Origin of the sequence: Flavobacterium sp. (genome assembly GCF_031423415.1) — a bacterium.
Classification (GTDB): domain Bacteria; phylum Bacteroidota; class Bacteroidia; order Flavobacteriales; family Flavobacteriaceae; genus Flavobacterium.
Genome location: NZ_JANPFL010000097.1, coordinates 1 through 54,672 on the forward strand (window position 1 = coordinate 1; position 54,672 = coordinate 54,672).

40 protein-coding genes, 1 tRNA gene, 1 pseudogene and 1 riboswitch are annotated in these 54,672 nt (G+C 35.3%); of the genes and pseudogenes, 33 read left to right on the forward strand and 9 right to left on the reverse strand.

Annotated features, from left to right (window positions below):
• Nucleotides 1-152: 152 nt before the first annotated feature.
• From pgmB to RMO83_RS08475, 3 genes are all read right to left on the reverse strand, one after another.
• The gene (gene pgmB / locus RMO83_RS08465; RefSeq protein WP_310559242.1) at nt 153-809 is read right to left on the reverse strand and encodes a beta-phosphoglucomutase; all 657 of its coding nucleotides are present in this window, start codon (nt 807-809) and stop codon (nt 153-155) included.
• 8 nt (nt 810-817) lie between these two features.
• Nucleotides 818-2,155, reverse strand: coding sequence for an MFS transporter (locus RMO83_RS08470; RefSeq protein ID WP_310559243.1), 1,338 nt, complete (start codon nt 2,153-2,155; stop codon nt 818-820).
• Between the two features lie 277 nt (nt 2,156-2,432).
• Entirely contained in the window at nt 2,433-3,470 is a 1,038-nt protein-coding gene (locus RMO83_RS08475) for a LacI family DNA-binding transcriptional regulator (protein WP_310559244.1), read from the reverse strand.
• A 227-nt stretch (nt 3,471-3,697) separates the two neighbouring features.
• On the opposite strand from RMO83_RS08475, the gene RMO83_RS08480 reads away from it, so the two are divergent.
• The 5 genes from RMO83_RS08480 (at nt 3,698) to RMO83_RS08500 (ending at nt 14,250) form a co-directional block, all read left to right on the forward strand.
• The gene (locus RMO83_RS08480; protein ID WP_310559245.1) at nt 3,698-6,616 is read left to right on the forward strand and encodes a SusC/RagA family TonB-linked outer membrane protein; all 2,919 of its coding nucleotides are present in this window, start codon (nt 3,698-3,700) and stop codon (nt 6,614-6,616) included.
• Between the two features lie 19 nt (nt 6,617-6,635).
• Nucleotides 6,636-8,252: a RagB/SusD family nutrient uptake outer membrane protein gene (locus RMO83_RS08485; protein ID WP_310559246.1), complete on the forward strand. Its 1,617-nt coding sequence runs from the start codon at nt 6,636-6,638 to the stop codon at nt 8,250-8,252.
• Between the two features lie 35 nt (nt 8,253-8,287).
• Nucleotides 8,288-9,409, forward strand: a complete 1,122-nt coding sequence (locus RMO83_RS08490) for a SusE domain-containing protein (protein ID WP_310559247.1) — start codon at nt 8,288-8,290, stop codon at nt 9,407-9,409.
• Nucleotides 9,410-9,473: 64 nt separating this feature from the next.
• Nucleotides 9,474-12,419, forward strand: a complete 2,946-nt coding sequence (locus tag RMO83_RS08495) for an alpha-amylase family glycosyl hydrolase (RefSeq protein WP_310559248.1) — start codon at nt 9,474-9,476, stop codon at nt 12,417-12,419.
• A 235-nt stretch (nt 12,420-12,654) separates the two neighbouring features.
• Nucleotides 12,655-14,250: a T9SS type A sorting domain-containing protein gene (locus RMO83_RS08500; RefSeq protein ID WP_310559249.1), complete on the forward strand. Its 1,596-nt coding sequence runs from the start codon at nt 12,655-12,657 to the stop codon at nt 14,248-14,250.
• 446 nt (nt 14,251-14,696) lie between these two features.
• Here the strand turns inward: RMO83_RS08500 and acs are convergent, their stop codons facing one another.
• Both acs and RMO83_RS08510 read right to left on the reverse strand, forming a co-directional pair.
• Nucleotides 14,697-16,643 carry an acetate--CoA ligase gene (gene acs, locus RMO83_RS08505; protein ID WP_310559281.1) on the reverse strand — a complete coding sequence of 649 codons (1,947 nt, stop codon included), beginning with the start codon at nt 16,641-16,643 and terminating at the stop codon, nt 14,697-14,699.
• 81 nt (nt 16,644-16,724) lie between these two features.
• Nucleotides 16,725-17,285, reverse strand: coding sequence for an acetate uptake transporter (locus RMO83_RS08510; RefSeq protein WP_310559250.1), 561 nt, complete (start codon nt 17,283-17,285; stop codon nt 16,725-16,727).
• Nucleotides 17,286-17,622: 337 nt separating this feature from the next.
• Between RMO83_RS08510 and ppdK the strand changes: the two genes are divergently transcribed.
• Nucleotides 17,623-20,376, forward strand: coding sequence for a pyruvate, phosphate dikinase (gene ppdK / locus RMO83_RS08515; RefSeq protein ID WP_310559251.1), 2,754 nt, complete (start codon nt 17,623-17,625; stop codon nt 20,374-20,376).
• A 248-nt stretch (nt 20,377-20,624) separates the two neighbouring features.
• Here ppdK and RMO83_RS08520 read toward each other — a convergent pair.
• A tRNA-Phe gene (locus RMO83_RS08520) sits at nt 20,625-20,697 on the reverse strand.
• Between the two features lie 142 nt (nt 20,698-20,839).
• Between RMO83_RS08520 and RMO83_RS08525 the strand changes: the two genes are divergently transcribed.
• The 6 genes from RMO83_RS08525 (at nt 20,840) to RMO83_RS08550 (ending at nt 27,099) form a co-directional block, all read left to right on the forward strand.
• Nucleotides 20,840-21,574, forward strand: coding sequence for a type III pantothenate kinase (locus tag RMO83_RS08525; RefSeq protein WP_310559252.1), 735 nt, complete (start codon nt 20,840-20,842; stop codon nt 21,572-21,574).
• Nucleotides 21,567-22,817 (forward strand): hypothetical protein, encoded by a 1,251-nt coding sequence (locus RMO83_RS08530; protein WP_310559253.1) that lies wholly within the window; start codon nt 21,567-21,569, stop codon nt 22,815-22,817. The genes RMO83_RS08525 and RMO83_RS08530 overlap by 8 nt, the downstream gene beginning before the upstream one ends.
• 45 nt (nt 22,818-22,862) lie before the next feature.
• Nucleotides 22,863-23,417 (forward strand): LPS export ABC transporter periplasmic protein LptC, encoded by a 555-nt coding sequence (lptC, locus tag RMO83_RS08535; protein ID WP_310559254.1) that lies wholly within the window; start codon nt 22,863-22,865, stop codon nt 23,415-23,417.
• Between the two features lie 16 nt (nt 23,418-23,433).
• Nucleotides 23,434-23,628: a hypothetical protein gene (locus RMO83_RS08540; RefSeq protein ID WP_310559255.1), complete on the forward strand. Its 195-nt coding sequence runs from the start codon at nt 23,434-23,436 to the stop codon at nt 23,626-23,628.
• A gap of 2 nt (nt 23,629-23,630) precedes the next feature.
• Nucleotides 23,631-24,890, forward strand: coding sequence for a hemolysin family protein (locus RMO83_RS08545; RefSeq protein ID WP_310559256.1), 1,260 nt, complete (start codon nt 23,631-23,633; stop codon nt 24,888-24,890).
• A gap of 109 nt (nt 24,891-24,999) precedes the next feature.
• The gene (locus tag RMO83_RS08550) at nt 25,000-27,099 is read left to right on the forward strand and encodes a peptidylprolyl isomerase (protein WP_310559257.1); all 2,100 of its coding nucleotides are present in this window, start codon (nt 25,000-25,002) and stop codon (nt 27,097-27,099) included.
• 196 nt (nt 27,100-27,295) lie between these two features.
• Here the strand turns inward: RMO83_RS08550 and RMO83_RS08555 are convergent, their stop codons facing one another.
• The 3 genes from RMO83_RS08555 to metK all read right to left on the reverse strand — a co-directional run bounded on the left by RMO83_RS08555 (nt 27,296) and on the right by metK (nt 30,871).
• Complete coding sequence (locus RMO83_RS08555; protein WP_310559258.1) at nt 27,296-27,910, reverse strand: deoxynucleoside kinase; 615 nt, start codon at nt 27,908-27,910, stop codon at nt 27,296-27,298.
• Nucleotides 27,910-28,704, reverse strand: a complete 795-nt coding sequence (locus tag RMO83_RS08560) for a hypothetical protein (RefSeq protein ID WP_310559259.1) — start codon at nt 28,702-28,704, stop codon at nt 27,910-27,912. Before RMO83_RS08560 ends, RMO83_RS08555 begins: the two co-directional genes overlap by 1 nt.
• 916 nt (nt 28,705-29,620) lie before the next feature.
• On the reverse strand, nt 29,621-30,871 hold the full coding sequence (gene metK, locus RMO83_RS08565) for a methionine adenosyltransferase (protein WP_310559260.1): 1,251 nt from the start codon (nt 30,869-30,871) through the stop codon (nt 29,621-29,623).
• 669 nt (nt 30,872-31,540) lie between these two features.
• On the opposite strand from metK, the gene RMO83_RS08570 reads away from it, so the two are divergent.
• The 21 genes and pseudogenes from RMO83_RS08570 to RMO83_RS08670 form a co-directional block, all read left to right on the forward strand.
• A complete protein-coding gene (locus tag RMO83_RS08570; RefSeq protein WP_310559261.1) occupies nt 31,541-32,821 on the forward strand; it encodes an O-acetylhomoserine aminocarboxypropyltransferase/cysteine synthase family protein in 1,281 nt (426 codons plus the stop codon).
• 79 nt (nt 32,822-32,900) lie between these two features.
• The gene (locus RMO83_RS08575; protein WP_310559262.1) at nt 32,901-33,113 is read left to right on the forward strand and encodes a hypothetical protein; all 213 of its coding nucleotides are present in this window, start codon (nt 32,901-32,903) and stop codon (nt 33,111-33,113) included.
• Between the two features lie 165 nt (nt 33,114-33,278).
• A riboswitch (SAM riboswitch) is annotated at nt 33,279-33,385 on the forward strand.
• Nucleotides 33,386-33,465: 80 nt separating this feature from the next.
• Nucleotides 33,466-36,852 carry a bifunctional aspartate kinase/homoserine dehydrogenase I gene (thrA, locus tag RMO83_RS08580; RefSeq protein ID WP_310559263.1) on the forward strand — a complete coding sequence of 1,129 codons (3,387 nt, stop codon included), beginning with the start codon at nt 33,466-33,468 and terminating at the stop codon, nt 36,850-36,852.
• A gap of 93 nt (nt 36,853-36,945) precedes the next feature.
• Nucleotides 36,946-37,410 carry an OsmC family protein gene (locus tag RMO83_RS08585; RefSeq protein WP_310559264.1) on the forward strand — a complete coding sequence of 155 codons (465 nt, stop codon included), beginning with the start codon at nt 36,946-36,948 and terminating at the stop codon, nt 37,408-37,410.
• Nucleotides 37,411-37,501: 91 nt separating this feature from the next.
• Entirely contained in the window at nt 37,502-38,674 is a 1,173-nt protein-coding gene (locus tag RMO83_RS08590) for an aminotransferase class I/II-fold pyridoxal phosphate-dependent enzyme (RefSeq protein ID WP_310559265.1), read from the forward strand.
• Between the two features lie 169 nt (nt 38,675-38,843).
• Nucleotides 38,844-39,254, forward strand: coding sequence for an Rrf2 family transcriptional regulator (locus RMO83_RS08595; RefSeq protein ID WP_310559266.1), 411 nt, complete (start codon nt 38,844-38,846; stop codon nt 39,252-39,254).
• A gap of 157 nt (nt 39,255-39,411) precedes the next feature.
• Entirely contained in the window at nt 39,412-40,149 is a 738-nt protein-coding gene (locus RMO83_RS08600; RefSeq protein ID WP_310559267.1) for a phosphoadenylyl-sulfate reductase, read from the forward strand.
• Nucleotides 40,150-40,206: 57 nt separating this feature from the next.
• Entirely contained in the window at nt 40,207-41,106 is a 900-nt protein-coding gene (cysD, locus tag RMO83_RS08605; RefSeq protein WP_310559268.1) for a sulfate adenylyltransferase subunit CysD, read from the forward strand.
• A gap of 130 nt (nt 41,107-41,236) precedes the next feature.
• Complete coding sequence (locus RMO83_RS08610) at nt 41,237-42,481, forward strand: GTP-binding protein (protein WP_310559269.1); 1,245 nt, start codon at nt 41,237-41,239, stop codon at nt 42,479-42,481.
• Nucleotides 42,482-42,545: 64 nt separating this feature from the next.
• Nucleotides 42,546-44,636 carry a nitrite reductase gene (locus tag RMO83_RS08615; RefSeq protein WP_310559270.1) on the forward strand — a complete coding sequence of 697 codons (2,091 nt, stop codon included), beginning with the start codon at nt 42,546-42,548 and terminating at the stop codon, nt 44,634-44,636.
• Complete coding sequence (gene cobA, locus RMO83_RS08620; protein ID WP_310559271.1) at nt 44,629-45,414, forward strand: uroporphyrinogen-III C-methyltransferase; 786 nt, start codon at nt 44,629-44,631, stop codon at nt 45,412-45,414. The genes RMO83_RS08615 and cobA overlap by 8 nt, the downstream gene beginning before the upstream one ends.
• Before the next feature lie 82 nt (nt 45,415-45,496).
• Nucleotides 45,497-46,156 carry a bifunctional precorrin-2 dehydrogenase/sirohydrochlorin ferrochelatase gene (locus RMO83_RS08625; RefSeq protein WP_310559272.1) on the forward strand — a complete coding sequence of 220 codons (660 nt, stop codon included), beginning with the start codon at nt 45,497-45,499 and terminating at the stop codon, nt 46,154-46,156.
• A 161-nt stretch (nt 46,157-46,317) separates the two neighbouring features.
• Nucleotides 46,318-47,370 (forward strand): NAD(P)/FAD-dependent oxidoreductase, encoded by a 1,053-nt coding sequence (locus RMO83_RS08630; RefSeq protein WP_310559273.1) that lies wholly within the window; start codon nt 46,318-46,320, stop codon nt 47,368-47,370.
• Nucleotides 47,371-47,415: 45 nt separating this feature from the next.
• Entirely contained in the window at nt 47,416-47,748 is a 333-nt protein-coding gene (locus tag RMO83_RS08635; RefSeq protein WP_310559274.1) for a 2Fe-2S iron-sulfur cluster-binding protein, read from the forward strand.
• A gap of 208 nt (nt 47,749-47,956) precedes the next feature.
• Nucleotides 47,957-48,958, forward strand: a complete 1,002-nt coding sequence (locus RMO83_RS08640) for a homocysteine S-methyltransferase family protein (protein ID WP_310559275.1) — start codon at nt 47,957-47,959, stop codon at nt 48,956-48,958.
• 27 nt (nt 48,959-48,985) lie between these two features.
• On the forward strand, nt 48,986-49,510 hold the full coding sequence (locus RMO83_RS08645; RefSeq protein ID WP_310559276.1) for a hypothetical protein: 525 nt from the start codon (nt 48,986-48,988) through the stop codon (nt 49,508-49,510).
• A 115-nt stretch (nt 49,511-49,625) separates the two neighbouring features.
• Nucleotides 49,626-50,141, forward strand: coding sequence for a hypothetical protein (locus RMO83_RS08650; protein WP_310559277.1), 516 nt, complete (start codon nt 49,626-49,628; stop codon nt 50,139-50,141).
• 101 nt (nt 50,142-50,242) lie between these two features.
• Nucleotides 50,243-50,911, forward strand: a complete 669-nt coding sequence (locus RMO83_RS08655; RefSeq protein ID WP_310559278.1) for a hypothetical protein — start codon at nt 50,243-50,245, stop codon at nt 50,909-50,911.
• A 40-nt stretch (nt 50,912-50,951) separates the two neighbouring features.
• A complete protein-coding gene (locus RMO83_RS08660) occupies nt 50,952-51,719 on the forward strand; it encodes a hypothetical protein (protein WP_310559279.1) in 768 nt (255 codons plus the stop codon).
• Nucleotides 51,720-51,796: 77 nt separating this feature from the next.
• Nucleotides 51,797-54,478, forward strand: a complete 2,682-nt coding sequence (metH, locus tag RMO83_RS08665) for a methionine synthase (protein ID WP_310559280.1) — start codon at nt 51,797-51,799, stop codon at nt 54,476-54,478.
• 80 nt (nt 54,479-54,558) lie between these two features.
• Nucleotides 54,559-54,672: pseudogene (locus tag RMO83_RS08670) on the forward strand (methylenetetrahydrofolate reductase [NAD(P)H]); the annotation flags it as partial.

Genomic DNA, 54,672 nt, shown 5'->3' on the forward strand with positions numbered 1-54,672 from the left:
CAGCTGTCCGAAAACAGATTTACTAGAAAAATAATTACTTTTACTCATCGTTTTTTGTCTTTTGCAAAACCAAATTACGATTTTAATTGAGAAGCCATTTTTATGGCTTCTTTTTTATTTACTTTTATCGGACAACAATGTTATTTAATCTGTTAATTATTTATTAGTGTGTCAATAAAGGTTTTATCCATTTGGGTAAAATCTTTAAATAAATGTACTGCTTCGTGCAAAGTAGAGGCTTCTCCAATTCCTACGCTAATCATTCCGCCAATGTTTGCAGCTTGAATTCCAGCTACCGAATCTTCAAAAACAATCGAATCTTCGGGTTTTATATTCAACAATTTCGCTGCAAGCAAGAAAACTTCAGGATCAGGTTTTGCATTTGAAACATCGTTTCCGTCCACAATAGCATCAAAATAGGCAAGGGTTCCCGTTTTTTCAAGAATAGGTCTAGCGTTTTTACTGGCTGAACCCAACGCAATTAATTGGTTGCGTTCTTTCAAATAGTTTAAAATAGGCATTACTCCAGGCAAGATTTCGCTTTCGTCCATATCGACCAAGTAGGACAAATAATCTTCGTTTTTTTGAATTAGACATCTGTTTTTGTCTTCTTGCGAAGCATTAACTTTTCCTATTTCCAGAATGATATCTAGCGAGCGCACGCGGCTTACTCCTTTTAATAATTCGTTATTTTCGTGTGTAAATTCGAAACCTAATTCGTTGGCGATTTTTTCCCAAGCTAGAAAATGGTATTTTGCCGTGTCCACAATCACGCCGTCAAGATCGAATATAAATGCTTTTGTATTCATTATTGTTTTTAATTTATTTTAGCTGTTGAAATGCTTTCCTTTACAAAAAAAACTGCAAGTCCAGCAATCAACATTGAAACTCCTGCGATCACAATGATTGCCATCGGAAAACCTCCAAACATAGCAATGATTGTGCTTCCTAATAATCCTGCGGCGATTTGTGGAATAGTAATGGTGGCGTTAAACAATCCCATATAGACGCCCATTTTATCTGCCGGTAAGGAACCAGATAACATAGCGTAAGGCATTGCTAAGATAGCTGCCCAAGCCAATCCTACTCCAGAAATGGATAGTAATAAAATGGTTTTGTCGTGTACAAAATACATTGAAGCCAATCCAATTCCTCCCATTAAAAGTGAAAAACTATAGGTTTTTTTTCTGCCAATAGATTTTGCAATTGTTGGAATAAGTAAAGAAAATAAGGCTGCAACAGCGCTGTAAAAGGCAAATAGTACTCCTGTCCAATCTCCTGCTTCGTTGAAACCAATTGATTTTGGGTCCAAGGCTTCTGCTCCCCAAACCTGATTGGCAATGGCTCTAGTGGTATAAACCCACATTAAAAACAAAGCAAACCAAGAAAAGAATTGTACAATTCCCAACTGCCAAAAAATAGTTGGAGCATTTGAAATTAATTTGAAAATGCTTGTTTTTTCGGTTACAGTTTTAGCTTCAAGGTCAATATCATTGTAAAGTGCATGTTCTTTTGGGGCATATTCTTTGGTTCTAAAAACAGTCCACAGAACAGTTACCAATAAAATAGCTCCTCCAATATAGAAAGACCATATTACCGAAGCAGCTACTTTTTCGCCAGCTGCAGGAACATTTGCAACGCCTACTTTGGCAAGAATCCAAGGTAATAAAGAACCAAAAACAGCTCCAAAATTGATTAAAGCACTTTGTAAAGAATAGCCAAGATTTTTCTGTTCGTCATTGACCATATCGCCGACAAGTGCTCTGAAGGGTTGCATCGTAACATTAAACGATGTGTCCATCAATAGTAGCATTACGGCACCAAAAATTAAAGGTGGTAATAAATAAGTGAAATATTCTGCGTTGGGCATAAAAAACATGGCCAAAGCCGAAACAATGGCTCCAAAAAATATAAATGGAATTCTGCGGCCCAGTCGCGTCCATGTTTTGTCACTGGAAAGACCAATGATGGGCTGAACAATTAAACCTGCCAGAGGTGCTGCCAGCCAAAAATAACCAATGCTATGAACATCAGCGCCGAGGGCTTCTAATATCCTGCTGGTGTTGCCATTTTGAAGGGAATATCCAATTTGTACTCCTAAGAATCCAAAACTTAGATTCCAGATTTGCCAAAAACTTAATTTGGGTTTTTTCATTATCGTATATTATATTAAATGTACGATAAGCGCCTTGCTTATCAAAACTTAACTTATTTTTCGAAGTAAAAGTAACAGTTTTGAATCCTGTAAATATATTAAAAGAAGTTAGAAGTTAAAAGTTAGAAGTTAGAAAAGTATTTATTTCAAAAACTACAACGTAATAGTGTGAATAAGTTTTTGATATCAATGACAATAGCAATGGCAATATCAATGTCAAAAATCAATTTCAATGGCAAAAAAATTCACTATTGCAATTGCTATTGCTATTGAAATTTTAAAGAGTTGATTCTCGCTCTATTAAATGTGTTTCAATAACCACGGTTTTGTATACTTCGTCCTTTTCTTCTGTTTCTATTGCTTCTTCTTCGGCTTCCAATCTCTCAATAAGCATTTTCGCTGCTACGCTTCCCATTTCTAGTCCATTTTGGCTGACAGTGGTAATGGTTGGCGTTGAATATTTGGATATAATTCCATCTGTAAAAGCAATAACTGCAAGATCTTCTGGAACTTTTATTCCTCTTTTATTTGCCATTTTGATAATGGTTACTGCAAATAACTCGTTAACAGCAAAAACAGCATCAAAAGCTTTATCTTCAAGCAGTTGGGCTATTGTGATTTCGCAGTTGTCAACGTTTTCAATTTTTATAATTAAATTTTCATCAAAAGGCAATCCATTATCGCGTAAGGCTTTGGTATAGCCATCGGTTCTAAATTTACCTACACTCACATAATCGACAGTGGTGACGAGAGCAATTTTTTTCTTTCCCTTATCTATCAAACTTTGAACTGCCTCGTAAGCTGCTAGTTCATCGTTAATAATTACTTTATCACAAAGGATGTCATTAGTAACTCTATCAAACATAACTACAGGCATTCCTTGACTGATGACCTCTGTAATATGATGAAAATCGCCTTTGAATTGGGTTTCTTTAGAGAGCGACATTATAAATCCGTCAATGCTGCCATTGGCAAGCATTTCCATATTTAGGACTTCTTTGTCGAACGAATCATCTGACAAACAAATGATTACGCTGTATCCGTTTTCATTGGCAATATGTTCGATGCCATCGATGACGGTTGAAAAGAAATAATGTACAATTTCGGGAATAATAATTCCAATGGTTTTTGTTTTTCTGTTTTTTAAACTAAGTGCAATATTGTTAGGTTTGTAGTGATAAAACTTAGCAAAAGCCTGAACTTTATTTCGGGTTTCTTCACCTATTTCAAGACTATTTCTCAGTGATTTTGAAACGGTTGAAATAGACACATCCAATTCTTTTGCGATTTGCTTAAGGGTCACTTTCTTCTTCATAGTTATAATTTAATAAAAATCATTTTCGTAATAAAGATAAAATTTTATTTGGATTATGGCAATTAAACAAGGGTAAAATTATTAAAAGTCAAAAACTTTTCAACACTATCACGTTTTCGTAACCCATTTAAACTTTACTTTTGTTATAAGTGTTAATAATTATCTAATTTTGAAATTCGAAGTAAAGGTAATTACAAACAATAACCTAATTAATTTAAATAAAAAGTATGAAAACAATTTATAAAAAGTTGTTATTTTTATTACTATTCTTACCCTTAAGCGTTCTTGCTCAAGCAACTTTAGAAGGTACGGTTGTAGATTCAAAATCAAATCAGCCTATTCCTGGAGTAAATGTAGTAATTCAAGGTTCTGCAAGCGGAACACAAACAGATTTTGACGGTAAATATAAATTACAAAAAATAAATAAAGGCGATAAAATCGTTTTTACCTTTATTGGTTATACCAGTCAAACTATAACTTTCAATAATCAACAAACATTAAATGTAAGTCTTGCAGATGATGCTAATGAGCTAAAAGAAGTTGTGGTTCAAGTAGGATATGGAACTGTAAAAAAGAAAGATGCTACTGGAGCGGTTGCTTTGATTACAGCAAAGGACTTCAATAAAGGAGCTATTTTAAACGTTGATGGTTTATTAAATGGTAGAGCTGCAGGTGTAGTTGTAACCTCTTCAGGAACTCCAGGCAGTGACCCTGTGATTAGAATTCGTGGCGGTTCTTCCTTATTAGCAAATAATAGTCCATTAATTGTAGTGGATGGATTGCCAATAGATGGAGGTTTATCTGCTATAAATCCCAACGATATTGAATCTTTTTCTATTTTGAAAGATGCTTCTGCAACCGCAATTTATGGAAATAGAGGTTCTAATGGGGTTATTCTTATTACTACCAAAAAAGGTTCTAAGAAAGACATACAAGTTTCCTTCAACACTTTTAGTACATTGAATACATTGGCTAGAAAAGTGGATGTTTATAATGCAGATGAATTTCGAGCATTGATAACCGAAAAAGCACCTTTGAAAGCAAATCTTTTAGGAACTTCAAACACAGATTGGCAAGATGAAATTTTTAGTAATTCGTTCACAACAGATGTAAATATGTCTGTTCTGGGTAATCTTTTCAAAACGGTGCCTTCAAGATTAACCATCGGAAATACAGATAATAGAGGTATTTTAGATACTTCTAATTTTAAAAGATCTACAGCATCTATTTCGTTGAACCCAAGTTTTTTTGATAATCACTTAAAAGTAAACTTAACTGGAAATTATTCGTACACTTTCAGACAAAATGCAAATGAAGGAGCAATAGGAAGCGCTATTTCTTATGACCCTACTCAGTCTGTATATGACCCTACCTCAATTTATGCTGGTTACACTGAATGGATTGTTGGAGGACAGCCAAGAGGAACCTCAAATCCAGTAAGTTTATTAAAGGAGACAAGAAACGTCGGAAATCAATTTCGATTTTTTGGAAACATCAATATAGATTATAAATTTCATTTTTTGCCTGAATTGAGAGCTATTGTAAATGCTGGTATGGAGAAGCAAGATGGGGACGGAAGTGTTACCGTAAATCCGTTTTCAAGATCAGGGTTTAATAATAATCCAAATCTACCAACCACACAAATTGGGTCTTACTCAGAAAGTTGGTTTCATAATAAAAACGAAAACCTAAATGCTCAGTTGAATTATACCAAAGCATTTGGCAAATTGAATTTTGATCTATTAGGAGGTTACGAATACACACAAAAAGATTATCAAAATTATTATTCAGGAAACAGAAACTTATTTGGTTTAGGGGTAAATGAGGAGGTGAGAGAAGATATTTACACTGATCCAGGGAATAATTTGCAAGCCTTTTTTGGCCGTTTGAATTTAGGATATAACGATAAATATTTGTTGACAGTTAATTTTAGACGAGATGGTTCAACTAGGGTTTCTCCAGTAAACAAATGGGCAAATTTCCCAGGAGTTGCTTTTGCTTGGAAAATGAAAGAAGAAAGCTTTCTTAAAGATTCCAAAACTTTTTCGGATTTAAAACTCCGATTAAGTTATGGTGAAACAGGTCAGCAAGATTTGGGACAATCGATAGCTTGGATCAAAAAGTATTCGACTTCAGGAAATAATTATTATCAATTTGGTAATGAGTTTGTTGTCATTTCTAAACCTGACGGATACAACGCAAACTTGAAATGGGAAAGGAAAAAAAATTATAATGCAGGACTAGATGTCGCCTTTATCGACAATAGGTTGAAAGCTTCTATAGATGCTTATTTCTCTGAGACTATAGATTTGTTCGCCAACACCAAACTGGGTGCGCTCCAAAATTTAGCAGTTTACGGACCTACAAATATCGGTTCACTTGAAACAAGGGGAATTGATTTCAGCATGAATTTTGATGCAGTTCAAAAAGGTAATTTCACTTTAGGACTAAACTATAATGTTACGTACAACAAAATTGAAATTACAGATATAGCTACCAATAACGACCCTCAAGGAGGAGTTGGTTTAGGAGCTTTTATCCAAACGCACACCATCGGATTGTCTCCTTTTTCTTATAGAGTTTATGAACAAGTGTATACCGCAGATGGTAAGCCAATGGAAGGTGTTTTTGTCGATAGAAATATGGACGGAAAAATTGATAGTAGCGATCAGTACAATTACAAAAAGCCACAGGCCGATGTAACTATGGGTCTTATGTTTAGTGGTACTTTTTATAAAAATTGGGACTATGCTATGGCCTGGAGAGCAAGTATTGGAAATTATGTATATGACGATGTAAATGCCAGTAGAGCTTTCTTGGGAACTATTAATGATACGTTTAATCAAACTATTAATAACTCGCCAGTCGATTATAGTACAACTAGTTTTATAGCCGCTTCTAAACAATCTGATTATTACATAAAAGACGCTTCATTCTTAAAACTAGACAACATTACCTTAGGATATAATTTTAAATCTGTTTTCAACACAGATAAATTTTCATTAAGATTGTATGGTGGTGTTCAGAATGTATTGACCATTACTGACTATAAAGGGATTGATCCAGAGGTTTTCAATAACGGAATCGATGGAACAATCTTTCCTAGAGCAAGAATGTACTTGTTGGGTTTAAATGCTAATTTTTAATATTAAAAAATAAATTAAAATGAAAAAATTACTAGAAATAAAGAATTTAAAGTGGGTATTTATACTATCTATCTTGTTTTCATTAAGTTCTTGCTTAGATGATTTAAATATAGCGCCTAAAGATGATGATCAGGCGATAAGCGAAGCCTTTTTTGCAAGTAACCCCAATTCGTATAAACAATTTTTAGCTAAAATTTATGCTGGTTTTGTTGTTACAGGACAAGAAGGTCCTTCAGGACAATCTGATTTGGGTTCGTCAGTAGATGAAGGATTCTCACAATACATGAGAGGCTATTGGCAATGTCAAGAATTAACTACCGATGAAGCAATGATTGCTTGGGGAGAAAGTGATAACAAAACAATCAAAGATTTGAATTTTAATACGTGGGATAAAGACAACGTTTTTACAGAAGCTTTTTTTGCCAGAGTATTTTTCCAAATAGGTTTGTGTAACGAATTTTTAAGAGAAACGACTCCAGAAAAACTAACTAGTAGAGGTGTAAGTGAAGAATTGAAAACTCAAATCACTAGATTTAGAGCAGAAGTTCGTTTTTTAAGAGCGCTTACTTATTATCACGGAATTGATGTTTTTGGAAACATTCCTTTTATGACAGATGCCGATGTTTTAGGTGTAAAACCAGTAATGCAAAATCGTGAATTTGTATTTGATTATTTAATAAAAGAATTAGATGCTATCGACGCCGATTTAGCAGCACCAAAATCGAATGAATACGGTAGAGCCGACCAAGCAGCCGCGTGGATGTTGAAAGCAAAATTATTTTTAAACTCAAAAGTGTACATCAAAAATGACAGAAGCGCCGATGCCTTAGTTGCAGTTAATAAAGTTATTGCTTCAGGATATACTATTATTACTGATAGAAAAAAATTATTTCAAGCGGATAACAATAGTAATGGTGCACAAAATGAAATTATTTTTCCATTAGTTTCTGATGGTTTGAAATCTCAAACTTGGGGAGGAATGACTTATATAGTTCATGCTTCTTGTGACAATGCGGTGGGAACTTTACTAGGAGTAGATTCGGGATGGAAAGGATACAGGATCCGTAAAGAATTTGCTGAAACTGTAGGAACTGACGACGCTCGTGTTACTTATGTTACCGGAAATACAGATCCTGCTTCTATAGCAAACCCAACGGTCGATACCAATCAAGACGCCTTTTTGCAAGGAAAAAAATTGACTAAGTTTTCTAATATAAGATCAGATGGCGCCAAAGCTTCTTCGGCTACTTTTCCGGATACTGATTTTCCTTTATTTAGAATGGGAGATGCTTACTTAATGTATGCTGAACTAGCATCTAATGGTTTTGGTGACAAAACAGTAGCTGCGGGTTATATAAATGATTTAAGAAAAAGAGCCAATACAAACGCCTCAACAGTAACTGCCAGCGAAGTAACTCCAAATTTAGTTTTGACTGAAAGAGCGAAAGAATTGTACTGGGAAGGTTGCAGACGTCAAGATTTGATTCGATTTGGCAAATACTTAAGCGGATACAATTGGGAATGGAAAGGTGGAGTTAAAGCAGGAGTAGATTTACCTGACTACAGACTCTTGTTTGCCATTCCAGCAAATGAGTTAAGATCAAATTCTAATTTATCACAAAACCCAGGATTTTAATATCCCTGTGTATTGATATTAAATAAATATATACAATGAAAAATATTTTAAAGATAACGGCTTTTGCATTTTTGCTCATTTCTGTTGCATCTTGCACTGACACAATTGACCCAAAGGTTTCTCCAAATGGGTTCACATTAAATGCTCTTGATCCAACTGGCCCATTTGTTTTGTCTTCTTTAGACGGGGATAATTTGTTGGCCACATTAACTTGGGGACCTGCGGATAGTGGTGTTACAACGGTATCACCAAAATACACAGTAGAAATTGCAAAAGCAGGGACAAGTTTTGCAGCCCCAATTATTGCAAATACACCTTCAACTGCTTTAAAAGTGGTGTGGCAAGAAGGCTATATTAATCAGATACTCCTAAATAATGGTTTCGCGCCAGATGCAGTGGCTGACCTTGACATTAGAGTAAAATCAGTACTAGGCGAAAACACAAACATTCAGGTGCAATATTCTAATACAATCAATATGAAAGTTACCCCTTTTGCTCAGCTTTTTTTAGCTTTCACAAAAGTGGGTGATAATCCTGCAAACGCACCAAAAACCAAATCTTCTAGTTTATACACTAGTGATTGTGAAGGATATGGTTGGTTAGAAGCTGGAACATACAGATTTTACACTGCAACTGGTGGAGTGTTTCAATCATCGAATGCGTTTTATGGAGATAATGGTAGTGGCGCTCTTGAGCTAAATGGTGCTGCTATTAGCGTAGCAACAGCTGGATTTTATTTGATAAAATCGGATATTAGCAAAAGCCCAAAAACGTATTCTATCACCCCTAGCGAATGGGGGATATTTGGTGAAGCAAAAGGTTTTCCTGCTGCAAGCAATAGAAAGATGATTTATAATGCTGTAACAAAAAAATGGGAACTTACTGTTTCATTAAGTGGTGGTAAAGGTTTCAGATTTAGAAATACCTCTTTAACCTCAATTTTAGGCGCATTTGATGTCACTAGAGTCGGTGCCGACTATGCTGGAACGACTATGAGTTATAATATAATAAAAAGAAATGCAACAAGTGGAGCGGTATTGCCAGATGGTGAACAGCCTGGAATTATAATATTGCCAGGAACGGCTGCTGCAGATTACACAGTCACACTTGATTTAAATACACCTCGAGCTTATACCTATAGTGCTGTCAAGAAGTAAATACAATTAGTAAAGAAAAGGCTGTTTTTAAACAGCCTTTTTTGTCATTTAAACACATTAAAATATGAAAAAAATTATTATTTTATTTTTATTTGCAACTTATCTTGGTTTTGCTCAGCAACAAACAGTTACTTATAGTGTGAGTCCAGTAACTTTTGAAGAAACAGACCTTATTACTCTTACAGTTAATGGGAGTAGTATAGACGAAGTTACTTGGGGAGTTGTTGGAAATACATTATATATGTGGGCATGGGCTTTTGACTTAAACGATACTACTCAAAAAGGCACGCCACTCAACGGTACTTGGGCTGCCTCAGACGAAGCAAGTAAATTCACCTATGATGTAGCAACAGATACCTATTCAAAAACAATCACTCCAGCAACCTATTACAATACAACGGGTATCGGAAAAATTGGTTTTTTGATAAAAGCAAAAAACGGAACAGGAGACAAAAAATCGCAAGATATTTTAGTAGAAGTAGGTAATTTTCAAGTAGCATTGGCTTCCCCATTGCAAAACAGTTCTACAATTCTATCATCTGGAGGAAGTATAGCAATTGCAGCAACAAATTCTGCAGGGAATGCAAGTTATAATCTAAAATCTAACGGAGTTTCAATCGATACTAACCCAAGCACCTCAAATTATACGTTTACACATACAGGCATCACTACAAATCAAAACTATGAATTGGATGTAACCCAAGGCGTCACAACCATTACAAAGAAGTTTTCGGCAATTGTCAACCCAGAAGCTGTTTCTGAAACAATACCTGCTGGTTTGCTTGAAGGAATTAATTACAATGCAGGCGATGCTACTAAAGTAACTTTAGTGTTAGATGCTCCTGGAAAAGATTTCGTTTATGTTGCGGGAAGTTTCAACAACTGGCAGCCCGGATCCGCTTATGCAATGAAAAAAGATGCCACTACAAACTCTACCAAATTTTGGTTGGAACTCACTGGCTTAGTTTCGGGCACAAATTACACCTACCAATATTGGGTAATAGACGAAACCCCTATTGCAGGTTCACCATCATTGGTAAAAACTGCCGATCCTTATTCTACTTTAGTGTTGAATAAAGATGAAGATCCTTGGGTTCCAGTAGGGAACTATCCAAATCTTCCAGCTTATCCAATAGGCCAAGATCGAGAAGTGACAGTGTTACAAACCGGACAAACACCTTATGCTTGGAGTACAGCAACAACTAATTTTGTAAAACCAGAAAAAGACAAACTGGTAGTTTACGAACTTTTGGTTAGAGATTTTGATGCCAACCGAAGTTATCAAAACTTGATAGACCGTATCGATTATTTTAAGAACTTGAAAATTAGTGCTATCGAATTGATGCCAGTGATGGAATTTGATGGTAATGAAAGTTGGGGCTACAACACTTCCTTTCATATGGCTTTAGACAAAGCGTATGGAACAAGTTCAAAATTTAAAGAATTTATCGATTTGTGTCATCAAAATGGAATTGCAGTGATTCTTGATGTTGCATTAAATCATGCTTTTGGAAGAAACCCAATGGATAGAATGTGGATGAATGATCCGGACGGCGACGGTTGGGGAGGCCCAGCAACTGACAATCCTTATTTTAATGTTGTTCCAAGGCACAGTTATAATGTTGGAAATGATTTTAACCATCAGTCAGTGTACACTAAAAATTATGTAAAAAGAGTGATTAAACAATGGATTGAAGAGTACAAAATTGACGGTTTCCGTTGGGATTTGACTAAAGGATTTACCCAAAATTGTGCTAGTGGAGACGCTTGTACAAATTCTTATCAGCAAGATAGAGTTGATGTTCTCAAAGAATACGCAGACTATTCTTGGTGCGGTGAAAGTTGTAACACTGTGGATGCCTGGGATGGAGATCCTTACCACTATATAATTTTTGAGCATTTAGGAAATGATAATGAAGAACAAGAGTGGGCAAATTATAGAATCAATGAAACGCCAAGCAAAGGAGTTATGATGTGGGGGAAAATGACTAATGAATACAATGAATTGTCTATGGGATATAATAATTCCAAGAACAACATTGAACGAATGGGTTATGATGCACATGTTGGATTTACTGGAAAAAGAGTAATAGGGTATGCTGAAAGCCATGATGAAGAAATATTAATGTATAAAAATATAACATTTGGTAATTCTTCGAACCCAGCCCATAATGTCAAAAACTTGAATACTGCTTTGTCTAGAATGTCTGCCATTGGCGCTGTGTCGCTCCTTGTTCCTGGTCCAAAAATGATTTGGCAATTTGGAGAATTGGGTTGGAATAACTCCATTTTTACTTGCAATAATGGAACTGTAGATATGGATACGGATGGGATTGGTCCCGATGGCGATTGCAAACTAGACACAAAACCACAACCACAATGGGTAAACAATTGGTTAGGTGATGTCAATAGAAACAAAATCTATTTTGATTGGGCAAAAATGATAAATCTAAAAACTACAGAACCTGTATTTAATGTAAATAGTACTGCCAATAGTGGTTTTGATATTAAATCAGGAAACACTTTTACACCAAGATTATTTTTATGGGATAATACCACGTCTTCTACGCAATTAAGAAATGTAGTGATACTGACTAATTTTGATGTCAATACTCAAAACGTCATCCCTGATTTTCCTTACGCAGGAACTTGGTACAATTTAATGGATAATTCAATGGTAGAGGTAACCAATGCAACTGCAACGATAAGTATTGAAGCAGGTGGATTTAGAATTTATGGCAACAAGCCTTCTTCACTAGGAACCGATACTTTCGAAGTAAATGGCGAAATTTATTTGTATCCAAATCCAACGACAAATTATTTTACCCTGAATACGGCTTCTTCAAAGGTAGAAATTTATTCTCTAACAGGACAATTGGTTAAAAGTTTTAAAGCAAATCAATCTAAAGAAAATCAATATTCAATTAGTGATTTGAAAAAAGGAATCTACTTTGTAAAAGCTTGTAATGAGAATAGCGAGCTAAAAGTGATGAAGTTGCTCAAGCAATAGTTTTTGTTTATTATATTGATAAGGCTGTCTTTTTAAGGCAGCCTTATTCTTTTGCTTAATTTCTAGATTCTTACCGATTATCTTATTGGTTGGTATCAGTTTTGGCAAAAAACACCAATATCTGAAATGTTATCAACACGAAAACGTGGTAGTTCTTTTTTTTTTGAAGCATTCGTTTTTTATTCATCTGTTTTTTATACTTTTATAGGATATTAATCTAAAAATATTATTAATTATGAAAACAAAATTATTTTCTTTCTTTATTGCTGTCTTTTTAATCAGCTTTAGTGGCAAAGCTCAAACTAACGCCAAGACTTCAGTAGATTTTCCAGTTATTACTTTGATTGGTGCTGGTAATGGTGGGTGGACTAATGATGCAGAAACGACAATGTTAACCTCTGATGGTATAACCTATACCCTTGTTGACAGAATACTTACAGATGGTGAGGTAAAATTCCGTGAAGGCAAGTGCTGGACGACTGGTTGCCCTGCAACAGTAACTAACACTTTCGGTTGGGGTCCAACAGATGCTGATTATGCATTAAATGGTGGTTGGCCTTCGGGAGCCAATAATGCTCCAAAAGATAATGGTAAAAACATTAAATCTGTTGCAGGATCTTGGACCATTACTTTTAATAGAATTCAAGGATCTTGGACTTTTGTTCCAGGAACTCCTATTCCAGTAATTAAAGTTGTAGGAACTGCTGTATCAGCAGTAGATGGAGCGATGTTAACCACTGCAGATGGTATAATATTTAGTGCTAAAAAAGTGTCATTAAAACCGGGTACTTGTAAAATTGAGATTAATGGAACTTCTTACGGTTCAGCTGTTGCACCTGGTTTTCCAATGGGTACTGCTGACTCCGCAACTGGTAGCATTGCCGTAACTACTACAGGTATCGATTACGATGTGACTTTTGATTACTCAAGTGGTGCATACGATTTTAAAGTAGCAACTTTTCCTACCATAGCTCTTGTAGGATCAGCAGTTGGCGGATGGCCTGGAACACCAGATAATCCTGGACCAATTGATAAAAACCAGATGGCTACAACAGATGGTATTACTTATACGTTGAATAATGTACCGGTTGTTGGTGGTGGTCCAGATCAGAAATGTTTGTTCCGCGTTGGAAATGCTTGGGATAAAAAATACGGTAGCTCTGCTTTTCCTGAAGGAATGGGTGCTGGTGGAGGAGATATTCTTGTTCCTGATGTAGCAATGACAGGAACATACAATGTGACTTTAAATACTTCAACTGGAGCATATACTTTTACAAAAATCACTTATGCAATTGTAGGTGCTGGAGTTGGAGGATGGCCAGGAGAACCAGGAAATCCTGGTCCAATTGATGTACATCAATTATCAACTGTTGATGGTATCAATTATACTATAAATGGTCTTGTTGTAACTACTGATATTATTAAATTCAGAATAAACAATGCTTGGGCTGGTGGTGACTGGGGCGGAACAACATTCCCTGCTGGAACTAAGTCTAATGACAACATACCTGCAAAAGCTGGAACATACAATCTAACAGTTAATGTACTAACAGGAGCTTATGATTTTGGAACTAATTTAGGTGTTGCTAAATTTGATGCTAAAAGTTTCAAAGCATATCCAAACCCAACAAGAGGTAGCTGGAACATAACTTCATCAAATGATGATATCATTTCAGTACAAGTTTACGATGTTTTAGGAAAAACGGTATATGCGAAAAATAGTGCTGCAAAAGAAGTTTCTGTAAATGCTACAGAACTTTCTAAAGGAGTTTATTTTGCAAAAGTTTCATCTGCAAATGGTGCTTCAACTATCAAGTTAGTAAAAGAATAGAGGTTGTTTTTAATTGAACTAGTCCCTTACTGCAATTGTAGTAAGGGATTTTTTTTGGATGAAATTAATGCCGATTAGCAATATATGAGAGTCCAATAATCCCGAAGCTTCGGGAGTACTCAATATATTGTCTTTCGGCATTATCTCCCGAATTCGTCGGGATAAAATTTTAATATGGATTAGACCATTTTAAAATTACAATTGGTATAATTTTATATAGTTCTGCTGGTTTTACAAAGTCTTTTGCAATGTCATCTAACAAATATAATTGCTATGTTTTTGTCACAAAATGACAAGTAAACCATTAACTGAATGACATTTGATTCGAGCGCAGTCTAAACTCAATTGCTGAGTTCAACTGGATAGAACTTTAATGAAAATGAGAACAACTTCAAATAAAAAAGGCTGCCAGAGATGGCAGCCTTTGCTATTGAAATTAAAACATTTTATAATTTTCCGGCCTTAATTTCATCCACAATTTCTGGATTTAATAAAGTGGTGGTGTCTCCAAAATTAGAGAAGTCACCTTCGGATATTTTACGCAAAATTCTTCTCATAATTTTACCAGAACGCGTTTTTGGCAAACCAGAAACAAACTGTATTTTGTCTAATTTGGCAATTGGCCCAATATGATCTGAAATATGTTGATTGATCTCTTTTGCCAAGTTGATTCGGTCTCTATATTCTCCAGATTCTTTTAAGATAACAAAACCATACAAAGCATTTCCTTTGATATCGTGAGGAAAGCCTACAACAGCACTTTCGGCTACTGCTGGATGTTCATTGATCGCATCTTCAATAGGTGCAGTTCCTAGATTGTGTCCAGAAACGATTATTACATCATCTACTCGACCAGTTATTCTATAATATCCCACTTCATCACGCAATGCTCCGTCACCAGTAAAGTATTTCCCTGGGAATGCACTAAAATAAGTTTCTTTATAACGTTGATGATCACCCCAAATGGTTCTTGCTATACCTGGCCAAGGAAACTTAATACAAAGACTTCCACTGACTTGATTGTCTTCAATTTCGTTGCGTTTTTCATCCATTAAAACGACTTGAATTCCCGGTAAAGGCAAAGAAGCATAAGTTGGTTTTGTCGGCGTAATAAAAGCCAGAGCTGAAATTAAAATTCCGCCAGTTTCTGTTTGCCACCAAGTATCAACTAGTGGGCAACGTTTTCCTCCAACGTGGTCATTATACCAGTGCCATGCTTCCTCATTGATAGGTTCTCCTACGGAACCGATAACTTTTAGTGATTCTAGCGGGTATTTTTGAACATAAGACAAATTCTCTTTAGCTAAAGAACGAATAGCGGTTGGTGCGGTGTAAAATTGACTTACTTTGTGTTTTTCTATAATTTCCCAAAATCGACTAAAATCAGGATAAGTAGGAACTCCTTCGAATAGCACTGTTGTAGCACCATTTAACAAAGGACCATACAGAATATAAGAATGTCCGGTGATCCAACCAATGTCCGCAGTACACCAAAAAACATCATTTTCTTCGTAATTGAATACGTTTTTAAAAGAATAAGCGGTGTAAACCATATAGCCTGCGGTAGTATGAACCATTCCTTTTGGTTTTCCAGTAGAACCTGAAGTATAGAGAATAAACAAAGGATCTTCGGCATCCATGATTTCGGCTACATTGTTATCAGAAGCATTATCTAGTAACGGTTGCAACCATTGGTCACGACCTTCTTTCATTTTAATAGAGGAATTGGTTCTTTTTACAACCAACACATTTGAAACTGAAGGGCAATTTACTAGCGCATCATCAATGATTCCTTTCAAGTCGATAGTTTTTTCACCTCTAAATCCTCCATCTGAGGTAATGACCATTTTACATTCACTATCGTTGATTCTTGCGGCTACTGCAGATGCTGAAAACCCAGCAAATACAACCGAATGAATCGCGCCAATTCTAGCACAAGCCAATACCGAAACAGCAATTTCAGGAATCATTGGCAAATAAATACAAACTCTATCGCCTTTTCGAATGCCTTGTTCGCGAAGCACATTAGCCATTTTTGAAACTCTCAAATACAAATCATTGTAGGTGATATGTTGCGCAGCTTCTGCGGGATTGTTGGGTTCAAAAATAATAGCTGTTTTTTCGCCTCGCTTAGAAAGATGTCTGTCAAGGCAGTTTTTTACAATGTTAACTTTGGCATCAACAAACCATTTTATTTTGGCTTCAGCCATATCGAACTCAATAATTTTTTCAGATTCTTGGTACCAAGTAAAATTTTCTGAAGCAATCTTACTCCAAAATTTTCTTGGCTCTCGAACAGATTTATTGTAGTGTTTGAAGTATTGTTCTAAATTCTCAATTTTGTAGTAACTCATTGTATTTTCATTTTTTTTGTGTAAAAGTCTTAAATTAATTTTATTCAGAACAAATTTAAATTCTATTTGATGTAGAATGAAAAGTAAAGGTACTGAATTATCAACACATTATCTTCGATATTATAATGGCAATACTTTTCGCCCTATTTTATCATTGATTACAATAGCCGCTCCTTCATAAAAAGCAAAAAAGCCACACAGAATTCCTTCGTAACCGGCAAAAGTATGAAGGGATGCACTTCCAGTAAAACTTGCAGCAGCAAGAAGAGCAAATAAAATAACCAGCGAACCAAAAATAAGTTTACTTATTGTATTTCCGTTCAATGTTCCTACAAAGAGGGCCAAAGTAAACAAACCCCAAATCCCCAAATAACAACCCATTGATGCTCCATCAGGTTTGGTGACTCCCATTAAAGGAAGAAGCCATATAGCGACAAGCGACAACCAAAAGAATCCGTAAGATGTAAATGCCGCCATCCCAAAGCCATTTCCTTTTTTCCATTCCATAATTCCTGCAATGACTTGTTGTATGCCACCAAAAAAGATGCCCATTCCCATAATCATCGAATTCAGTTCGAAGAAACCTGCATTGTGAATATTTAATAAAATTGTTGTCATCCCAAAACCAAAAAGGCCTAATGATGCTGGATTAGCTGTTGTGTCTTTGATAATTTGTTCCATAATAAAAATGATATTTGTTTTTTGGTTAATAATAAAATTAATATTTCAATCGATTGAGTTCACAAATATATTAATCCTGTTGGATTTTCCGAATATTTTTTTCGGATGCTTTCTATTTTTACGATAAGATCAAGTTTGTTGCTATTTGGGATTAAAAAGACATACATTCAAAAAATTAGGACTTCAAAAAGGATTGTATAGGAAATACATACGTGCTACAATTCTAAAAAATAAATGAACTTGTTCAAATTTCAAATATGACAATTATCATTTTTTTTAAAATCTATTGCCTCTACCTTTGAGAGAAATAGAACAATAACAAATAAAATTTAATATAATGGCACAAGAAACAAAAACCCCAAAATATGTCTATTCTTTTGGTGGTGGCAAAGCAGATGGCAATGAATCCATGAAAAATTTATTGGGAGGAAAAGGAGCGAATCTTGCTGAAATGGCTGGTCATCCTAATCTTATGTTGCCAGTTCCTCCTGGATATACACTTACCACCGAAGTATGCACCGCTTTTTACGATAACAATAAGAACTATCCTATTGAACTTAAAGCGCAAGCAGAAAACGCTTTGGCAGCTGTAGAAAAAATAATGGGCAAAAAATTCGGTGACTTAAACAATCCGTTATTGCTTTCTGTACGTTCTGGTGCTCGAAAATCAATGCCCGGAATGATGGATACCGTTTTGAATATTGGACTCAACGAACAAACCATCGAAGGGGTTATCAAACAATCGGGTGATGCTCGTTTTGCTTATGATGCTTACCGTCGTTTGATTATGATGTATGCCGATGTGGTTATGGAAAAAGCCGCAGGAATTGAACCTAAAGACGGAAAAGGAATTCGAAAAGTATTGGACGAAAAATTAGAAAAAGTTAAACACAAACAAGGATATCAATTTGATACCGATTTGACTGTTGCCGAATTAAAATCTTTAGTAAAAGAATTTAAAGCTACCATCATTAAAGTTTTAGGAGCGCCATTCCCAGAAGATCCAAACGAACAATTATGGGGAAGTATCGGAGGCGTATTTAGCAGTTGGATGGGAAAAAGAGCTATCGAATACCGTCGCATCGAAAATATTCCACACCAATGGGGAACTGCAGTAAATGTACAAGCCATGGTTTTTGGAAATATGGGAGATTCTAGTGCTACGGGTGTTGCCTTTACTAGAAATCCAGGAAATGGGGACGATTATTTTTATGGCGAATATTTAATCAATGCTCAAGGTGAAGATGTTGTTGCAGGTATTAGAACTCCAGCTCCAGTAAATGACAAATCTAAAAATGACCATAGCAGACTACTGCCAACTCTCGAAGAAATAATGCCTGTAGCTTACAAACAACTGTTCGAAATTCAAAACAGATTGGAAAATCATTACAAAGACATGCAAGATATTGAGTTTACTATCGAAAAAGGAACGCTCTATATGTTACAATGCCGAATCGGAAAACGCAATGGAGTTGCCGCTGTAAAAATTGCCAGCGATATGTACAATTCCAAATTAATTAATGCCAATACTGCAGTAATGCGTGTAGGACCAAACCAATTAGTTGAATTGTTATTACCCATGTTGAATCCTGAAATTCAAAAAATAACCAAAGCTGTTGCTAAAGGATTACCTGCTGGACCCGGAGGCTCAATTGGACGTGTCGTTTTCTCTTCTAACGATGCTGTTGAATGGGCAAGCCGTGGTGAAAAAGTAATCTTGGTTAGAGAAGAAACCTCTCCTGAAGATGTCGATGGAATGCACAAATCTCAAGCCATTCTAACTACTAAAGGTGGAATGACTTCTCACGCTGCATTAGTGGCAAGAGGCTGGGGAAAATGTTGTATCGTAGGTTGTAATGATATTCAAATTAATAGCGAAACCAAATCATTTAAAGCTAACGATGGCACTTTTATCAAAGAAGGGGATTGGTTAAGTCTTGACGGTACAAAAGGATTGGTTTACCTTGGAAGTATGGAATTGGTGGATGTTGATTTAGATAAAAATGAATCCTACAAAAACCTAATGAAATTAGTGGATAAAACAAAAGTGATAGGCGTTCGTACCAATGCTGAAACCCCAGGAGATGCTGAACAAGGAGCGAAATTTGGAGCCGAAGGAATTGGACTTTTCCGTACAGAACACATGTTTTATGGAGAAGGAAGTAACCAACCATTGTTTTTATTACGCAAAATGATTGTGAGTAAAACCGAAGAAGAAAGAAGAACTGCTTTGAATGGTTTATTCGTATATGTGAAAAAAGATATTAAAAGAACATTAGGTGTTATGAGTGGTTTTCCAGTAACAATTCGTTTACTCGATCCACCTTTGCACGAATTTGTTCCTCACGATAAAGAAAAATTGATTCAGTTAAGCAAAGAATTAGGAATCAGCATGAGTGTTTTGAACCGAAGAGTTCTTGCCTTACACGAAAACAATCCAATGCTTGGCCATAGAGGTGTTCGTTTAGGGGTTAGTTATCCTGAAATTACCGAAATGCAAATCAGAGCCATCTTTGAAGCATCGGCTGAGTTGATTCAAGAAGGAAAAAAAGCAATGCCGGAAATTATGGTTCCTGTGACTTGTTCTAAAAACGAATTGAAACACCAAAGAGCAATCGTAAATGCGGTGTACAAAGAAACTTGTGAAAAATTAGGCGTCAAAGAAATTCCTTATTTATACGGAACCATGATCGAAATTCCTCGTGCCGCTCTAAAAGCAGATAGTATGGCCGAAGAAGCTGATTTCTTCAGCTTTGGAACTAACGATTTAACACAAATGAGTTTTGGTTTCAGCCGTGATGATATTGGAGGATTCCTTCCTAAATACCTTGATCTTGGCATTCTTCCAGACGATCCTTTCCAAACCATAGACCAAGAAGGTGTGGGAGAGTTGATAAAAATTGGAGTAGAAAGAGGCCGAAAAACAAAACCAAATCTAAAAGTTGGTATTTGTGGTGAACACGGTGGTGACCCTGAAAGCGTTGTTTTCTGTCACAAAATTGGGATGAACTATGTGAGTTGTTCTCCTTTCCGTGTGCCAATTGCAAGATTAGCAGCAGCACAAGCCGCTTTGCAATTTCCAAGGAAATAAATTTTAAAACCCTGAATATTTATAATGACTGACGGCATCCTGAAAGGGGTGTCGTTTTTTTTGTTTAAAGCGGAAAGAATTATTTAGGTCAGGTACTAACTTATTTAAAAACTGCATAATTTTGGAGTTAAATCCAAAATTATACTTTTTTTCTGCGATTATAATCCAAAATTATCCGTTTTCAAAACAAAAAAAGAAACTCGGTACAAATTAAAAACAAAAAACCCACTCAATTTGAGTGGGTTTCGTGGTACCTCCAGGGATCGAACCAGGGACACATGGATTTTCAGTCCATTGCTCTACCATCTGAGCTAAGGTACCTTGCTAAGAGCTCAATTTACTCTTATTTTCATAGGAGTTCGCTGAACTTGTTTGCGGGTGCAAATATAGAATGATTTTTAATTTATACAAAACAATTATTAAAAAAAATCTATTCGTACCTTTGCAATGTTAAATTTAAATTATGATTCTAGCTGTCGATGTGGGGAATACCAGAATTAAAGCCGCTGTTTTTGAGGAAAGTACCCTTTTAGAATCTTTTGTTTTTCTAAAAACAGAGCTCGAAAAAAGCATTCACAATATTTTAAATAAGCACAAAAAGATAACCCAATTAGTTGTTTCATCCGTTTCTGAGGTCGAAAAACAAGCTTTTTCAAACTTTGAAGACTCAATAAACATTCATTTTGTTTCTCATAAAGATGCATTCCCATTTGTCAATGGTTATGAAACACCGCAAACATTGGGTATTGACAGAATGGTTTTAGCCGCTGGCGCAACGCTAAAATATCCCAATCAAAATAGGCTGGTAATAGATGCAGGAACTTGCATAACTTACGATTTTATTGACGAAACCGACAATTACATTGGTGGAGCAATCTCGCCTGGATTGCTCTTGCGATACGAATCGTTGCATCATTTTACAGCAAAATTGCCCTTGATGACTTTAGACAACCCCAAACGTTTGATAGGCAAATCTACCTCAGAATCAATTCATTCAGGAGTTGTAAATGGATTAGTATTTGAAATTGAGGGTTACATCGAGGAATTAAGGAGTCAATATTCAAAATTTATAATAATTTTAACGGGAGGAGACTCAGTTTTTTTGGCTAAGCGATTAAAAAATACCATATTTGCCAATTCAAATTTCCTTCTTGAAAGTTTGAATCAAACATTTCAATATAAAATCAAAAATGATTAAAAAATTTTTAATAAGCTCTTGTTTATTGCTGTCATTAGTTATGTTTTCGCAAGAGGGCACTTCTTCGCCGTATTCGTTTTACGGAATTGGAGAAGCTAGGTTTAATGGAAATGTAGAAAGTCGCTCGATGGGTGGAATAGCAATGATTCCAGATAGTACAAGGATAAATTTCCAGAATCCTGCTGGATATGGAAACTTAAAATGGACTAACTTCACCGTTGCCGGAAGTACTAGCAGTACAAAGCAAAAATCAGGAACATCTAGCGGAACCGCAAAAAGAACCACTTTAGATTATTTAGCTTTAGCGGTTCCACTCGGAAAATTTGGAGCCGGTTTTGGTTTGATTCCCTATTCCTCTGTGGGATACAAAATAGAAAACATCTATGAAGATGGTTCTCAAAACAGTAAGCGTTTCAATGGTTGGGGCGGAATGAATAGAGTTTTTTTAGGCGCAGGTTATAGAATATTACCTAATTTAAGTATTGGTGCAACTGGGTATTATAATTTTGGAAAAATCCATACCAATAGTGTAGAATTTATACCTTATGTTCCAATAGGATCTCGTGAATTAAATGTTACTGATTTGACCGGCTTGAATCTAAACTTTGGTTTGATGTACCAGTACAAATTGAAAGATAAAATAATGCTTTTCAGTAGTTTGACATACACGCCAAAAAGTATTTTAGTTTCTAACAACGATAGGACGATAAGCACTGTGACTATTAATTCAGACTTTGATTATTCAGATGTTGACTCTTATGATACGGTTACCACCAAAACTGATTTGCAATTGCCTCAAAAATGGGCTTTGGGTTTGGGTTTTGGAGATGCTAAAAAGTGGGTTTTTGGAGCTGAAATCGCACTTCAGGATATTGGTAAATTATATAACACTTACAATACTTCAGACAATGTAACGTACAGTAAATATCAACGATATGGTTTTGGAGGTTATTTCACGCCAAGCACAAAACCATTTGCAAGTTATTTTAAAAGAATCACATATCGTGGTGGTTTTGTTTATGAAAAAACAGGATTAATAGTCAATTCTACTCCAATAAACGATGTTGGGATGACTTTAGGACTTGGATTGCCTATTACAGGCTCTTTATCAAATTTTAACGTTGGTTTAGAATTTGGAAAAAAAGGAACTACTACAAATAATTTAGTACAAGAAAATTATTTCATCTTAAACTTAGGATTCTCACTAAACGATAAATGGTTTGTAAAAAATAAATACCGTTAAGAGTTAAACCAAGGTTAAAAATTTTCTAATCTCTCCAGTTTGCAAATGAATTTTCTGAAAAAAAACTCCATCCACTTAACGTTATCACTTATTACCGTGACACTTTTTTTGGGATGTGAAAGTAATTTTAAAGAAGTTCAAAAAAGTAATTTCTCGGAGTTTGTGCCGAGCGGTGAAGCTGAAAAAATAAATTTAAAATATACTGAATCTGGACGAATAACCGCTATTTTGGTCAGTCCAAAAATGATGGAATATGCCAATGTTGCTTTTCCCTTTACTGATTTTCCTAAAGGTGTTGACGTTACTTTGTATGACAAAAACAACAAAAGAACCATTATTCTAGCCGATTATGCTACTTCTTACAAATCAACAAACATTATTGATTTGAAAGGAAATGTAAAAATCACTTCACAAGACGGACAAATACTTGAAACAGACCAATTGTATTTTGACCAAAAAAACGAGTGGTTTTTTACCGAAAAAAACTTTAAATTTACAGACCCAAAAGGCACGTCAAACGGTCAAGGAATCGATTTTAGTAAAGATTTTAAAGTCATTAATTCACAAAAAATTGCAGGCGAAATAGACTCTGACGAATAAAAAATACATTCAAATTATGCAATACCTAAAATATACTCCTTATTTATATCTCATACTTGGAGCCGCATTTTTTTATGATGCGATTACCAAATGGAATGATCCAGCAGCAACGCCAAATATAAGTTTGCTTCTTGGTGGTTTGGCTGTTTTTATGTTTTTCTTTAGAAGAAGATTTGCAAAGAAAATGACAGACCGCAACACTAAACCCTAAGTATGGAAACTAGTATTATCGTTTGGTGTTTAATACTATGCGCTTTCTTTTCGGGAATGGAAATTGCTTTTGTTTCTTCTAATAAAATTTACCTGGAAATAGAGAAAAAACAAGACAATTTCATTTCAAAAATCCTTTCAAAGCTTACCGAAAAACCTTCAAAATTTATTGCTGCAATGCTCATTGGCAACAATATTGCGTTGGTTATTTATGGATTTTTAATGGGCGACTTAGTACTGGTCTGGATAGAAAATTTGGGATTAAATTTTTCTGGATTTTGGAAATTTTTAATTCAAACCATTGTATCAACTGTACTTATTTTGGCTACAGCCGAATTTTTGTCCAAGGTCTTCTTCCAGATTTACGCCAATATTTTAATCAAATTTTTTGCACTTCCGGCTTATGGATTTTACCTTATGTTCTATTACCTTTCCTCATTTATCATTTGGGTTTCGGATATTATTTTAATTAAATTCCTTAAAACCCAAGGAGATCAAGTGTCGTTGTATTTTAGCAAAGCTGAACTGGGGAATTATATTACCGAACAAATGAGCACCGTTGAAATAAACGATGACATGGATTCTGAAATTCAAATTTTTCAAAATGCATTAGATTTTTCAGGAGTCAAAGCACGAGATATTATGACGCCACGAACTGAACTTGTAGCCATAGATTTATTCGATTCTGTATCAGAATTGAAAGAGTTATTCATCGAAACGGGTTATTCTAAAATTGTAATTTTTAGCAACTCAATAGATGATATTGTGGGCTACGTACATTCTTTTGACTTATTCAAAAAACCAAAAAATATCAAATCAATCCTCATTCCGGTTGAATTTGTTCCTGAAACTATTTTTATAAAAGACGCAATGAATTTGCTTACCAAAAAAAGAAAAAGCGTAGCCATTGTCTTGGACGAATATGGCGGAACTTCCGGAATTATTACCATTGAAGATATTGTTGAAGAACTTTTTGGAGAGATTGAAGACGAGCATGATTCGGATGAAGAATTAACCGAAGTAGAAGTAGAAGATGGCGTTTATCTTTTTTCGACTCGATTGGATGTCGAGTATTTAAATCAAACCTACAAATTGGATATTCCTGAAAGTGATTCTTACGGAACATTAGGCGGTTTTATTGTAGATTCGACCAAAGAAATTCCTTTAAAAGGCGATGTTATTACCATTGGAAACTACTATTTTATAATTGAAGAAGCCACCAACAAAAAAATCGAATTGGTTAAAATGACAATAAAAGAATGATTTTTTTCAGGAAATCAAATTTTCTTGTAAATTATAACGCGACTATTATAATTATTAACTAGATAATTGTATTTTCGCAGACTGAATATAAAAATTAATAAAAATAAAAATGGCAGTTTTACAAAAAATTAGACAACGTTCCGCATTATTGATAGCAGTTATTGGATTTTGTTTATTTGCATTTATTGCAGGGGATGTTTTTACTAAAGGAAACTTTGGTAAAAGTTCAAATGATGTCGGTAGTGTTAATGGAAAAGACATTCCATTCGAAGATTTTAGACTTAAAGTTAGCAACGTCGAAAAAAGTCAACAAGGAGTTACTCCAACAGCAGCAGCAAACAGAGTTTGGGATCAGGAAGTATCTATTGCTTTGCTAACAGCTGAATTTGATAAATTAGGTTTGAGAGTAGGTGCAAAAAATATAATGGAAGTTTTGAAATCAGATCAAAATATTGGAAAAAACCCAATGTTTTTAAACGCAGCAGGACTTTTTGATGAAGCTAAATTCAAAGAAGCCATCAAGACAAATCCAGAAATTGCTAACTATATAAAAGATAGAGAAAAAGATGCTGAGTTAAACGCAAAATATCAAATGTACACTACAATGATAAAAGCGGCTACTTATACTACTGAAAGCGAAGGAAAATTAAAATATGAAATGGAAGCGAACAAAGTAAGTTTTGCTTATGTTGCCGGATTGTATTCTACTATTAAAGATAGTGATGTAAAAGTTTCCGATGATGAAATTGTAGCTTTCATGAAAACAAATGAAAAAAAATACAAAGCAGACGAAAATCGTGAAATCGAATATGTTTTAATAGAAGACAAGGCATCTCCAGAAGATGAAGCTGAAATCAAAGCTAAAATCAACGGATTATTGACAGGAAGGGTAGTGTACAACGCACAGACTGGAAAAAATGATACTTTGCCAAGTTTTCAATCTGCGACAAACGTAGCAGAATTTGTAAATTCCAATTCCGACAGACCTTACGATTCTACCTATGTAGCTAAAAAAGATTTGCCTGCTGTTGACGCTGATAAATTATACAACTTGGCGCCAGGCGAAATCTACGGTCCATATATGAACGGAAAATACTATTGCCTTTCCAAATCAATGGGTAGAAAAGTAGGTGTAAATGCAAAAGCAAGTCACATCTTGATTAGCTATGAAGGCACTCAGGTTCCAAATAAAAAAGAAAAAAGAACAAAAGAAGAAGCAAAAGCAAAAGCAGAATCAATTTTGGCGCAAGTTAATGCTAATCCTGATAGTTTCTTGATGCAAGCTTTCACAGCATCTGATGATTCTTCTTCGCAGCAAGGTGGTGATTTAGGCTATTTCGGACCAAACCAAATGGTAAAACCTTTCAACGATTTTGTTTTCAATAGCCCAATCGGAAAAATTGGATTAGTAGAAACAGATTTCGGTTTTCACATCATCAAAGTTACTGACAAACAAGACGGAATTCGTTTAGCAACAGTTGCTCAAAAAATCGAAGCTTCAGAGGCAACGTCCGATAAAATCTTTACTAAAGCTACTCAATTCGAAATTGATGCAACAGAAAAAGATTTTGCAAAAACAGCTGCAGCAATGAAGCTTACAGTGGCGCCTCCAGTTACTGTAAAAGCTATGGACGAAGCTTTCGGACCATTGGGTAACCAAAGAAATATTGTGAGTTGGTCTTTTGAAGATGGAACAAAAGTAGGAGCGGTAAAAAGATTTGAAGTAGCCAATTTAGGTAACATTATTGCAAAAGTTAAGAAAATTAATCCAGAAGGATTAATGGCTGTTGATATGGCTCGTCCTATGGTGGAGCCAATTCTTAAAAACAAGAAAAAAGCTGAATTAATCAAAGCTAAAATGAGCGGATCGTCGCTAGAAGCTATTGCAAAAGCGACTGGTTCAGCTGTACAACAAGCTACAGATGTTACCATGGAAAATCCAGTTTTAACAGGTGGTGTGGGTCAAGAACCTAAAGTTGTTGGAAACGCATTTGCACTAACATCAGGTAAGCTTTCTGCTCCAATCGAAGGGAATACTGGGGTTTATGTTGTGAAGAACATTGCTACGGTAAAAGCACCAGTTTTAAAAGATCATACTGCCTATGTATCCAAATTGAAAGCGCAAAGTGCTGGCGATGTAGGTCGAGTTTTACCAGCATTGAAAGATAAAGCCGAAATTAAAGATAACAGAAGACAGTTCAATTATTAAAATTGAAAGTTAGCTAATAATGAAATCCCGTTTAGGAAACTAAACGGGATTTTTTTATTTTCTTTAGGAATAATGCTTTTTTCGTTGATTTTACTAGTGAATTCTATTCGCTACGCGTTCTACAAAACAGCACAAATAAATTGAAATTTCCTTATAAAAAGCATCAAAAAAGTTAGCAGTTTGTTTATTAAATATTCTAAAATAACCCATTCAACTCCGCATCGATTTTATTGATAATCATCCCTAAATCTTCAGGGTTGTCTACAAAATTAATGTTGTCAACATCGATAATTAATAATTTTCCTTTGGTGTAGGTTTGAATCCAAGCTTCGTAACGCTCGTTTAATCGATTAAGGTAATCTATAGAAATACTGTTTTCGTATTCTCGACCTCGTTTGTGTATTTGTCCCACTAAATTAGGGATGGAACTTCTTAAATAGATAAGCATATCGGGAGCTTCGACCATAGATTCCATCAATTCAAACAACGAAGAATAGTTTTGAAAATCACGATTGGTCATTAATCCCATAGCGTGAAGATTGGGAGCAAAAATGTGCGCATCTTCATAAATGGTTCTGTCTTGAATGATTTTTTTGCCACTTTCACGAATTTGCAGCACCTGACGAAAACGACTGTTAAGGAAATAAATTTGTAAATTAAATGACCAACGTTCCATTTGGTGATAGAAATCGTCCAAATAAGGATTGTCAACAACGTCTTCGTAATGCGGTTCCCATTTAAAATGTTTCGCCAATAAACGGGTCAAAGTCGTTTTTCCCGCTCCAATATTTCCTGCTATTGCTATGTGCATTATGGTACTGTGATTTTATAATTCGTAATTTCTTGGTTGGTAAAAATAGCTAAAATTTGGTCTTTGTAATAGAAATTATTAAATGATTTATCCACATTTTCAATTGTGTAAAAAGTATTCTTACCTATGTCTTGTAGAAACAATTTTTGGTCTTTTGAAAAAAGGACTTCTTGATTGGTAACCACTTGAATTTGGTCATAATCGGCTACTTTACCGGAAGTTGAGACTTTTCCAAAAACATCTACAGCATACCAATTCTTTTTATCGTCTATCCATCGAAAAGTGTTAAAATCGGAATTATACTTTTTTATATTTCCGTCGAAAGAAGGAGTTACCGATTGATAAGTATTTTTTAAATAGTCAAAAAGTCCAATTTGTTGCGTCAAGCTATTGTAAACCCAAAGTCGATTTTTAGAGGCAATTCCTGTAGCGGAAACTAATAATGGAATCGAATTTTCAGAAAAATTAATTTTTTGGGTTTCGTTTAATTGATTGTCTAAAAGTATAATTGTATTGAAATTTTCATAAAATAATAGTATTTTCAATTGATTTTGAAAGTCGATTTTGGTGATTTTACCCAATGAAACGTTCTTGTATTGCCACAATTCTTGCTTGTTTTTTTTGTAAAAAATATTATTTTTAATATAATATAGATTTCCCATTCCGTCAAAACCAACAAAAGTATCGGCATCGATTTTTTGGGTCGAAATAAGTTGTGCTTTCAAGTTTTGTTCTTGCGAATAGGCAAAAACAAAGGCCAATAAAAATAGTAGAAGAATTAATTTTTTATGCATTTCGTTTCACTCAAACTTTTTAAATCGGGAATCTTTTACTCTACGGAAAGCTAAAATACAAAAAATTGAATGAAAGTACTTCACCTAATCCAGATGATGCAATAGCATTACTAACCCAATTGTAACCTGTGTCAAAATTCTATTTATTCCATAAAAACTTTGACAAAGGTATCCTAAATTTAGTAAATCAATCTAATGCTTATTTGGATTAAAAAACATTTTTTTATCAAAACTAAGATTTTATGTACTATCAAAACCAATTCATCAAATCACGGCATCAAGCCAATAATACAAGCCCTCCTTTTGTTTACTGACATCCTCCATTTCAGAAAAAATAGTCTCCGTTTGCATATTTTGGTCTCCATTTCCAAAAAAACAGTCTCCATTTCCAAAACAACAGTCTCCGTTTGCATATTTTGGTCTCCATTTCCAAAAAAACAGTCTCCTTTTCAGAAAAAACAGTCTCCGTTTGCATATTTTGGTCTCCATTTCCAAAAAAACAGTCTCCATTTCAGAAAAAACAGTCTCCGTTTGCATATTTTGGTCTCCTTTCCACAAAAAACAGTCTCCATTTCAGAAAAAACAGTCTCCGTTTGCATATTTTGGTCTTCATTTCCAATAAATACATTCTCCATTTCCAAAAAAACAGTCTCCATTTGCATATTTTGGTCTCCGTTTTCAATAAAAACAGTCTCCTTTTCAGAAAAAAACAGTCTCCAAGCCACTAGCTTCAAGGGTTCTTATGAAAAATAGGAATCCTGCACAAAATAACGTTTGATAGTACTGCCTCATTACGCATTCAATAATCAATAACGCAATCTAATGTGTAATTTAGTCTTAATGGATAATCTAAAAACTAAAAAAGCCTGACTATTATTTTTAGTCAGGCTTGTATATTTCTATTTAAGGTCAGTATTTATAGTCCAAAAGCCGCTTTCACTTTATCTACAAAATCTAATTTTTCCCAAGTAAATAATTCTACTGTTACCGTTTTTTCCATTCCTCCCGGAGCAGAAAAAGTTTTGGTTACCATTTCTGGTTTACGACCCATATGCCCGTAAGCTGCAGTTTCGCTATAAATAGGATTTCTTAATTTCAAACGTTGCTCGATAAAATAAGGACGCATATCGAAAATAGCTTCCACTTTTTTAGCGATTTCACCGTTGGTCAAATCCACTTTCGCGGTGCCATAGGTGTCAACAAAAATACCCATAGGTTGTGCTACACCAATAGCATACGAAACTTGCACCAAAATCTCATCAGCAACACCAGCTGCAACGAGGTTTTTAGCGATATGACGCGTAGCATAAGCAGCGCTTCTGTCTACTTTACTTGGATCTTTTCCAGAGAAAGCACCACCTCCGTGAGCTCCTTTTCCGCCGTAAGTATCTACAATAATTTTTCTTCCTGTCAGTCCCGTATCTCCGTGTGGTCCACCAATTACGAATTTCCCTGTTGGGTTGATATGATAGGTGATTTTGTCATTAAATAAATGTGCATAATGAGGATATTTGGCTTTAATTCTAGGAATTAAAATAGAAACTAAATCGCTTTTTATTTTCGCCAACATTTCCGCTTCGGGACCGAAATCATCGTGTTGAGTCGAAATCACAATCGCATCTATTCGTTGTGGTTTATTGTCATCAGAATATTCTAAAGTTACCTGCGATTTTGCATCAGGACGCAAATAGGTAATTTCAGAATTTTCTCTTCTAATATTCGCCAATTCAATTAATAATGCGTGAGCAATATCCAAAGCAAGTGGCATATAGTTTTCCGTTTCATTGGTAGCATAACCAAACATCATTCCTTGGTCACCAGCTCCTTGTTCTTCTTTGCTTGCTCTGTCAACACCTTGATTGATATCGGCAGATTGCTCGTGAATAGCAGAAAGAACGCCACAAGAATTAGCTTCAAACATATATTCGCTTTTGGTGTATCCGATTTTTTTGATGACATCTCTGGCAATAGTTTGAACGTCTAAATAAGTATTCGATTTTACTTCACCAGCAAGAATAACCTGTCCTGTAGTTACTAACGTTTCGCAAGCTACTTTCGACTCAGGGTCAAATGCCAAGAAATTATCAATTAATGCGTCCGAAATTTGATCAGCTACTTTGTCTGGATGTCCTTCACTCACTGATTCTGACGTAAATAAATAAGCCATAATAATATAATTTTAAGTTAAGCGAGGAAGAAAAAACAATTGCAGGAAAATACTAAAGGAGAGTTTCTGCTTTAGCATTTTTTTAACGAGGTTGCAATCAGTTCAAATTTCTCCTCTAATATTTGACTGCAAATGTATGAAACCAAATTGAATTCCAAATTATTCTTAACTTTTTTTTGATGATGTATTTATAAACATTAATTGTTGAATATTTAAAGATCAAGAAATTTTATGTTATTTTTTTTAAATTATTAGGTTTTCTAAATAAAAGTATAGACATTTGTCAAACAAAACGAAAGAATATGAAATTTAATGTTTGCAATATTTACAAATCGATGCAGGAAAAATCCTGTGGGTTGTTTATTGCTTAAATTTTAAATTAAAATTATATAGTAAAAGCCTCCCACAAAACGGGAGGCTTTTTTTATAAATTACATTAATCACATATTATAATACAATGAAAAATTTACAACAAAAACAAATGAACAGATGCAATGTCAAATCGATGATTTGCACCAATGTAATGATGTGCATTTATGTCTGTTGATTCCGAAAGTATAAGTTTATAAAATAGCTTAAAACCCTTTTGGATACATTTCTAAAAGGGTTTTTGTTTTTTAAGTTAAAAAGCTCAAAAAAATCTAAAATCTAAAATCTAAAATTAAAACTATGAGTACTCCAAAATTCGCAACAAACGCATTACACGCAGGACACGACGTTACCAAAACAGCAGGAACCAGAGCGGTGCCTATTTACCAAACTAGTTCGTATGTATTTAATAATTCGGATCACGCGGCCAATTTATTTGGACTTGCCGAAGCGGGATTTATATATACCCGATTGAATAACCCAACGAACGATATTCTCGAACAACGATTAGCAGCGCTCGAAGGTGGAATTGCCGCTGTTGTTACTGCATCAGGAACGGCTGCCATTGCCACTTCATTATTAGTTTTGCTTAAAACAGGCGATCATATCGTAGCTTCCAATAGTTTATATGGTGGAACCTATAATTTGTTAAAAGCGACTTTGCCAAGGTTGGGAATCACAACCACGTTTGTAGATCCGTCGGATGCCTCCAATTTTACTAAAGCTGCACAAGAAAATACAAAAGTATTTTTTGCTGAAAGTTTAGGAAATCCAAAATTAGATGTTTTGGATTTGAAAGCCATTTCGGAGGAAGCAAAAGCTTTTAAAGTTCCTTTCATTGTCGATAGTACAGTTGCAACACCTTATTTATTAAACCCAATAGAATACGGAGCTAATATTGTGATTCATTCCTTGACTAAATATATTGCTGGAAATGGAACATCGTTGGGTGGTGCAATAATCGATGCAGGAACATTTGATTGGAGTAGTGGTCGCTTTCCTGAGTTTACAGAACCCAATGCCGGTTATCATGGTTTAGTTTATCACGATGCGCTTGGAGCAGCTGCTTTCATTGCAAAAGTTCGAATCGAAGGTTTACGAGATTATGGTGCAGCTTTGAGTCCGTTTAATGCTTTTCAGATTATTCAAGGATTAGAAACCTTGCCCGTTCGTGTACAGAAACACAGCGAAAACGGATTGGCTTTGGCCAAATGGTTAGAAAGTCAAGACGAAGTAGCTTGGGTCAATTATCCGGGGTTGAAGTCCAGTAAATATTACGATTTGGCAACACAGTATTTACCTAAAGGACAAAACGGTTTGCTAACTTTCGGCCTTAAAGGAGGATTTGAAGCAGCCAAGAAAGTAGCCGACGAAACAAAGCTATTTTCGCTGTTGGCCAATATTGGAGACACAAAATCTTTGATTATTCATCCAGCAAGTACAACCCATCAGCAGTTGTCAGATGCGGAGCAGGTTGCAACAGGAGTAACCAAGGATTTAATTAGACTTTCGGTCGGATTGGAAGACATCGAAGACTTGAAAGCCGATTTGAAAGCCGTTTTCGAAAATTTAAAAGTATAAAAAACAACATAGTTGAACTTAGGGAAACTGAATTCAATATGTTTTAAAATAAAATGTATAACATCAAAAATAAAATAGTATGAAAGCTCTAAAATATTTAGTAAACGCATTAACTCAGTTTTTCAAAAGTTTGAATAGTAAAACAAAAGCCATAAACGGAGACAAAGATAGCTTTGAATTTATATATCCTAAATTTGGGGTGAATTTGAAACAAACTTCTGAAAAAGGAAAAGTTCAAAATTCTTTGTTTCATCAAATGTATTCTGAGGAAAATGAAACACTTTTTATCTAATTAAAATTAGAATAAAAACGGGAATAAAACTGGCGTGGGAAAGAGTTTTCTAATAGGCTCTTTCCACTACAGTTTTTAATTTTAAAAAAAAACCAACAACCTAAAATTTGGTTGTTTAAAAAATTAGTAGTTAATTTGTATTTTTAAGTTCACAAACGTATTGAAATGTTATAAAGAAAGCTCGAGGGAATAGACCCGACGAAAGCTTAGCAACCCTTTGCCAACGAAGAAGGTGCTACATTCTATCCCGATTTATCGGGAACAGATAACAACAAGAATTCTCCTAGTTTACCTCTAGCTTTCTTTTAATATTTCCAGACACAAATCAAAAAAATCTTTAAAGATTTGAAAATTGGAAAAAAAACCAACATCAATTAAATTACAAAATTTCACCACCGAAAGTGGCGCGCTTATTCCTTCCATAAACTTAAGTTATCAAGTTTTTGGGCAAGTTTTGAATACAGCTCCAATCGTTTTGGTAAATCACGCCTTGACTGGAAATTCCCAAGTAGTTGGCGAAAACGGTTGGTGGAATAATCTTATTGGCGACAATAAAACTATTGATACTAATAAATACACCATATTAGCCTTCAATGTTCCAGGAAATGGATTTGATAAAACCTACATAGAAAATTATTTGGATTTTACCGCCCGCGATATCGCCACACTTTTTCTGGAAGGCATTCGATTGCTAAAAGTAAAAGAATTATTCGCCATCATTGGGGGTTCTGTAGGCGGCGGAATTGCATGGGAAATGGTAGCTTTAGAACCAAAATTGACACATAATTTTTTCCCGATTGCTTCGGATTGGAAATCGACAGATTGGTTGATAGCCAATTGTTATTTACAAGAAAAAATTCTTTGTAATTCGTCAAAACCTATCGAAGATGCTCGAATTCACGCAATGTTGTGTTACAGAACGCCAGAATCTTTCAAGGAGAAATTCCAAAGAACTTCTACTGATTCAACTGATTCTTTTCAGGTGGAAAGTTGGTTGAATTATCACGGAGAGAAATTGCAAAAACGGTTTGAACTTTCGGCTTACAAAATGATGAATCAGTTGCTAAAAACCATCGATATCGCTCGCGGAAGAACCTCTTTCCAAAATATAATTTCAGAAGTGGATGCCAATATTTACATCATCGGAATCAATTCGGATTTGTTTTTTACGGCAAATGAAAACAGAGAAACTTATCACGAAATAAAAAAATTCAAGCACAATGTTTTTTACAGCGAAATCGAATCGCAACACGGGCACGATGCTTTTTTAATGGAATACGAACAATTGAACAATTTACTGGACGTTGTTTTTGCAACTAAAAAAAATAGGATGAAAATATTAAAATTTGGCGGAAAATCATTGGCCAACGGAGAAGGAATCAACAAAGTTTTAGATATTATTAAAGATAAAAAAATCAAAGGTGAAAACATTGCCGTTGTCGTTTCGGCAAGAGGAAATGCCACCGATGAACTGGAAGATATTTTGACCATTGCTGCCAAAAATGGCAATTACAAACCTTTATTAGAAAGTTTTAAAAGCTATCAGCAAGGCAGTTTTACCGTAGATTTATCTGAGGAATTTGCATTATTAGACAAGCTTTTTGAAGGCGTAAGTTTGATTGGTGATTACAGCGAAAAAATAAAAGACCAAGTTTTAGCTCAAGGCGAATTACTTTCGGCAAAATTGATAACTGCGATTTTGAATGAAAAAGGGATTGCTTCTCGTTTTGCAGATACGAGAAAATTGATAAAAACGGATTCTAATTTTGGTGATGCGCAACCATTGGAACAAATTTCTAAGAAAAACGTAATTAATTATTTTAAAGAAAATAACGATACAGTAAATATTATTACAGGTTTTATTGGCTCAAATAATAATGGCGATACCACGACTTTAGGGAGAAACGGTAGTAATTACACAGCTTCTTTAATCGCAAATTATGTCGATGCCGAAGAATTGCAAAATTACACTCACGTTGACGGGATATATACAGCCAACCCAGATTTAGTTCCAGACGCTAAAAAAATTGACCGTTTGTCGTTTAATGAAGCGAACGAAATTGCCAATTTTGGAGCCACAATTTTGCACGCCAAAACGATAATACCATTAATAGAGAAAAATATTCCTTTACGAATTTTGAACACTTTCAACTACGAAAATCAAGGAACTTTAATTACTTCAAAATCGAATAAAGAAGGAATTAAAACACTTTCGGTTCTCGAAAACGTAGCCTTAGTCAACTTAGAAGGAAGAGGATTATTAGGAAAAACGGGAGTCGATGCTCGAATTTTTAAAGTAATGGGCGACAATGACATTAGCGTAAGCATCATTTCGCAAGGTTCTTCAGAAAGAGGAATCGGACTTGTGGTAAATTCCAATCAAGCGACCAAAGCGATGATCCAATTGGAGAAAGAATTCGAAAATGATTTTTATTCAAAAGACGTAAACAAAATCTCAATTACCGATGATGTTTCGGTGATTTCAATCATTGGTCAAGACTTGAGCACTTTCCATAAACCGTACACATCGCTAATAAAAAATAAGGTCGTTCCGATTCTTTTTAACAATACGGTTACAGGAAAAAATGTGAGTTTGGTGGTTAAAAAATCCCAATTAAACAAGGCGTTGAACGTAATTCACGGTGAAATTTTTGGAGTTTCTAAGAAAATAAATATTGCTATTTTCGGTCACGGATTGGTTGGAGGAACATTGATTAATCAAATTTTAGAATCCGCGGCAGCTATCGAAAAGCGAAAAGACATTAAATTGAATGTTTTTGCGATTGCCAATTCTAAAAACTTGCTTTTGAATAAAAACGGAGTTTCTCCAAATTGGAAGAACGAAATTCAAACCAACGGCTTCTCCTATACCATTGATGATGTTATCGCTTTCGCCAATGAAAATAATTTGGAGAATTTAATTGCTATTGACAACACGGCAAGTGCTGAATTTGTGGGCAATTATATGACATTGGCAGAAAATAGTTTTGATTTGATTTCTTCGAATAAAGTGGCCAATACATTGAGTTATAAGTTTTACAAAGACTTGCGAAAAGTATTAGCAGAAAATCAAAAGAATTATTTGTATGAAACCAATGTTGGTGCTGGTCTGCCATTGATTGATACCATAAAATTATTGCATCTTTCTGGTGAAAATATTACGAAAATCAAAGGTGTTTTCTCGGGAACTTTAAGTTATTTATTCAATAATTTCTCAGCGAAAGACGTTCCATTTAGCGAAATTTTGAAAGAAGCCATCGCTAACGGTTACACCGAACCGGATCCGAGAGAAGATTTGTGTGGCAACGATGTGGGTAGAAAATTATTGATTTTAGCGAGAGAATTGGACTTACAAAATGAATTTGAAGAAATCAATATTCAAAATCTTATTCCAGAACATTTGCGTGAAGGCAACGTTACTGATTTCTTAAATAAATTGAAAGAATTTGATCCAATTTATGCCAAAATAAAAGAAGATCAAGAACCCAATCACGTGTTGAGATACATTGGTGAATTGTCTGGCGAATTACAAAACGACAAAGGAATTCTAGAAGTAAAATTAGTTTCAGTACCTTCGGATACCGCTTTGGGTGGATTGAAAGGTTCGGATTCGTTCTTCGAAATTTACACCGAATCGTATGGCGACAGACCCATTGTAATTCAAGGTGCTGGCGCAGGATCGGCAGTTACAGCGAGAGGAGTTTTTGGGGATTTATTGAGATTGTCGGATAAAGGCTAGGGATATTAGATTGCAGATTTTAGATTTCAGATTAAAAAAAGTAAAAATCCGCGCTTGAAAATCAGTTTCATCCGCGTCCAAAAAAATAAAATAATGAAAGTAACATTAAACAGAGTAAACGAAAACTTCCACTTCGAATTGAAAAACGAACGTGGACATATTGTAAATGTAGATGCCAGACCTGATTTTGGAGGCAATGATATGGGACCAAGTCCAATGGAATTGATCTTGATGGGTGTAGCAGGTTGCAGCGGAATTGATATGATTTCGATTCTAAAAAAACAACGCCAAGAAATCACCTCTTTCAAAGCAGATGTCGAAGGCGAACGTGAGCAAGTAGGAGATGCCAAACCATTCAAAAATATTTATGTGGTGTTTTATTTAGAAGGAAACATTAAAGAAGACAAAGCGTTGAAAGCAGCACAACTTTCTTTTGAAAAATATTGCTCAGTGGCTAAAACAGTAGAGCCAACAGCAACGATACATTATATAGTGGTTTTGAATGGAAGCCCAATAGTCAGCCCCCTAACCCCCGAAGGGGGAACTAGCAACAAATAAATATATTATTTTTGCAGATTTAATTAATAATAACAATCCACTTTCGGCTCCCTCTCCTTTGGAGAGGGCTGGGGTGAGGAAAACTTTTACAATGAACAATCAAGAATTTGGTTTCGAGACCCAAGCCATCCGCAATCAATTAGAACGCACCCAATATTTAGAGCATTCTGTGCCTTTGTACTTAACTTCTAGTTTTGTATTTGAAGATGCCGAAGATATGCGTGCTTCTTTTGCCGACGAAAAAGATAGAAATATTTACAGCCGTTATAGCAATCCGAATACTAATGAGTTTATAAATAAAGTATGCCAAATGGAAGGCGCAACGGCAGGATTTGCATTTGCTTCAGGAATGGCAGCAGTCTATTCCACATTGGCAGCATTATTAAATTCGGGCGATCATATGGTTTCGGCAGGAAGTGTATTTGGAGCGACACATTCTTTGTTTATTAACTATTTTCCAAAATGGGGAATCGAAACAACCTATTTCGACATTAATAAACCCGAAACTATAGAAAGTTGTATCAAACCCAACACCAAAATTCTTTTTGCTGAATCGCCTACCAATCCAGCGGTCGATATTATCGATTTAGAATTGCTTGGTACAATTGCCAAAAAACACAATTTAATTTTGATTATCGACAACTGTTTTGCTACGCCTTATTTGCAGCAACCTATAAAATGGGGAGCCGATTTGGTGATTCATTCAGCGACAAAATTAATGGACGGTCAAGGGAGAGTTTTGGGTGGAATTACTGTTGGTGATACTGAATTGATTCAAAAAATCTATTTGTTTTCTCGATTGACTGGTCCCTCTTTGTCACCGTTTAATGCTTGGGTATTGTCTAAAAGTTTAGAAACTTTGGCCATTCGACTAGACCGACATTGTGAAAATGCCCTGAAAGTAGCTGAGTTTTTAGAACAACATCCGAATGTAAGTTTGGTAAAATATCCGTTCTTGAAATCGCATCCACAATACGAAATTGCTCAAAAACAAATGAAAGCTGGGGGTAACATTGTGGCTTTCGAAATCAAAGGAGGAATCGAAGCGGGAAGAGCATTCTTGGATAAAATAAAATTGTGTTCATTGTCCCCTAATTTAGGCGACACCAGAACGATTGTTACGCATCCGGCATCGACAACACACAGTAAATTGTCTGTCGAAGAACGTTTGGCTGTAAGCATTACCGATGGTTTGGTACGAGTTTCCGTAGGCTTGGAAACCGTGAACGATGTAATTGCTGATTTGGAACAGGCTTTGTCATAAGATTTTCGATTGGTGATTAATGATTTTCGATTGCAGATTTTTAAACAAATTACAATCATTATTTTTCAATTTAAAACTATACTTTTATTGTTATTATTGGAGCTTTTGATTTCTTAATTTTTTAAATCAAAAATCGGTAATCTCAATTCAAAAATCATAAATCTTCAAAATGCTCTCAAAAAAAACAAAATACGGAATCAAAGCTTTGACTTTTTTGGCACGCCAAGAAGATCAAACTCCTGTAGCCATTGCTGATATTGCAAAAGCAGAACACATTTCGTTAAAATTTCTTGAAAGTATTTTGTTGCTCTTACGACATTCTGGTTTTCTAGGAGCCAAGAAGGGAAAAGGCGGTGGTTATTATTTGATCAAAGACCCTAAAGAAATCAATATGGCGAAAGTCTACCGCATTCTCGAAGGCCCAATTGCTTTATTGCCCTGCGCCAGCCACAACTTCTACGAAAAATGCGACGATTGTACCGATGAATCTTCGTGTGCTGTTCGCAAACTAATGATGGAAGTTCGTGATAATACCTTGATGATATTAGAAAACAATTCCCTTGCCGACATAGCATTTTAAAAATCTTTTTTTAGAATATTCTTTTGTTATTTAGAAATAAATAGTAATTTTGCGGACTAATCTACTAAACCGATAGGGTAATAGATTTAAATAAAAATTTAATCCGCTTTTCTCCCTCTCCTTTGGAGAGGGTTGGGGTGAGGAAAATAGTAATAAAATGAGTTTATATACAGTAAATACGTTATCAGCAAAAACAGCCGGTTTTTCCATCGAGGAAACCTTGGCGTTTTTGGCTAAGGAGTATGAAGGAAAAGTTGTTTTTTCGACTTCTTTCGGACAGGAAGACCAAGTGATTACGGCTTTAATTGCGAAAAACGATTTGCCAATTACCATTTTTACCTTGGATACAGGAAGATTGTTTCAAGAAACCTACGATGTTTTTCATAAAACATTGAAAAAGTATAAAAAAGAAATCAAAGTTTATTTTCCAGAAGCTGCTGCGGTAGAAAAATTATTGGAAACTAAAGGACCAAACAGTTTCTACGATTCTGTCGAAAACAGAAAAGAATGTTGTTTCATTCGAAAAGTAGCTCCGTTGACCAAAGCTTTGAAAGGAAATGCCATTTGGATTACAGGTTTAAGAGCGGAGCAATCCGAAAATAGAAATGATTTGGCATTTTTTGAATACGATGCTCATTTTGATATTATAAAATTCAATCCATTATTGAAATGGACTTTAGAAGACGTTCAAAAATACATTGACGGGAATAATGTTCCTCAAAACGCTTTACACAAAAAAGGATTTGTAAGCATAGGTTGTGCTCCTTGTACCAGAGCAATTTCTGAAGGAGAAGATATTAGAGCCGGAAGATGGTGGTGGGAATCAAGTCATAAAGAATGCGGATTGCATAGCCCCCTAGCCCCCGAAGGGGGAATCATTAAAGATAAAAATTAATTATTAACAAATAAACACCCCAACAGTTCCCCCTTCGGGGGTTAGGGGGCTGATATTATGAGCACAATATTAAAAACAAATGCTTTAGAAAGCGAAGCAATTTACATATTTAGAGAGGTAATTTCTCAATTTGAAAAACCAGTTTTACTTTTTTCAGGTGGAAAAGATTCTATAACATTAGTACGTTTGGCACAAAAAGCATTCTTTCCTGCAAAGATTCCTTTTCCGTTATTGCACGTTGATACTGGACATAATTTCCCGGAAACCATTGAATTTAGAGATAAATTGGTTGCTGAATTAGGATTAGAATTAATCGTTCGTAACGTGCAAGATTCTATCAACGAAGGAAAAGTAATTGAAGAAACGGGCCGTTATTCAAGTAGAAATATGTTGCAAACGACAACACTTTTAGACGCTATTGAGGAATTTAAATTTGATGCTTGTATTGGTGGCGCACGACGTGACGAAGAAAAAGCAAGAGCCAAAGAACGTATTTTCTCGGTGCGCGATGATTTTGGTCAATGGGACGAAAAAAACCAACGCCCAGAATTATTTGATTTATTGAACGGAAAAATTGAAAATGGACAAAATGTTCGTGTTTTCCCAATTTCAAATTGGACAGAATTAGATGTTTGGAGTTATATCGAACAAGAAAAAATTGAAATTCCATCGATTTATTTTTCACACAAAAGAAAAGTATTCATAAGAGACGGTATGATTTGGTCACATTCGCCTTTTGTTTACCAAGAAGAAGATGAAGCAATCGAAGAAAGAATTGTTCGTTTTAGAACCGTTGGAGATATGAGTTGTACTGCTGCTGTCGATTCTTATGCAGCAACTATTGCCGAAGTAGTTGGCGAAATCAGGTCATCAACCATTTCCGAAAGAGGCGCTAGAATCGACGATAAACGTTCGGAAGCCGCAATGGAAAAAAGAAAACAACAAGGATACTTTTAGAAACCTCACCCCAACCCTCTCCAAAGGAGAGGGAGGAAGAATAAACAAATTAAAAAACTATTATTTCTAGTCTCGGCTCCCTCTCCTTTGGAGAGGGTTGGGGTGAGGAAAAACAATAAACAAAACAAGAATGGAAGTTTTAAAAATAGCAACAGCAGGAAGTGTAGATGACGGAAAGAGTACATTAATAGGACGATTATTATACGATACAAAATCGTTGACGACTGATAAAATTGAGGCAATAGAAAGAAGCAGCAAGCAAAAAGGATACGATTACCTCGATTTTTCATTGGCTACCGATGGTTTGGTTGCCGAGCGTGAACAAGGAATTACAATCGACGTAGCACACATTTATTTTTCGACAGCCAAGAAAAGTTACATTATTGCCGATACGCCAGGTCACGTTGAGTATACAAGAAATATGGTCACTGGAGCTTCGACTTCACAGGTTTCTATCATTTTGATTGATGCCCGAAAAGGCGTTATTGAGCAAACCTATCGTCACTTTTTCATCAATAATTTACTGAGAGTAAAAGAGGTGATTGTTGCAGTAAACAAAATGGATTTAGTTGATTATTCGGAGGAAGTGTACAACAAAATCAAAGCCGATTTTCAAGCATTAAATGCCAAAAGCACTTTTAAAGAACAAGTCGTAAGTTACATTCCTTTAAGTGCTATCAATGGTGGGAATGTAGTGGATAAATCCGAAAATATGCCGTGGTACACAGGACAAACTGTTTTGGAACATTTAGAAGGTTTGGAGCCGAAAGACGTTTTCGAAAAGGGGAAAGTCCGTTTTCCAGTGCAAACAGTGATTCGACCAAAAACTGAAGAATATCACGATTTCAGAGGATATGCTGGAAAATTAAATGGAAACAATATCAAAGTGGGAGATGCTGTGACGGTGCTTCCTTCTTTAACAGAATCGAAAGTGTCTAAAATTCACTTTTTCGAACAACAATTTGAGGAAGCCGCAGCAGGTTCTTCGATAGTTTTGGAATTGGAAAACGACATCAATGTAACTCGTGGCGATATGATTGTAAAATCTGGTGAATTGCCAAGAATCGAGAAAGATATTGAAACAACAATTTGCTGGATGGACAGTAAAAAATTGGTGGCTGGAACAAAATATATTGTTCAGCATAATACTAATCGGGTTTTGGCAAAAATTGATGCTGTAAAAAACACGATTTCTACGGATTATTCAGGAACAAAAGAAGCAACACAATTGGCCATTAATGAAATTGGTGAAGTTCAAATTAAATTAAGCAAACCTTTATATTTTGATGCCTATACGGAGAATAAATCGAATGGTGCGTTCATATTAATTGATACTGCGACCAATACAACCGCAGGAGTTGGATTTATAAAATAGTTAATAGTTTATGGTTTGTAGTTTGAAACAATAAACCATAAACAACAAACACAAAACAGAAAATATGGAAAGTTTTAGAACCGAAATAGAAAATCCGATTGTCCAAAAAGACATTATTGATTTAGAAAGAAAAATTGCTTTATTTCGTGACGGAAAAATTGATGACGAACGTTTTCGTAGCCTTCGATTGGCGCGAGGTGTTTATGGTCAACGTCAAGAAGGCGTTCAAATGATTCGAATCAAAATACCTTTTGGTAGAGTAACAAGCGAGCAATTAGTTCGAATTGCAAAGGTTTCTGATGAATATTCGCGTGGACGTTTGCACATTACAACCCGTCAAGACATCCAAATTCACTATGTAAGTTTGGATAGAACGCCTGAACTTTGGGCTGAATTGGAGAAAAATGATGTTACGCTTCGTGAAGCTTGCGGCAATACGGTTCGAAATATAACTGCCAGCGAAAATGCAGGAATCGATCCCGAAGAGCCTTTCGATGTTTCTCCTTATGCTCACGCTTTGTTCCAATTTCTTTTGAGAAACCCTGTGAATCAGGAAATGGGACGAAAAGTCAAAATATCTTTTTCGTCTTCAGACAAAGATACCGCTTTGAGTTATTTGCACGATTTAGGATTTATTCCAAAAATTGTCAATGGCGAAAGAGGTTTCAAAGTAATGCTTGGTGGCGGATTAGGTTCACAGCCACACCACGCTGAGTTGTTATCGGAATTTGTTCCAGTAAACGAGATTATTCCAACTACCGAAGGCGTTCTAAGAATATTTGACCGTTTTGGCGAAAGAGCGAAACGTTTGAAAGCCCGTATGAAATTTTTAATTAAAGATTTAGGCAAAGATGAATTCTTGCGATTGGTAGAACTAGAGAAAAAAGCGTTGTCGTGTACAACCTATGAAATCGATACCACTGCATTCGATCAACCAATTCTTACGCCTTTATTGATAGCGCCAAAAGTCGAAATTGATGATGTTGTCGCTTTTGAAACTTGGAAAAAATCAAATGTTATTCAGCAAAAACAAGCTGGATATGTTGCTATTGGAATCAAAGTGCATTTGGGTGATTTCTACACCGACAAAGCGAGATTATTGGCTGATTTGATAAAAAATTATGGCGCCAATGAATTGCGTTTTTCACTAAGACAAGACATTCTTATTCGTCACATTAAGGAAGAAAGTTTGCCATTTTTCTACCAAGAATTAGCCAAACTGGATTTTGTAGATTTGGGTTATAATTCAACAGCTGATATTACGGCTTGTCCTGGAACCGATACTTGTAATCTTGGAATTGCAAGTAGTACAGGAATTGCCACAGAATTAGAAAGAGTTTTCGCAACCGAATATCCACAATACAATGACAATAGAGAAATTACAATAAAAATTAGTGGCTGTATGAATGCTTGTGGACAACACAATATGGCCGAAATTGGTTTTCAGGGAATGTCAATCAATTCTGGAAAATTAGTTGCTCCAGCACTGCAAGTTTTATTGGGAGGAGGAAATTTAGGAAATGGTCAAGGAAGATTTTCCGATAAAGTAATCAAAATTCCAAGCCGTCGTGGTCCCGATGCTTTGCGTTTTATTTTAAATGATTTCGAATCGAATGCCAACGGATTACGCTTTTTGGATTATTATGATGCCAAAGGCGAAAAATATTTTTTCGATTTATTATCGCCACTTTCTGACGTTACAAATCTAACCGAAGCTGATTTTATTGATTGGGGAAATGCTGATAATTATGTAAAAGCTATTGGAGTTGGCGAATGTGCTGGTGTTGTTATTGATTTAGTAGCGACCTTACTTCTCGAAGCCAAAGACAAATTAACGTTTGCGCAAGAAGCTTTCGATGACAAAAAGTGGTCGGATGCAATCTATTTGGCGTATGCCGGATTTGTTAATGGTGCCAAAGCAATATTACTTGCCGAAAATCAAAAAACAAATCACCACGGTGGAATAATCGATTTATTTGATACTGTTTTTACAGCAACCAACAAAATAGAATTGCCACAAACTTTTAGCGAATTAGTGTATCAAATTAATAAAAACGAACCATCTGAAGAATTCGCCAAAAAGTATATTCAAGAAGCAGCTGCTTTTTTCGAACAGTTAGAATCGTACAGAGCCAAAGATTTAGTAAATGAATAACAACTCGCTAAAACCTAAAGTAACATTAGTAGGTGCTGGTCCAGGTGATCCTGATTTGCTCACTATCAAAGGCGTAAAAGCACTTGCTGAAGCGAACGTGGTTTTATATGATGCTTTGTCTAACGAAGAAATTTTGAAGTATGCTCCTGAATTGGCGCTTCGAATTTATGTAGGCAAAAGAAAAGGCGCGCATTCCTATTCTCAAGACGAAATCAACCAGTTGATTGTTGATAATGCGCTAACGTATGGAAATGTGGTTCGATTAAAAGGTGGCGATCCATTTATTTTTGGTCGTGGAAGTGAAGAAATTGAATTTATTCATAGCTTCGGAATTCCTACGTCTGTTATACCAGGAATCTCCTCATCAATCGCAGTTCCAGCAAATCAAGGAATTTCATTGACAAAAAGAGGCGTTTCTGAAAGTTTTTGGGTTATTACAGGTACAACTTCTGATAGGAATCTATCAAAAGACGTAGCTTTGGCCGCAAAATCTACTGCAACTGTTGTAATTTTGATGGGTATGAGTAAATTGGAACAAATTATTACTTTGTTTCAAAACGAATTCAAAGGAGAAACTCCCGTTGCAATTATTCAAAATGGGACAATGGTAAACGAAAAAGTGGGTTTTGGAACCATCAACACTATTTTACAAGTTGTACAAGACAATAGCTTGAGTTCTCCCGCCATAATTGTAATAGGCGAAGTGGTAAGAGAACGCAATGAATGGAACGAATTTTACAAGGATTTGCTTTCTCATCAGGTTTACGCTAGAGAGTGATCCCCACCCCAGCCCTCCCCGAAGGGAGTTAGGAAAGGAAAGAAAGTATAACCAATGCGGTTTCACAAGCACTTTTTTGAAAATGAAAGATAAAATAAATAAAAACGATTCACATCCTAATAATACAGACTCGGCCCCCCTCTCCTTTGGAGAGGGGTCGGGGGTGAGGAATGAACTATACCCCATTTTCCTAAAACTCCAACAGCTTAATGTGCTTATCGTTGGCGGAGGAAATGTAGGCTTAGAAAAGTTGTCATTTATGTTGAAATCTAGTCCAAATGCCAATGTTGAGGTTGTGGCACCAAAGTTTCTTCCAGAATTAGAAGCATTAGCACAAAATCATCCTTCAGTAAAATTGACCTATAAAAAGTTCAATCGATGGATGCTTCGCAAACGCAATATGGTGATTGCTTGCACTGATGATTTGAAAGTCAATAAAAGAGTGTTTGATTTATCCAGAAAAAGATATTTAATTTGCAATATCGCCGATACGCCTCCATTATGTGATTATTATTTGGGCGGAATTGTGACCAAGGGAAATGTAAAAATCGCCATTTCCACCAACGGAAAATCGCCCACAACCGCCAAAAGATTACGTGAATTTTTTGAAGAAATTATACCGGATGACATTAACAAAATGGTCGAAAACCTGAACGAATATCGCAAAACCCTCAAAGGGAATTTTGAAGAAAAAGTCCAAAAAATGAATGAGATTACAGAAGCATTGAAGAAAAAAAGTTAGAAGTTGGAAGTACGAAGTTAGAAGTAAAAATTAAAATAAATAAGACAATTATCTAGAAACTACTCTTTCTTCAAAGAGATTACTTGCGGACATAAAAAATTAAAATAAATTATTAACTAAATTTTACCTGTAATTCCCCCTTTGGGGGTTAGGGGGCTGATATGATTAAAACAGATATACTTATAATAGGCGCTGGACCTACTGGATTATTTACCGTTTTTGAAGCTGGATTATTAAAATTAAAATGCCACATTCTCGATGCATTGCCGCAACCAGGCGGTCAATTATCTGAATTATATCCAAAGAAACCCATCTATGATATTCCTGGATTTCCGGAAATTTTGGCAGGAGATTTAGTGGGGAATCTAATGGAGCAAATTAAACAATTCGAACCAGGATTTACGCTTGGAGAACGTGCCGAAACGATAGATAAACAAGAAGATGGCAGTTTTATTGTCACCTCTAATAAAGGAAAGAAATTTCACGCTTCGGTAGTTGCTATTGCTGGCGGATTAGGTAGTTTTGAACCGCGAAAGCCTATAATTGAGGATATTGAATTTTATGAAAATAAAGGTGTTAAATACTTCATCAAGAACCCAGAAAAATTTAGAAATAAACGAGTAGTAATTTCTGGAGGTGGAGATTCGGCCTTAGACTGGAGTATTTTCTTAGCTGATATAGCTTCAGAAGTAACCTTGATTCACCGCAGAAACGAATTCCGCGGTGCTTTGGATTCAGTTGAGAAAGTTCAAGAACTTAAAAATTTAGGAAAAATCAAGATGATTACTCCTGGCGAAGTGGTTGGTTTGAATGGCGCCGAGCATTTAGAATCTGTCGATGTAGACATTAACGGAGCACATAGAAATATACCTACGGATTATTTCATTCCACTTTTCGGATTAACACCAAAACTAGGACCAATAGGCAACTGGGGATTAGAAATCGAAAAAAATGCGATCAAAGTAAATAACGCCTTAGATTATCAAACTAATATTCCTGGAGTTTTTGCCATAGGCGATGTAAATACTTATCCAGGAAAATTAAAATTGATTCTTTGTGGCTTTCATGAAGCAACGGTGATGTGTCAAGCAGCTTATCAAATTATCAATCCGGGTAAAAAATATGTGATGAAATATACCACTGTTTCTGGTGTAGATGGATTCGATGGAACTCGAAAAGAAGCTCCAAAAGCGGTTGTAAAAGCCATAGATTAATAACAAATCTAATAATCCGCATTAATAGCTATAAAATTATACAATATGTCACAAGATGTTACCATAAAAATTACCGATAGAGAAGGACAAACACACGAAGTACAAGCGCCAACGGATATGAATATGAATATTATGGAACTTGTTCGGGCGTATGAATTAGCTCCCGAAGGTACTATTGGAACTTGTGGCGGAATGGCAATGTGCGCTTCTTGTCAATGCTACGTCTTAAATGACACAATGCTCCCTGAAAAAACCGATGATGAAGAAGCGATGCTTTCAGAAGCTTTTAACGTAAAAGATAACAGTCGTTTAGGTTGTCAAATATACATTTCAGAGGCGTTAAAAGGATTAGAAATAGAGTTAGCACCGGAATCATAATTGATTTCTAGCAATTTCAATCAGATAGTTGGCAGTTTTAATTTATAACAGACTATCGAAATTCTTGGAGTCAGACTCTTTTTTTTTTTTTGATTTTACAAGCCTAGTACAATTTTTTTTATGTTTTATAGTATTACATTTGCAATATAATTCAACCCTGTCAGGTTTTAATGCCTCGTCAGGGTTGGTTGTTTAAAACCATTATAAAATGCCAAACATTCAAGAAGAAATCAAAAAACGAATTCTCGTACTCGACGGAGCAATGGGAACGATGTTGCAACGCTACAATTTTTCCGAAGAAGATTTCCGAGGAGAACAATTCAAAGATTTTCCGCATTCGCTCAAAGGAAACAACGATTTGTTGTCTTTAACACAACCCAAAGCCATCAAAGAAGTCCACGCTTTGTATTATGAAGCGGGAGCCGATATTGTGGAAACCAACACTTTTTCAGGAACAACTATCGGAATGGCGGATTATCATTTGGAAGATTTTGTATATGAATTGAACTACCAATCAGCAAAACTAGCTCGTGAAGTAGCTGATGAATTCACAGCCAAAAACGCAGAAAAACCGCGTTTTGTGGCTGGTTCCATTGGGCCAACAAACCGAACAGCCAGTATGTCGCCAGAAGTAAACGATCCGGGTTACCGAGCTGTAACTTTCGATGATTTGCGCATTGCTTACAAACAACAAGTGGAAGCTTTGATTGATGGGGGCGTAGATTTACTTTTGGTAGAAACTATTTTCGATACTCTAAATGCCAAAGCAGCACTTTTCGCTATCGAACAGGTGAAGGAAGAACGTAATATCGATATTCCAATAATGGTTTCAGGAACGATAACGGATGCTTCTGGAAGAACACTTTCCGGACAAACGGTTGAAGCTTTCCTGATTTCGGTTTCGCACATTCCGTTGTTGAGCGTAGGTTTCAATTGCGCTTTGGGAGCCGATTTATTGAAACCCTATTTGCAAACTTTGTCGCACAACACTTCGTTCAATATTTCGGCGCATCCTAATGCAGGATTGCCAAATGCCTTTGGAGAATACGACGAAACACCAGAGCAAATGCAAGCTTTTATAAAAGAATATTTAGATGATAATTTAGTAAATATTATAGGTGGTTGTTGCGGAACAACGCCACAACATATCAAATTGATTGCGGATATTGCGAAGGATTATCAACCTAGAGTTTCACAGGCGGTGATGTGATAAATTTTATAAACAAAATAACAAGATATGTGTTGGGATTTAATAAATGAAACGTTTACCTCAATTGGAACTGTTGGAGCGGTTGTTGTCGGAATGTTTGCTATAAATAGAGCAAATAAGAATAACAGAGAACAAATATTAACGAATAAACTTGAGGAACTTTTAGAATCAATAACAGTTTCAGGGAAATATTTTGGAATATTAAAGAATCTATATAATGATATTGAAAATTATAGAAATCAAGAAAAAATAAAAACTTTACTGGAATATTACGAAATTCGAGATGCAAAATTTCCTAAAGAAGAAAGAGAAAAATTATTTGATAAGTTGTCTAGAATTGAAATTTTAGCAAAATGCTATACAAATTCGAATTTAAAGAAAGAAATATTAGAATATGAAGATATGATGTATTCATTTACTGATTTAGTCTCTATGGGAGGAAGTATTCCTCAACAAATTAAATGGAAAAACGGATTGCCTTCTTATGAAGAATTTACAATTATTTTACGAAATATTGAAAAAAAAATTATGGTTAAGATAACTGTGAAATAATACATTCCTTGCTAGCGCAAGTATTTCGTTTGTACCCTCAAAGGAACAAAAGTATCTATGAAAAGCTATTAAGTTTTAAAATATAATTAAACAATGATTAAAAAATATAACAACTATGAAAAAAAAAATCTTTTTAAGCATTCTATTATCTTTTTTATCTTGTAAGAATACAGAAGAAAAACCAGTAGAATTTAATGCTCCTACAGCAGTAGACCAAGTGCAAATACCTGAGGTAGTTACTAAAGTTGATAGTATTGATATTTCGCAGCCTGAAGTTGTTAAAATGCAAGAACTTGAAATTCCTGAAACTAGTACGTATCGCTACACTAAGGTATGGGAGGACGGTTTCGAAAACAGATCCGAGCGCAGTACAGCTAAATTATTGTTCTCTAAAGATAAGGTAAGTCTAAAGTTGATTTTAGGTAATAAGGATTATAAATTAAAGTGCATTGAAGAATTTAAAATGAGTCCCGATGGTGCTAGTTATGGTGACTATATTACGCAAAATGGATTAAAAATGACAATAGGTTACCTAGGTAAAAATGCAATTCAATGGTTTATAACGTTTAAAATCCCAAGTGGTGTAATATATCAAGTTGAATTAAGCAATGACAAAAATGCGTGGGATTAGCCCAGCCTGCTCGTGAATACAAATAAATAGGTGTTGTAATTTAAGAATGGAATAGTCACAAGTGTAATTTAGATTGCAAGCAAACTTTAAAAATGGGATAAATGAATCGTCTATTTTGTTTAATAAAATTTGGGAGAAAAGAGCATTTAGAAAAATTAATTGGAAATGGACAATTGAGATTTGGGGCGATTGATGATTTCCAAAAGTCGACTGAAAAAGGAAGAGGTGACAAGTTTGAAGGATTAATCAATATTTCAAATGTGTATTTCTCAAAAATAGAATGCGAAATTCCTAACTTTAAAAAGTTCACTTTTCAACCAATGCCCAATAAACTTTTTTCAATTACTAATTATACTACTGACTCATTTTATTCTTTTTCTTCATATGCTTTAACATCTGACAATTTCAAAGAAACAGATATTCATAAAATTGATGAAAGAATGTCAGAATTTGGGGATTACGCTTTGGTAATCGAAGAACCAATTCTTTTTCTAAATGAAGTTAAGCGAAAATTAACGGAAATGAATATTAAATTTGGATATCAGTTAACAGATTATAAAGATTACAAGCAAGAAGGAACATTCGAAGCAAACTTATTTTCAAAGACCTTAGATTTAGAATATCAATGTGAACATAGAATTTTGATTAATACTGAACAAAATGAAAAGGAAGTTTTTATTGAAATCGTTTCAATTAAAGAATTTTGTTCTTTGATAAAAGCAGATGAAATTCTTAACATAGAATTCAAAGCAAATAGATTAGCAGTTTAATATTATCAACACATTTTCACACAATGCAAAACAATTTCTTATGAAAAAAATAATCTTTTTAAGCATTTTAATTTCATTTTTATCTTGTAAAAAAACGGAAGATAAACCCGTAGAAGATAATGTTTTACAAAATATTCCAAAAGAAGAATATGTGCCTCAAGCTGTAGAACCCGAAGTAGAATTACCTGAATACTCATTAATTAAAAAGGAAGATATTAGTCATAGAACATCATTAAATGATGCTAAAGCTCCAATTAATAAGAGGTTTACATATAAATTTTTAGTTTCTGATAAAATTAGAAGAGAACAAATAGAGCCTCTTTTTACTAAATTAACTAAAGATATAATTTCTGAGGATAATGATATTGATGATATAACTATTTGGCTTTATAGTGATAAGAAATTAATTGATGGTTCGTATGATGTGGCTATGGCTACTTGGGCTCCTGCAGATGGCGAGGTTACTAAAGATATTGCTGTAAGTAATAATAGGGATTCTTATAAATTAGTTACTACAATCCAGGATAATCTTGAAGAGTATTTGAGTAGAAGTAAAACTACCGTTGTTGGAGGACTTAGTTTTGATTTGAGAAAGAAGATTTATTTAGAATTAGCTGATACAGAAACTAGAGCAAGAGATGTGCTAGATAAAAAATATCCTTACACAGCTAATTTTGATATGGATAAATATGCTAATAAATTAGATGAGCTTACCAAAAAATATGAAAAGCAAATTTCTAAGAAATACAAAATTGATGATCGTACTGTAGAAAGTATTTATGATGAAGGAGATAAAAATGGATGGTAAAATAGAGGTTCCATAGGAACGACAAATTTTGTAGCAACGGATTTCAATGCGTTGTTGTAAATAAATAAAATAAAAAAATGTCAAAAGCAGAAAAAAGAAGAAACCTAGTTTTATCCGGATTAGAACCATTAATCATTACTCCTGATAGCGTATTTGTTAACATTGGAGAACGTACAAACGTGACCGGTTCTAGAAAATTTCTTCGATTAATCAAGGAAGAGAAATACGACGAAGCATTGAGCATCGCCAAAGAGCAGGTAGAAGGTGGCGCACAAATCATCGATATCAATATGGATGAAGGAATGCTTGATGGCGAATATGCTATGACCAAATTCTTGAATTTAATCGCTGCCGAACCGGATATTTCGCGTGTACCTATTATGATTGATAGCTCAAAGTGGGACATCATAGAAGCAGGTTTGAAGGTAGTCCAAGGAAAATGTGTCGTGAACTCGATTTCGTTGAAAGAAGGAGAAGAAGCTTTTATCAATCACGCCAAATTGATCAAGCGCTACGGTGCAGCGGTAATTGTGATGGCTTTTGATGAGGTGGGTCAAGCGGATAATTACGAACGTCGAATTGAAATTTCCAAACGGTCGTATGATATTTTAGTCAACAAGGTAAACTTTGCTCCGCAAGATATTATTTTCGATTTGAATGTATTTCCTGTGGCAACCGGAATGGAAGAGCATCGCCTGAATGCTTTGGATTTCTTTAAAGGGACTAAATGGGTTCGAGATAATTTGCCACACGCACACATTAGTGGAGGTGTGAGTAATGTTTCCTTTTCGTTTAGAGGAAATGACACCGTTCGTGAAGCGATGCACTCGGTTTTCTTGTATCACGCTATTCAAAATGGAATGACAATGGGCATTGTAAATCCAGAAATGTTGTCTATTTATGATGAAATCCCAAAAGATTTATTAGAACACGTTGAAGATGTGATTTTGAACCGTCGTGATGATGCTACAGAACGTTTGTTGGATTTGGCTGAGAATGTAAAAGGTGGTCCAAAAAGTACCGAAAAAGAAATTCAGGAATGGCGTTTAGGAACGGTTCAGGAAAGAATTACGCATTCCCTGGTAAAAGGAGTCGATGCATTTATTGAAGAAGATGTCGAAGAAGCACGATTGGCAGCCACAAAACCAATTGAAGTGATTGAAATCAACTTGATGACAGGTATGAATGTCGTTGGAGATTTGTTTGGTTCAGGGAAAATGTTTTTACCACAAGTTGTGAAATCGGCACGAGTAATGAAAAAAGCCGTGGCATACCTACTTCCATATATCGAAGCCTCAAAACAAGTTGGCGATAAATCAGGGAACGGAAAAATATTGATGGCAACCGTAAAAGGAGATGTTCACGATATTGGAAAAAATATAGTCTCAGTCGTTTTGGCTTGTAACAATTACGAAATCATTGACCTTGGTGTTATGGTTCCGCCTGAAAAAATTATTGCAGCAGCTATCGAACACAATGTTGATATTATTGGCCTGAGCGGATTGATCACGCCATCCTTAGACGAAATGGTCTATCTCGCCAAAGAACTAGATAAAAGAGGGATGAAAATTCCAATAATGATTGGCGGAGCAACTACTTCTCGTGCACACACTGCTGTGAAAATTGCTCCTCAATATAAGGAAACCGTGATTCACGTGAACGATGCTTCAAGAGCAGTTACTGTAGCCGGAAATTTATTGGACGATAACAGAGAAAAATATACCAGTGATATTAGAACAGATTACGATGCATTTAGAGAAACCTTTTTGAATCGTTCCCGTGACAAGAATTTCTTGAGTATTGAAGACGCTCGTAAAAATAAATTGCAATTGGATTGGGCGAATTTCAGTCCGGTAAAACCAAATATACTTGGCGAACAAGTGATCGACGTAGATTTGGATGTTTTAGTTCCATATATCGATTGGACGCCATTTTTCAGAACTTGGGAACTGTTCGGGAAATATCCTGCGATTTTAACCGATGAGGTTGTTGGAGAAGAAGCGACTTCTGTTTTTGCCGATGCACAGGAAATGCTCGCTGTGATTTTGAAAGAAAAGAAATTGCAAGCCAAAGGAATTTACGGTATTTTCCCTGCAAATCAAGTCAATGACGATGATATTGAATTGACAGACGAAAATGGAAAACCATTGCAAACCTTCTTGACTTTGCGGCAGCAAGCACAAAAAACAAAAGGTGCTCCAAATATCGCTTTGGCGGATTTTATCGCTCCAAAAGACAACGGCGTGACGGATTATATGGGAGCATTTTGTGTAACCACCGGATTTGGTGTTGACGAATGGGCAGCAGAATTCGAGGCAGCTTTAGACGATTACAATTCAATTATGGTCAAAGCTTTAGCAGACCGTTTTGCAGAAGCGTTTGCCGAATATTTACACGAAAAAGTGCGTAAAGAAATTTGGGGTTATTCGAAAGATGAAACTTTGAGTGCCGAAGCAATGATTGCCGAAGAATATAAAGGAATTCGTCCAGCGCCAGGTTATCCGGCTTGTCCCGACCATTTAGAAAAACCAACCATTTGGAAATTGCTTGATGTAGAAAATAAAATTGGAGTAACTTTGACCGAAAGTATGGCAATGTGGCCAGCTTCATCGGTTTCGGGCTATTACTTTGGAAATCCAGAAAGTAAGTATTTTGGACTTGGAAAAATAAAGGAAGATCAAGTCATTGATTACGCCAAGCGAAGAAGCGTTTCAACTGAAGTCGCAACAAAATGGTTGAATCCAAATATAGCAGACTAAAAAAATGTTTAAGGTTTAGAGTTTAAAGTTTTCGAGAGAGAACCTTAAACTTTAAACTTCAAACTTTAAACAAAAATAGAATGAAAGTAACACAACATATAGAAGACGCAAAAGGAAATACATTGTTCTCCTTCGAAATTATTCCGCCTCAAAAGGGGAAAAGTATTCAGGAATTATACGATAATATTGATCCG

What these genes read in the sequence shown, in the direction of transcription:
- pgmB (WP_310559242.1), bottom strand. Translation starts at nt 809, where the DNA reads ATGAATACAAAAGCATTTATATTCGATCTTGACGGCGTGATTGTGGAC.
- RMO83_RS08470 (WP_310559243.1), bottom strand. Translation starts at nt 2,155, where the DNA reads ATGAAAAAACCCAAATTAAGTTTTTGGCAAATCTGGAATCTAAGTTTT.
- RMO83_RS08475 (WP_310559244.1), bottom strand. Translation starts at nt 3,470, where the DNA reads ATGAAGAAGAAAGTGACCCTTAAGCAAATCGCAAAAGAATTGGATGTG.
- RMO83_RS08480 (WP_310559245.1), top strand. Translation starts at nt 3,698, where the DNA reads ATGAAAACAATTTATAAAAAGTTGTTATTTTTATTACTATTCTTACCC.
- RMO83_RS08485 (WP_310559246.1), top strand. Translation starts at nt 6,636, where the DNA reads ATGAAAAAATTACTAGAAATAAAGAATTTAAAGTGGGTATTTATACTA.
- RMO83_RS08490 (WP_310559247.1), top strand. Translation starts at nt 8,288, where the DNA reads ATGAAAAATATTTTAAAGATAACGGCTTTTGCATTTTTGCTCATTTCT.
- RMO83_RS08495 (WP_310559248.1), top strand. Translation starts at nt 9,474, where the DNA reads ATGAAAAAAATTATTATTTTATTTTTATTTGCAACTTATCTTGGTTTT.
- RMO83_RS08500 (WP_310559249.1), top strand. Translation starts at nt 12,655, where the DNA reads ATGAAAACAAAATTATTTTCTTTCTTTATTGCTGTCTTTTTAATCAGC.
- RMO83_RS08510 (WP_310559250.1), bottom strand. Translation starts at nt 17,285, where the DNA reads ATGGAACAAATTATCAAAGACACAACAGCTAATCCAGCATCATTAGGC.
- ppdK (WP_310559251.1), top strand. Translation starts at nt 17,623, where the DNA reads ATGGCACAAGAAACAAAAACCCCAAAATATGTCTATTCTTTTGGTGGT.
- RMO83_RS08525 (WP_310559252.1), top strand. Translation starts at nt 20,840, where the DNA reads ATGATTCTAGCTGTCGATGTGGGGAATACCAGAATTAAAGCCGCTGTT.
- RMO83_RS08530 (WP_310559253.1), top strand. Translation starts at nt 21,567, where the DNA reads ATGATTAAAAAATTTTTAATAAGCTCTTGTTTATTGCTGTCATTAGTT.
- lptC (WP_310559254.1), top strand. Translation starts at nt 22,863, where the DNA reads ATGAATTTTCTGAAAAAAAACTCCATCCACTTAACGTTATCACTTATT.
- RMO83_RS08540 (WP_310559255.1), top strand. Translation starts at nt 23,434, where the DNA reads ATGCAATACCTAAAATATACTCCTTATTTATATCTCATACTTGGAGCC.
- RMO83_RS08545 (WP_310559256.1), top strand. Translation starts at nt 23,631, where the DNA reads ATGGAAACTAGTATTATCGTTTGGTGTTTAATACTATGCGCTTTCTTT.
- RMO83_RS08550 (WP_310559257.1), top strand. Translation starts at nt 25,000, where the DNA reads ATGGCAGTTTTACAAAAAATTAGACAACGTTCCGCATTATTGATAGCA.
- RMO83_RS08555 (WP_310559258.1), bottom strand. Translation starts at nt 27,910, where the DNA reads ATGCACATAGCAATAGCAGGAAATATTGGAGCGGGAAAAACGACTTTG.
- RMO83_RS08560 (WP_310559259.1), bottom strand. Translation starts at nt 28,704, where the DNA reads ATGCATAAAAAATTAATTCTTCTACTATTTTTATTGGCCTTTGTTTTT.
- metK (WP_310559260.1), bottom strand. Translation starts at nt 30,871, where the DNA reads ATGGCTTATTTATTTACGTCAGAATCAGTGAGTGAAGGACATCCAGAC.
- RMO83_RS08570 (WP_310559261.1), top strand. Translation starts at nt 31,541, where the DNA reads ATGAGTACTCCAAAATTCGCAACAAACGCATTACACGCAGGACACGAC.
- RMO83_RS08575 (WP_310559262.1), top strand. Translation starts at nt 32,901, where the DNA reads ATGAAAGCTCTAAAATATTTAGTAAACGCATTAACTCAGTTTTTCAAA.
- RMO83_RS08585 (WP_310559264.1), top strand. Translation starts at nt 36,946, where the DNA reads ATGAAAGTAACATTAAACAGAGTAAACGAAAACTTCCACTTCGAATTG.
- RMO83_RS08590 (WP_310559265.1), top strand. Translation starts at nt 37,502, where the DNA reads ATGAACAATCAAGAATTTGGTTTCGAGACCCAAGCCATCCGCAATCAA.
- RMO83_RS08595 (WP_310559266.1), top strand. Translation starts at nt 38,844, where the DNA reads ATGCTCTCAAAAAAAACAAAATACGGAATCAAAGCTTTGACTTTTTTG.
- RMO83_RS08600 (WP_310559267.1), top strand. Translation starts at nt 39,412, where the DNA reads ATGAGTTTATATACAGTAAATACGTTATCAGCAAAAACAGCCGGTTTT.
- cysD (WP_310559268.1), top strand. Translation starts at nt 40,207, where the DNA reads ATGAGCACAATATTAAAAACAAATGCTTTAGAAAGCGAAGCAATTTAC.
- RMO83_RS08610 (WP_310559269.1), top strand. Translation starts at nt 41,237, where the DNA reads ATGGAAGTTTTAAAAATAGCAACAGCAGGAAGTGTAGATGACGGAAAG.
- RMO83_RS08615 (WP_310559270.1), top strand. Translation starts at nt 42,546, where the DNA reads ATGGAAAGTTTTAGAACCGAAATAGAAAATCCGATTGTCCAAAAAGAC.
- cobA (WP_310559271.1), top strand. Translation starts at nt 44,629, where the DNA reads ATGAATAACAACTCGCTAAAACCTAAAGTAACATTAGTAGGTGCTGGT.
- RMO83_RS08625 (WP_310559272.1), top strand. Translation starts at nt 45,497, where the DNA reads ATGAAAGATAAAATAAATAAAAACGATTCACATCCTAATAATACAGAC.
- RMO83_RS08630 (WP_310559273.1), top strand. Translation starts at nt 46,318, where the DNA reads ATGATTAAAACAGATATACTTATAATAGGCGCTGGACCTACTGGATTA.
- RMO83_RS08635 (WP_310559274.1), top strand. Translation starts at nt 47,416, where the DNA reads ATGTCACAAGATGTTACCATAAAAATTACCGATAGAGAAGGACAAACA.
- RMO83_RS08640 (WP_310559275.1), top strand. Translation starts at nt 47,957, where the DNA reads ATGCCAAACATTCAAGAAGAAATCAAAAAACGAATTCTCGTACTCGAC.
- RMO83_RS08645 (WP_310559276.1), top strand. Translation starts at nt 48,986, where the DNA reads ATGTGTTGGGATTTAATAAATGAAACGTTTACCTCAATTGGAACTGTT.
- RMO83_RS08650 (WP_310559277.1), top strand. Translation starts at nt 49,626, where the DNA reads ATGAAAAAAAAAATCTTTTTAAGCATTCTATTATCTTTTTTATCTTGT.
- RMO83_RS08655 (WP_310559278.1), top strand. Translation starts at nt 50,243, where the DNA reads ATGAATCGTCTATTTTGTTTAATAAAATTTGGGAGAAAAGAGCATTTA.
- RMO83_RS08660 (WP_310559279.1), top strand. Translation starts at nt 50,952, where the DNA reads ATGAAAAAAATAATCTTTTTAAGCATTTTAATTTCATTTTTATCTTGT.
- metH (WP_310559280.1), top strand. Translation starts at nt 51,797, where the DNA reads ATGTCAAAAGCAGAAAAAAGAAGAAACCTAGTTTTATCCGGATTAGAA.